The sequence below is a fragment of the Hydrogenimonas cancrithermarum genome, from assembly GCF_030296055.1.
GTDB classification, from domain to species: Bacteria; Campylobacterota; Campylobacteria; order Campylobacterales; family Hydrogenimonadaceae; genus Hydrogenimonas; species Hydrogenimonas cancrithermarum.
On sequence record NZ_AP027370.1, the window covers coordinates 2,175,001 to 2,232,671 of the forward strand.

47 protein-coding genes and 1 pseudogene (2 of these 48 only partly in view) are annotated in these 57,671 nt (G+C 48.1%); 40 read left to right on the forward strand and 8 right to left on the reverse strand.

All coding sequences use genetic code 11. From position 1 onward, the window contains the following. Together QUD54_RS11040 and argH are read left to right on the forward strand one after the other, a co-directional pair. Nucleotides 1-141, forward strand: partial view of a cytochrome C gene (locus QUD54_RS11040; RefSeq protein ID WP_286336783.1) — the 3' portion only. 183 nt of this gene lie to the left of the window's left edge; 141 of the gene's 324 nt are visible here — the last part of the coding sequence; the start codon falls outside the window, past its left edge; its stop codon occupies nt 139-141. Between the two features lie 121 nt (nt 142-262). Continuing rightward, entirely contained in the window at nt 263-1,666 is a 1,404-nt protein-coding gene (argH, locus tag QUD54_RS11045) for an argininosuccinate lyase (protein WP_286336784.1), read from the forward strand. Nucleotides 1,667-1,716: 50 nt separating this feature from the next. Here argH and QUD54_RS11050 read toward each other — a convergent pair whose 3' ends face one another. Then, entirely contained in the window at nt 1,717-2,073 is a 357-nt protein-coding gene (locus QUD54_RS11050; RefSeq protein WP_286336785.1) for a histidine triad nucleotide-binding protein, read from the reverse strand. A gap of 148 nt (nt 2,074-2,221) precedes the next feature. Here QUD54_RS11050 and pheS point away from each other — a divergent pair, with 148 nt between their 5' ends. From pheS to QUD54_RS11120, 14 genes are all read left to right on the forward strand, one after another. Continuing rightward, a complete protein-coding gene (gene pheS, locus QUD54_RS11055) occupies nt 2,222-3,214 on the forward strand; it encodes a phenylalanine--tRNA ligase subunit alpha (protein WP_286336786.1) in 993 nt (330 codons plus the stop codon). After that, the gene (gene pheT, locus QUD54_RS11060; RefSeq protein WP_286336787.1) at nt 3,211-5,544 is read left to right on the forward strand and encodes a phenylalanine--tRNA ligase subunit beta; all 2,334 of its coding nucleotides are present in this window, start codon (nt 3,211-3,213) and stop codon (nt 5,542-5,544) included. Before pheS ends, pheT begins: the two co-directional genes overlap by 4 nt. Next, nucleotides 5,541-6,827 (forward strand): 3-phosphoshikimate 1-carboxyvinyltransferase, encoded by a 1,287-nt coding sequence (gene aroA / locus QUD54_RS11065; RefSeq protein WP_286336788.1) that lies wholly within the window; start codon nt 5,541-5,543, stop codon nt 6,825-6,827. The genes pheT and aroA overlap by 4 nt, the downstream gene beginning before the upstream one ends. After that, nucleotides 6,818-7,648 (forward strand): 4-hydroxy-3-methylbut-2-enyl diphosphate reductase, encoded by an 831-nt coding sequence (locus QUD54_RS11070; RefSeq protein WP_286336789.1) that lies wholly within the window; start codon nt 6,818-6,820, stop codon nt 7,646-7,648. The genes aroA and QUD54_RS11070 overlap by 10 nt, the downstream gene beginning before the upstream one ends. Before the next feature lie 33 nt (nt 7,649-7,681). Beyond that, nucleotides 7,682-9,349, forward strand: coding sequence for a 30S ribosomal protein S1 (locus QUD54_RS11075; protein ID WP_286336790.1), 1,668 nt, complete (start codon nt 7,682-7,684; stop codon nt 9,347-9,349). An 8-nt stretch (nt 9,350-9,357) separates the two neighbouring features. Further along, on the forward strand, nt 9,358-9,849 hold the full coding sequence (locus tag QUD54_RS11080; RefSeq protein ID WP_286336791.1) for a hypothetical protein: 492 nt from the start codon (nt 9,358-9,360) through the stop codon (nt 9,847-9,849). 1 nt (nt 9,850) lies between these two features. Then, a complete protein-coding gene (gene serA, locus QUD54_RS11085; RefSeq protein ID WP_286336792.1) occupies nt 9,851-11,437 on the forward strand; it encodes a phosphoglycerate dehydrogenase in 1,587 nt (528 codons plus the stop codon). A 129-nt stretch (nt 11,438-11,566) separates the two neighbouring features. Next, nucleotides 11,567-12,916 carry a TolC family protein gene (locus QUD54_RS11090; protein WP_286336793.1) on the forward strand — a complete coding sequence of 450 codons (1,350 nt, stop codon included), beginning with the start codon at nt 11,567-11,569 and terminating at the stop codon, nt 12,914-12,916. Further along, complete coding sequence (locus QUD54_RS11095) at nt 12,913-13,704, forward strand: efflux RND transporter periplasmic adaptor subunit (protein ID WP_286336794.1); 792 nt, start codon at nt 12,913-12,915, stop codon at nt 13,702-13,704. Before QUD54_RS11090 ends, QUD54_RS11095 begins: the two co-directional genes overlap by 4 nt. A gap of 10 nt (nt 13,705-13,714) precedes the next feature. Further along, the gene (locus tag QUD54_RS11100; RefSeq protein WP_286336795.1) at nt 13,715-15,346 is read left to right on the forward strand and encodes an efflux RND transporter permease subunit; all 1,632 of its coding nucleotides are present in this window, start codon (nt 13,715-13,717) and stop codon (nt 15,344-15,346) included. Beyond that, complete coding sequence (locus QUD54_RS11105) at nt 15,343-17,016, forward strand: efflux RND transporter permease subunit (protein ID WP_286336796.1); 1,674 nt, start codon at nt 15,343-15,345, stop codon at nt 17,014-17,016. Before QUD54_RS11100 ends, QUD54_RS11105 begins: the two co-directional genes overlap by 4 nt. 14 nt (nt 17,017-17,030) lie before the next feature. Then, on the forward strand, nt 17,031-17,231 hold the full coding sequence (locus tag QUD54_RS11110; protein ID WP_286336797.1) for a DUF2905 domain-containing protein: 201 nt from the start codon (nt 17,031-17,033) through the stop codon (nt 17,229-17,231). Nucleotides 17,232-17,265: 34 nt separating this feature from the next. Then, nucleotides 17,266-17,835: an elongation factor P gene (efp, locus tag QUD54_RS11115; protein ID WP_286336798.1), complete on the forward strand. Its 570-nt coding sequence runs from the start codon at nt 17,266-17,268 to the stop codon at nt 17,833-17,835. A 60-nt stretch (nt 17,836-17,895) separates the two neighbouring features. Continuing rightward, nucleotides 17,896-18,447 (forward strand): DJ-1 family glyoxalase III, encoded by a 552-nt coding sequence (locus tag QUD54_RS11120; RefSeq protein WP_286336799.1) that lies wholly within the window; start codon nt 17,896-17,898, stop codon nt 18,445-18,447. A gap of 15 nt (nt 18,448-18,462) precedes the next feature. Here QUD54_RS11120 and QUD54_RS11125 read toward each other — a convergent pair whose 3' ends face one another. Beyond that, entirely contained in the window at nt 18,463-18,978 is a 516-nt protein-coding gene (locus QUD54_RS11125; protein WP_286336800.1) for a shikimate kinase, read from the reverse strand. An 11-nt stretch (nt 18,979-18,989) separates the two neighbouring features. Further along, nucleotides 18,990-19,757, reverse strand: coding sequence for an Hpt domain-containing protein (locus QUD54_RS11130; protein ID WP_286336801.1), 768 nt, complete (start codon nt 19,755-19,757; stop codon nt 18,990-18,992). A 148-nt stretch (nt 19,758-19,905) separates the two neighbouring features. Here QUD54_RS11130 and dnaE point away from each other — a divergent pair, with 148 nt between their 5' ends. Beyond that, complete coding sequence (gene dnaE / locus QUD54_RS11135; protein ID WP_286336802.1) at nt 19,906-23,475, forward strand: DNA polymerase III subunit alpha; 3,570 nt, start codon at nt 19,906-19,908, stop codon at nt 23,473-23,475. On the opposite strand, the gene QUD54_RS11140 is transcribed toward dnaE, so the two are convergent. Both QUD54_RS11140 and QUD54_RS11145 read right to left on the reverse strand, forming a co-directional pair. Further along, entirely contained in the window at nt 23,467-24,492 is a 1,026-nt protein-coding gene (locus tag QUD54_RS11140) for a sensor histidine kinase (protein ID WP_286336803.1), read from the reverse strand. The two genes, dnaE and QUD54_RS11140, sit on opposite strands and share 9 nt — an antisense overlap. Beyond that, nucleotides 24,489-25,325, reverse strand: a complete 837-nt coding sequence (locus tag QUD54_RS11145; RefSeq protein WP_286336804.1) for a DUF234 domain-containing protein — start codon at nt 25,323-25,325, stop codon at nt 24,489-24,491. The genes QUD54_RS11140 and QUD54_RS11145 overlap by 4 nt, the downstream gene beginning before the upstream one ends. A gap of 153 nt (nt 25,326-25,478) precedes the next feature. On the opposite strand from QUD54_RS11145, the gene QUD54_RS11150 reads away from it, so the two are divergent. The 7 genes and pseudogenes from QUD54_RS11150 to QUD54_RS11180 all read left to right on the forward strand — a co-directional run bounded on the left by QUD54_RS11150 (nt 25,479) and on the right by QUD54_RS11180 (nt 33,150). Next, nucleotides 25,479-26,963, forward strand: a complete 1,485-nt coding sequence (locus QUD54_RS11150) for a CYTH and CHAD domain-containing protein (RefSeq protein WP_286336805.1) — start codon at nt 25,479-25,481, stop codon at nt 26,961-26,963. A gap of 35 nt (nt 26,964-26,998) precedes the next feature. After that, a complete protein-coding gene (pta, locus tag QUD54_RS11155) occupies nt 26,999-29,080 on the forward strand; it encodes a phosphate acetyltransferase (protein WP_286336806.1) in 2,082 nt (693 codons plus the stop codon). Further along, nucleotides 29,077-30,198, forward strand: a complete 1,122-nt coding sequence (locus tag QUD54_RS11160) for an acetate/propionate family kinase (protein WP_286336807.1) — start codon at nt 29,077-29,079, stop codon at nt 30,196-30,198. The genes pta and QUD54_RS11160 overlap by 4 nt, the downstream gene beginning before the upstream one ends. A 34-nt stretch (nt 30,199-30,232) precedes the next feature. After that, on the forward strand, nt 30,233-31,228 hold the full coding sequence (gene gap, locus QUD54_RS11165) for a type I glyceraldehyde-3-phosphate dehydrogenase (protein ID WP_286336808.1): 996 nt from the start codon (nt 30,233-30,235) through the stop codon (nt 31,226-31,228). Nucleotides 31,229-31,343: 115 nt separating this feature from the next. Continuing rightward, entirely contained in the window at nt 31,344-31,865 is a 522-nt protein-coding gene (locus QUD54_RS11170; protein WP_286336809.1) for a PAS domain-containing protein, read from the forward strand. Nucleotides 31,866-32,061: 196 nt separating this feature from the next. Further along, nucleotides 32,062-32,384: pseudogene (locus QUD54_RS11175) on the forward strand (hypothetical protein). A 214-nt stretch (nt 32,385-32,598) separates the two neighbouring features. Then, nucleotides 32,599-33,150, forward strand: coding sequence for an HdeD family acid-resistance protein (locus QUD54_RS11180; protein ID WP_286336810.1), 552 nt, complete (start codon nt 32,599-32,601; stop codon nt 33,148-33,150). Between the two features lie 38 nt (nt 33,151-33,188). On the opposite strand, the gene QUD54_RS11185 is transcribed toward QUD54_RS11180, so the two are convergent. Beyond that, a complete protein-coding gene (locus QUD54_RS11185) occupies nt 33,189-33,338 on the reverse strand; it encodes a hypothetical protein (RefSeq protein WP_286336811.1) in 150 nt (49 codons plus the stop codon). A gap of 74 nt (nt 33,339-33,412) precedes the next feature. On the opposite strand from QUD54_RS11185, the gene glgP reads away from it, so the two are divergent. The 5 genes from glgP (at nt 33,413) to QUD54_RS11210 (ending at nt 37,351) form a co-directional block, all read left to right on the forward strand. After that, complete coding sequence (glgP, locus tag QUD54_RS11190; protein WP_286336812.1) at nt 33,413-35,548, forward strand: alpha-glucan family phosphorylase; 2,136 nt, start codon at nt 33,413-33,415, stop codon at nt 35,546-35,548. Beyond that, a complete protein-coding gene (locus QUD54_RS11195; RefSeq protein ID WP_286336813.1) occupies nt 35,536-36,240 on the forward strand; it encodes a 2,3-bisphosphoglycerate-dependent phosphoglycerate mutase in 705 nt (234 codons plus the stop codon). Before glgP ends, QUD54_RS11195 begins: the two co-directional genes overlap by 13 nt. A 124-nt stretch (nt 36,241-36,364) precedes the next feature. Further along, entirely contained in the window at nt 36,365-36,547 is a 183-nt protein-coding gene (locus QUD54_RS11200) for a hypothetical protein (protein ID WP_286336814.1), read from the forward strand. Between the two features lie 136 nt (nt 36,548-36,683). Then, nucleotides 36,684-36,938: a hypothetical protein gene (locus QUD54_RS11205; protein ID WP_286336815.1), complete on the forward strand. Its 255-nt coding sequence runs from the start codon at nt 36,684-36,686 to the stop codon at nt 36,936-36,938. A gap of 2 nt (nt 36,939-36,940) precedes the next feature. Beyond that, on the forward strand, nt 36,941-37,351 hold the full coding sequence (locus tag QUD54_RS11210) for a hypothetical protein (RefSeq protein WP_286336816.1): 411 nt from the start codon (nt 36,941-36,943) through the stop codon (nt 37,349-37,351). Between the two features lie 90 nt (nt 37,352-37,441). Here QUD54_RS11210 and QUD54_RS11215 read toward each other — a convergent pair whose 3' ends face one another. Both QUD54_RS11215 and QUD54_RS11220 read right to left on the reverse strand, forming a co-directional pair. Continuing rightward, nucleotides 37,442-37,927: a hypothetical protein gene (locus QUD54_RS11215; RefSeq protein ID WP_286336817.1), complete on the reverse strand. Its 486-nt coding sequence runs from the start codon at nt 37,925-37,927 to the stop codon at nt 37,442-37,444. Further along, nucleotides 37,920-38,693 (reverse strand): hypothetical protein, encoded by a 774-nt coding sequence (locus QUD54_RS11220; RefSeq protein ID WP_286336818.1) that lies wholly within the window; start codon nt 38,691-38,693, stop codon nt 37,920-37,922. Before QUD54_RS11220 ends, QUD54_RS11215 begins: the two co-directional genes overlap by 8 nt. Before the next feature lie 283 nt (nt 38,694-38,976). Here QUD54_RS11220 and QUD54_RS11225 point away from each other — a divergent pair, with 283 nt between their 5' ends. The 11 genes from QUD54_RS11225 to QUD54_RS11275 form a co-directional block, all read left to right on the forward strand. Beyond that, nucleotides 38,977-39,717 (forward strand): hypothetical protein, encoded by a 741-nt coding sequence (locus QUD54_RS11225; protein WP_286336819.1) that lies wholly within the window; start codon nt 38,977-38,979, stop codon nt 39,715-39,717. Nucleotides 39,718-39,726: 9 nt separating this feature from the next. Next, nucleotides 39,727-42,129 (forward strand): patatin-like phospholipase domain-containing protein, encoded by a 2,403-nt coding sequence (locus QUD54_RS11230; RefSeq protein ID WP_286336820.1) that lies wholly within the window; start codon nt 39,727-39,729, stop codon nt 42,127-42,129. 107 nt (nt 42,130-42,236) lie between these two features. Then, nucleotides 42,237-44,555 carry a PD-(D/E)XK nuclease family protein gene (locus tag QUD54_RS11235; RefSeq protein WP_286336821.1) on the forward strand — a complete coding sequence of 773 codons (2,319 nt, stop codon included), beginning with the start codon at nt 42,237-42,239 and terminating at the stop codon, nt 44,553-44,555. Beyond that, nucleotides 44,552-47,650 (forward strand): UvrD-helicase domain-containing protein, encoded by a 3,099-nt coding sequence (locus tag QUD54_RS11240; RefSeq protein WP_286336822.1) that lies wholly within the window; start codon nt 44,552-44,554, stop codon nt 47,648-47,650. The genes QUD54_RS11235 and QUD54_RS11240 overlap by 4 nt, the downstream gene beginning before the upstream one ends. Before the next feature lie 80 nt (nt 47,651-47,730). After that, nucleotides 47,731-49,833 (forward strand): AAA family ATPase, encoded by a 2,103-nt coding sequence (locus tag QUD54_RS11245; protein ID WP_286336823.1) that lies wholly within the window; start codon nt 47,731-47,733, stop codon nt 49,831-49,833. A 22-nt stretch (nt 49,834-49,855) separates the two neighbouring features. Continuing rightward, entirely contained in the window at nt 49,856-50,689 is an 834-nt protein-coding gene (locus tag QUD54_RS11250) for an SIR2 family NAD-dependent protein deacylase (protein WP_286336824.1), read from the forward strand. Beyond that, nucleotides 50,686-51,510: a hypothetical protein gene (locus QUD54_RS11255; protein ID WP_286336825.1), complete on the forward strand. Its 825-nt coding sequence runs from the start codon at nt 50,686-50,688 to the stop codon at nt 51,508-51,510. Before QUD54_RS11250 ends, QUD54_RS11255 begins: the two co-directional genes overlap by 4 nt. Nucleotides 51,511-51,513: 3 nt before the next feature. Further along, nucleotides 51,514-53,820 (forward strand): AAA family ATPase, encoded by a 2,307-nt coding sequence (locus QUD54_RS11260; RefSeq protein WP_286336826.1) that lies wholly within the window; start codon nt 51,514-51,516, stop codon nt 53,818-53,820. Continuing rightward, entirely contained in the window at nt 53,801-55,078 is a 1,278-nt protein-coding gene (locus QUD54_RS11265; protein ID WP_286336827.1) for an McrC family protein, read from the forward strand. The genes QUD54_RS11260 and QUD54_RS11265 overlap by 20 nt, the downstream gene beginning before the upstream one ends. A gap of 143 nt (nt 55,079-55,221) precedes the next feature. Beyond that, entirely contained in the window at nt 55,222-56,694 is a 1,473-nt protein-coding gene (locus QUD54_RS11270) for a DUF262 domain-containing protein (RefSeq protein WP_286336828.1), read from the forward strand. Between the two features lies 1 nt (nt 56,695). Beyond that, a protein-coding gene (locus QUD54_RS11275) for a DUF262 domain-containing protein (RefSeq protein WP_286336829.1) crosses the window boundary here: on the forward strand, nt 56,696-57,671 show its start. The gene runs 1,076 nt beyond the window's last position; only the first 976 of its 2,052 coding nucleotides appear in the window; its start codon is at nt 56,696-56,698; its stop codon lies beyond the right edge, outside the window.

Below are 57,671 nucleotides of genomic sequence, written 5' to 3' on the forward strand. Positions count from 1 at the left end.
AAACTGAAAAATATTCACAAAAATGACCAACTTGCAATGAAGAAATTAAACTCTTCCAAATTCAATAAAAATCTTAAACATTTGCGACAATTCTTCGAAAAATATGCCAGTGACAGTGGTAACGTCCCTGCGTGTAACTAAATTTTTCATACCAGCATCCTCCTCTATATCTACTTGAGATGGATCCTTTTTGGCCCCTAATATCTTTTGTAGAGTATAGACAAATTTGCTACAATAGCGAACTTATTTGAGGAGTGAAACTATGGGAAAATTATGGTCTGGACGTTTTAGCGAAAATTCTTCTAGTTTACTGGATGAGTTCAACGCTTCATTGAATTTCGATAAGAAACTTTATCGTTACGACATACTCGGGTCTTTGGCACATGCGAAAATGCTGTATCAGCAAGGAATTTTGAACGAGGAAGAGTACAGAAGCATCGTTGATGGTATGGATCAAGTTCTCGACGAGATCGAAAAAGGTGACTTCACTTTCAATATTTCGGACGAAGATATCCATATGGCGATTGAAAAACGTTTGACAGACATCATCGGTGATGCCGGGAAAAAACTTCATACCGCCCGCAGCAGAAACGATCAGGTTGCACTCGATTTCAGACTCTATGTCCAGGCCCACAACGAAATTATTCGTGAACTTGTTTTGAAACTCGTCAATGCATTTGTTTTCGTGGCAAGAGAGAATACTCAAACGATGCTGCCTGGCATGACCCACTTACAGCATGCACAGCCAATCAATTTCGGTTATCACATGATGGCATACGCTTCAATGTTGAAGCGGGATTATGAGCGATTCGAAAGCAGTTTCAAACGTAACAATCTTTCTCCTATCGGATGTGCTGCACTGGCGGGTACTCCCCATCCTATCGACCGTAATCTTACGGCGAAAGAACTCGGTTTCGATGCTCCGACGCTAAACTGTCTCGATACGGTCAGCGACCGCGATTTTGCGCTGGAGATGCTTTTCAATATCGCAACAATGATGATGCATATCTCCCGTCTTTCCGAAGAGTTGATTTTGTGGTCGAGTTCGGAATTTGGATTTGTAACACTGAGCGACGCATATTCCACCGGAAGTTCGATCATGCCTCAGAAAAAAAACCCCGATGTGCCGGAACTGCTTCGTGGCAAGACCGGACGTACTTACGGCAATCTCATATCACTTCTTACTGTCATGAAAGGTTTGCCGCTCGCCTATAACAAAGATATGCAGGAAGATAAAGAGGGGACATTTGACAGTGTCGAGACAGTGGAAATCTCACTGACGATTCTTACAGAAGTGATAAAAACAATGAAAGTCAACAAGGAGCGTATGGAAGAAGCGTGCAAAATTGGTCATCTGAGTGCAACCGATCTTGCCGATTATCTGGTTGAAAAGTGTGGAATTCCTTTTAGAGAAGCCCATTTCATCACGGGACGGGCCGTTGCACTTGCCGAGCAGAAGGGATGTGACCTCAGTGAACTAAGTGCGACCGATCTGAAATCGATCGACAATCGTATCAAAGATGACGTAACCGACTATCTTTCGATCCGCCACTCTATGAATGCAAGAAATTCCGAAGGCGGTACATCGACAAAGCGTACATTGGAGCAGATTGAGAAAATAGCGGAATGGATTACGGAAAAAGAAAAAGAGATAGCGAAACGGTAGTACCGAATATGCAGTAGCGAAAAGCTACTGCAAAGGTATCGTAACGTAGGTTATAGACTTTTATGTGTGTCGTCGTGTGTCAGATGGGTCCATTTCAGTTTGGCGCCGCCAAGCAGATGGAAATGTAGATGTGGTACTTCCTGACCGCCGTCTTTGCCATTGTTCGTCACGAGACGATATCCTGTCTTGTCAAGACACAACTCCGCTGCAACCTTTTGAATAAACGGTGTCATTTTTGCCATTAATTCAGGTGAAACTGACTGAAAATTTTCGACATGCTCTTTTGGAATAATCAGAATATGAACCGGGGCGATGGGATTGATATCGTGAAATGCGATAAACTCCTCATCCTCCAATACTTTGTTTGCAGGAATTTCACCTTTTACGATCTTGCAGAATATACACATTCTCGTTGACTCCTCTATTTTTTTCTCATTATACCAAAGTTGCCTTTTTACTGGGACTTAATGAACTTTGTTATACAATCGCCACAAATTACGATGAGACTCCTGGACAAAATTTGGGGATCTTTCAATACCTTTTCAAGGAAAAAATGTGGAGAATTGGATCGATAGAATCAAATCGGCCGAGACGCTTGATGAACTCGAGTCCCTGCGTATCGCCATTTTTGGTAAAAAAGGGGAGCTTGCCCAGGCATTTGCCAATATGAAAAATGTACCGCCTGAGGAGAAACCCAAAGTTGCCAAGGAACTCAATCTGCTCAAACAGGCGTTGACCAGAGCGTACAATGAAAAAAAAGCGGAACTTGATACGCTTGAACTTCAAAAACGCCTAAAGGCCGAGGAAATCGATGTATCGCTCTATTCGCCCAGGCCCCAAAGCGGTGCGCTTCATCCCGTAATGGATACGATGGATAAGATTATCGACTATTTCGTTTCGTTGAACTTTTCCGTTGAGACGGGCCCGCTCGTAGAAGATGAATTTCACAACTTCGAGGCGCTCAATCTGCCTGACTACCATCCTGCACGCGATATGCAGGATACCTTCTATTTCAAAGACGGCAAGCTGTTCAGGACGCATACATCGCCGGTTCAGATTCGCACGATGATGCAGCAAAAGCCGCCGATCAGGATGATCAGTCCGGGTGCAGTGTTCCGTCGCGATTTCGATCTGACCCATACGCCGCAGTTTCACCAGGTGGAAGGTTTGATGGTTGATGAAGAAGGCAAGGTGTCGTTCGCCAATCTAAAATGGATTTTGGAGGATTTTCTCCATACGATGTTCGGGGATGTCGATGTCCGGTTCAGGCCAAGTTTCTTTCCGTTCACGGAGCCTTCGGCGGAGGTTGATATCAGCTGTATCTTCTGCAAAGGAAATGGGTGCCGTGTCTGTTCTCATACAGGGTGGCTTGAAGTGCTGGGCTGCGGGATGGTCGACTCCAATGTCTTCAAGGCGGTAGGATACGAAAATGTAAGTGGTTATGCGTTTGGACTGGGTGTCGAGCGGTTTGCGATGCTGATGCACCAGATTCCTGATTTACGATCTTTGTTTGAAGGGGATCTTCGTTTGTTGGAGCAGTTTCAATGATAGTCACACGCAATTGGTTACAAGAATGGGTCGATCTGGATGGCATTACGACCGATGATATATGCAAAAAACTCAACAGTATCGGGCTGGAAGTCGATAGCTTGACGCGTTTTCGTGTACCGGAAAAGATTGTGGTCGGGTATGTCAAGTCGTGCGAAAAACATCCGGATGCGGATAAGTTGACTGTTTGTCAGATCGACCTTGGCACGGCAACCCGCCAGATTGTCTGCGGGGCGAAAAATATTCGCGAAGGATTGTATGTTCCTGTCGCTACGGTTGGGGCGGTGATGCCCAATGGTATGAAGATCAAGCACGCAAAACTCAGGGGTGTCGAAAGCGACGGAATGGTCTGTTCAAGTACGGAACTTGGTCTTCCAAAAATCGGAGAGGGTATCCTGGAACTTGATGAAAGCATAGGGAAACTTGAAATCGGAAAAGCGCTCTGTGAATATTCTTTACTGAACGATGATATGATCGAAATCGAGTTGACGGCAAACCGTGGGGACTGTTTGAGCATTCATGGTGTCGCACGTGAGCTTTCTGTGGGATTCGACCGCTCGATAATACCCTTCGAATTCAAACAGGATGAGAACAACCATCTTGGTATTGGCCGTATTCTGCAGTTTATGCACGAAGGTAATCCTCCCGTTTCATTGATTTACCGTGCTGCAAATCTTGCAAATCTTCGTATTCCACTTCTGGTCAGGCTGCGTCTGGCGATGATTGAGCAGGATGCTGCGAATGGATTGGAAGCGTTTTGCAACTATGCGATCCATACGACAGGTGTCGTCTTGCGCCATTATGATTTCTCCAAGCTTTCTTGCGCCAAAGAGAAGGTGAAACTGGTACTGAAAGAGCTGGATAACGGTCTGGGTGCAGTCGAATATGATGGAAAAATCGCCTCGATTGTCGGAATAAATCAGGATGAGACACTTAAAGCCGAGAGGGATGAAGGAGTTGTACTGCTTGAAGCGAGTTACATCGCACCGGACATTATTGCACCTGTCGTCAAAAAAGAGGGACTTGAAACCGATGCGCTTTATTATCGTACCTCACGCGGGAGCGAGCCCGATCTTGAGTTCGGTCTCAATTTTCTCCTGTCACTGCTCGGTCAGTGGAGCGATGCGGAAGTTTATGCCGGTTGCAGCGAGTTCATCACTCCCAAAGAGCTCCATACACTGAAAATTACGGTTGAGGAGATCGAACGGTTGATAGGACAGCAAATCGAGCTCTCTGTCATTGTCAATATCTTGAGTCGTCTTGGATTTGTCATTCATAAAACGGAGGATGGTCAGATCATTCTCGATACCCCAAGTTTCAGACACGATATCGAAAACCGACAGGATGTGATCGAAGAGATCGTTCGGATTGTCGGGATCGACAATATCGCTTCGAAACCTCTTCGTTTCCAGGAAGCCAATCGAAATTCACTTGCGTTACAGCGTTATAAATATCTGCGTGATCTTCGTCTCAAAGCGGTAGCAAACGGCTTTTTCGAAACAGTTCACTATGTTTTTTGCGACAACAAAAAGCTCCGGCAACTCGGTTTCGAACCGCTCAAAGAGGAGAAGGCGCTGCTGAACCCCATCACCAACGAGATGGATGGCCTGCGCCCCTCTTTGATGGTAACGATGCTCGATTCGCTGCAACGCAATGTCAGCATGTCGAAAAAGAGAATTCCTCTCTTCGAAATCGGAAAAGTGTTCGATACGGAACGAAACGAAGCGTTTCATTTTCTTCTTGCTTACGCCGGAGAGAAAGAGATGGAAGCTGTAACCAATGCCGGCAAGCCGGAACCGATCGACTTTGCGTCGTTCGTCGATAAAGTAGCGGCAGTCATCGGCCCGTTTGAGTTAAAAAAGGGGAGTGCCGAAAACGGACTGCTACACCCATATCAATCGGCTGAAATATGGATTGACGGAAAACGTGCGGGGGTGGTGAGCAAACTCCATCCGACGGTTGCGGACGCCTACGATCTACCCGATACATTTTTTGCAGAGCTTGATGTATCCAACCTCGAAGCGAAGCATATTCATGCAAAAGCGATCAGCGCCTATACACCGGTGCAGCGGGATATCAGCATCGTCGTTCCACAGACGATGCCGTATACGCAGATAAAAGAGGCGCTTGAAGGCAATCTGCCCGAGAGTGTCAAGCAGTTCTTTCCGATCGACAGATATGTGGATGAATCGTTGGGTGAGTGGATGAGTCTTACACTGAGATTTATGATATCGTCGATGGAAAAGACGCTGGAAGAGAGTGAAATCAATGCCATTATGGATGATGTTCTCAAAATTCTGGAGAAGAGATGTGAGGCGAAACTGCGATGAAATGGCTGAAGGTTAAAAAAACTGAAGCGTTCGATTTTGTCTGCGACAAGATCGCGAGTGACAAATCGATCTCCCACCGCTGTGCAATGTTTGCTCTTTTGAGTGACCGCCCAAGCCATGTAAGAAACTTTCTGCGGGCGGAAGATACGCTCAATACACTTGAAATTGTCAAAAAGCTCGGTGCAGAGGTTGAAGACGATGGTTTTGAACTTACCATTACCCCACCTGAAGAGATGCGTGAACCGGATGATGTACTCGATTGCGGAAACTCCGGAACGGCCATGCGCCTTTTCTGCGGTTTTTTGAGTGCCTTGCCCGGACACTATGTGTTGACGGGGGACAAATATCTCAGACGTCGGCCGATGAAGCGGGTGACGAAACCGTTGACACAGATCGGTGCGAAAATCGACGGCCGTGAAGCGGGAAATCTGGCGCCGCTTTGCATCAGAGGGCAGGAACTTCAATCTTTCCAGTATGAGAGCACGATCGCTTCGGCACAGGTCAAAAGTGCGATGATCCTGGCTGCGCTGCGAGCCGATGGACCATCCACGTACAGGGAGCCGGAGCTCAGCCGAGACCATACGGAGCGGATGCTTCGTGGTATGGGTGCCAATATCGAAAGCTGGGATACGATTACGATCGAGCCGATACGCAAACCGCTTGAACCGCTCGATATTATGGTGCCCGCGGATCCGTCAAGCGGCTTTTTTTTTGCAGTGGCAGCTGCAATCGTTCCCGGAAGCCATGTCGTAATCAGGAATGTGACACTCAACCCGACCCGTATCGAAGCCTATCAGGTATTGAAAAAAATGGGTGTCAAAGTCGTATTCGAAGAGAAAGAGAACCGCTATGAACCTATCGGTGATATAAGCGTCACCTACAACGGCCGCCCCAAAGGGGTAGAAGTGAATGAGCGTATTTCGTGGCTTATCGACGAATTGCCGGCGTTGTCGATTGCCATGGCAGTTGCAGAAGGTGAAAGTATCGTTCGGAATGCGGAAGAGCTGAGAGTCAAAGAGTCCGATCGGATCAGCTGTGTCATCGCCGGTCTTCAAGCGTGCGGGATAGCGTGTAGCGAAAGGGAGGATGGCTATACGATTCAAGGCGGCAAGATTCATTCTGCGCAGATCGACAGCTGTGGAGATCACAGGATTGCAATGAGTTTCGCCATTGCGGGGCTTTTGGCGGATATGACGATCAAAGATATCGACTGTATCGAAACGTCGTTCCCGAATTTTCTGGAACTGCTTGGTGCCATTACGGAGGTGGAAACATGGAAATAGCGCTTGCAAAAAATTACGGTTTCTGTTTTGGTGTCAAACGTGCCATCAAAATCGCGGAAGAGCATCCGGGAAGTTCCACGCTAGGGCCGCTGATTCACAACAACCTCGAAATAGAGAGGCTGAAAAAAGATTTCGGCGTTTCGCTGGCCAACTCTCTTGAGGAGGTAAAGGCGGGGCAGGCCACGGTTATTCGTACACATGGTATTCCCAAAAACGATTTGGAACGTTTGAAGGAAAAGGGCGGTGAAGTCATCGATGCCACATGTCCTTTTGTGACCAAGCCGCAGCAGATTGTTGAAGAGATGAGCAAAGAGGGGTATGACATCGTTATTTTCGGAGATGAGAACCACCCCGAAATCAAGGGGGTCATGAGTTATGCCGTCGGGCCGGTCTATGCCGTATTGAGTGTCGAACAACTCGAAAAGCTTCATTTGAAAGAGCGTGTAGCCGTTGTCGCACAGACGACACGCAAAATCGAAGAGTACAACAAGATCGTCAACTATCTGATCCCGCGTCACAAAGAGGTAAGAGTATTCAACACGATCTGCAATGCCACTTTTGAAAATCAGGATGCAGCCAAAGAGCTTGCACAAAAAGCGGATGTAATGATCGTTATCGGTGGAAAACAGTCTTCGAATACCAAGCAACTCTTCTCGATCTGCAAAAAGTTTTGCCACGATTCTTACCATATCGAATCGAAAGATGAATTGAAAAAATCCTGGTTTGAAAACAAAAAACTGTGCGGTATTACCGCAGGTGCATCGACGCCGGAGTGGATTATTGAAGAGATTATTGGAAAAATAAGAGAATTTAAAGTATAATACAGCACTTTAAAATCGGAAAAGGAATCAGGTATGGATAAGGCCTCAATGGAAGAGTTTGAGAACATGGAGGAAGACTTCGCGTCGATGCTGGACGCGTATGAGAAAAAGGAGCAGGGCGGAAGTATAACGGATGGTGTAATTGTAGAGATTCGTGAGAGTGACAACCAGGCATTGGTCGATGTTGGGCGAAAGCAGGAAGCTGCCGTAAACTTGGATGAATTGAAAGATGAAGAGGGTAACCTCAAGTTCAATGTTGGCGATACGATTCCGGTTGTCATTACAGGCTACCGCAACGAGCGACCGCAGGCGTCTTATCAGAAGGCGATTCGTAAAGCGAATGTTCGTAAATTTATCGAAGAGCATGAAAACGATGCAGAAAACATGGTCGTTGAAGGAAAAGTGGTTCGCAAAAATCGCGGTGGATATTTCGTGATAGGCGAGGACAATATCGAATTTTTCATGCCGATGAGCCAGGCGGCATTCGCAATGGGGAAAAATCCGATCGGCAAAGATATCAAAGCGATCATTCTCAAGCTCGATAAGGACCGGGATTCGATCGTCATTTCACGTAGGAAGTATCTCGACCAGCTTCGAAAAGAGCGTAAAGAGATCGTCGACAAACTGATGGAAGAAGAGAAAATTGTCGAGGGGACGATCAAAAAAATCACAAGCTACGGTATGTTTGTCGATGTCGGTGGAATCGAGGGACTCGTCCACTACAGTGAAATAAGCTACAAAGGGCCTGTTAATCCGGCAACACTTTATGAAGAGGGTGATGTCGTCGAAGTCAAAGCGATTGGTTACGATCCGAAGAAACGTCATCTTTCACTCTCCATCAAACAGACCATGCCTGATCCGTGGGAAGAGATTATCGATCAGCTGGAAGAGGGTGATGCGATCAAAGTCACCGTGAGCAATATCGAACCGTATGGCGCATTCGTCGATCTGGGCAATGATATCGAGGGATTCCTGCACGTTTCCGAAGTTTCATGGGACAAAGATATCAAAAATCCGAAAGACTATCTCAATGTCGGTGACGAAATTGATGTCGAAGTCATCGAGATCAATCCTGAAACCCGCCGTCTTCGTGTTTCGTACAAAAATCTACAGCCCAAACCGTTTGAAGAGTTTTTACAGCAGTACAAAGAGGGTGATGTCGTCAAGGGTACCGTTACGACACTGACCGATTTCGGTGCGTTCGTCCGTATTGGCAAGGTGGAAGGACTTCTGCACAATCAGGATGTCTCCTGGGAGAAAGGTGCCAAAGCGAAAGATCTTTTGAAGAAGGGCGATGAAGTCGAGGTGAAGATTACTAAAATCGATTCAGAGCAAGAGCGTATCAGTCTTAGCAAAAAAGCGCTTGAAGAGAGCCCGATCGACCGTTTTGCGAAAGAGCATAAAGTAGGAGATATCGTCAAAGGAAAAATCCGCGACGTAAAAGATTTTGGAGTTTTCGTAGAGCTGGAAGACGGCGTCGATGCTTTGATCCGGAAAGAAGATGTTTCTCCTTTGAATGTGGATGAGTTGAACAAAGGTGACGAGATAGAGGGTGTCATCGTCATGCTTGATCCGTCATCCAACAAAATCAGACTCTCCGTTAGAAGACTTGAGCGTCAGAAAGAGCGCGATGCTCTGAACGAATTCAACAGCAGTGAAGATCGTCTGACAATCGGGGACATCATTAAAGACCAACTGTAAGTTTTACGATGAACCGACTGTTGATCATCCTTTTTGGGATCGTTTCAACAGTTTCGGTTTCGATCTTGCTCATGCTTCTTTACAGATATGCCAGTCATGATGAAACGACCCCAAGGGTTTACAATGGCATATTGGAAGAGGCAGATACTCTTTTGGACAAGAGAGATAGCGGCGGAAATGGCTGGCTTGAAGGGCTTGCAGTTAAAAAACGTCCTTCACACAGTTATGCAGTCAGTGAAATGGAGATTGAGCTTCCGCTTAAGAAAAGTCCGAAGCCACGAAAGGTGTTCCGGCTTACCCTGGACAATCTTGACGACTACAAAATGTTCTGTATCAGACAACTTCTTACGCAAAATGGTATCAAATACGCTATCTTTCGGAAAGAGAAGAGCGGTGTATTAATGATACATGATCTCGATAAATCAAAACTGGAGCGTATTGTCGATATGGTACGCGAATACGAGATCAAAACAAAGATAGAAAACTATACAAAGGATTAGGATGCAAAAGCATACGATCATGGTTTGTGACCATATTCATGAAAGTGGACTGAAGATGCTTGAATCGCAACCGGATATCAACTATATCAATGCGGCTGATCTGCCGAAAGATGAACTTCTCAAAGTGGTTGGCCAGGCAGATGTCGTCATCACGCGAAGTTCGACGGAAATCAATGAAGCGTTTCTCAATGCGGCGACAAATCTGAAGGCACTTGTCCGTGCCGGTGTTGGTGTGGACAATGTGGATATCGATGGATGTAGCAAGCGCGGTATCATCGTCATGAACGTTCCGACAGCCAATACAATCGCAGCGGTCGAACTCACCATGGCGCATATGCTTGGATGTATGCGATCGTTTCCCTATGCACACAACCATCTGAAGCTGGAAAGAGTATGGAAACGTGAAAAGTGGTACGGGTACGAACTCAAGGATAAAAAACTTGGCATAATCGGTTTTGGTAACATCGGAAGCCGTGTAGGGAAACGTGCCAAAGCATTCGAAATGGACGTGATAACCTATGACCCGTACATCAACCCCAGCAAGGCAACCGATCTGGGTATCGAATATACGACGAACTTTGACGATATTCTCGCTTGCGATATCATCACGATTCATACGCCGAAAACCCAAGAGACGATAGGGATTATCGGTAAGAAAGAGATCGATAAGATGAAAGAAGGCGTTGTGCTTATCAACTGCGCACGTGGAGGGCTGTATGATGAAGAGGCACTTTATGAAGGCCTTAAAAACGGTAAAATCCGTTTCGCCGGGATCGATGTCTTTGTCAAAGAGCCTGCAACCGACAATCCTCTTCTTGACCTTGACAATATCACCGTGACACCTCACCTGGGTGCCAATACACATGAATCTCAGTACAAAATCGCGACACAGGCTGCACAGCAGGCGTTGGATGCAGCCCGTGGGATAAGTTATCCGAACGCACTCAACCTTCCAATTCGTGAGAACGAGATTCCCGATTTCGTCAAACCCTATCTGGACTTGATGCAAAAAATCGGATTTCTCGCTGCTCAGGCGAACAGAGGAGCTATCAAATCTCTTAAAATCGTTGGAGAAGGAGAGATCGGGGAGTTTGTCGAATCGTTGGCGACATTCGCGACCGTCGGTGCACTGAAAGAGTCATTGGGGGAAACTATCAACTACGTGAATGCCGATTTTGTTGCAAAAGAGCGCGGGATCGATGTTGTCAAAGTATCTTCTCCGACAGCTGGTGCGTATAAGAGTATCATACGCCTGCGATTGACGACAGACAAAGAGGTGATCGAAATTTCAGGCACAATTTTCAATGACGATGTTCAACGGATTGTGGAGATCAACGGTTTCACTCTCGATGTTGAACCGAAAGGACGAATGATCTTGTTCAAAAATACAGACGTTCCTGGTGTCATTGGGGATGTCGGGCAGATCTTGGCAAAATATAATGTTAATATCGCCGACTTCAGGCTTGGCCGCGACAAATCCGGACTGGCACTTGCCGTGATACTTGTTGACAACGATGTCAGCGAAGAGGTTCTCAAAGAACTCGATGCTCTCAAGGCGTCAATCTACGTAAAATACGTCATTCTATAATCTTTCTTCTATCGAGGCCTTGTGCCTTGATAATTTAAACTTATAAATAATATAACTTTAAATTTATTCAAGTATAATTTCCCTACTTTATAGTAAAATTAATGACTTTTTTCGTCAAAAGGAGCGGGCATGAAAAAAACGCTGCTGGCAATGGTTCTCACTTTGCCTCTTTTCGCCGTCCAGGAGCATCTGACACTCGATCGGGCATTGATGCTGGTCAAGCAGAACAACCTGGAAATCAAGGTGGCACAGGATGAGATCCGTATGAAAGAGCTCGACGTCGATGTTGCCAAAGGATACAACTATGGTAGCGTTGATCTAATCATGAATGCTTTGCGTTCTAACGATGCATTAAATGTTTTCGGTTTTAAATTGACAAGCCGAGAAGCAACATTCGGAGCCTTTGGTGCAGGTGAATTCAATCCTGCCGATCCGAATGTATTGAATATTGCTCCTAAAGACTTGAACTATCCAGGTTCGAGAAACCATTTTCAGGAAAAGATCCAATACCAGGTTCCTCTCTATGTCGGAGGAAAACTCAACAAGTATGGACAGATTGCCCAGAAAATGGCCAACATGAGTCGGCTCGATAAGCAGAAAGTGGTTAACGAAAAGGTTTTTCAGACACGAAAGACCTTTTACGACATTGCGCTTGTCAACAGCTATATCAAGAATCTCAAAATCATTCTGAACAATGTCGAAGAACTTGAAGATACGGTATCGAACATGGTAAAAGAGGGCTATGCGCTGGATATCGACCTTCTCCAGGTACAGTCGAAAAAAGCGGATGTTCTGAGAATGCTCAATCAGGCGAAACTGAATCGGGATCTCGCCTATCAGTTTCTCTCTTTTCTCGTCGATGATGAAGTGCGGTCCGTATCCGTTGTCGACAAAGATGTTCCTATGCCGAAAATGAGCAAAGAAGAGATGATCAACAGAAATATCGATATTCAGAAAGCGCATATGGGGCTGGAAGTGACCGATCTGGCGATCGGTGTCGAGAAAGCCAGTTATTATCCGCAGGTTGGAGCATTTGCCGAGTATGGAAGTGCAGACAACTCTTTTATGAACGACTTTACCGATAAGGATGCCTATACCGTAGGGGTTCAGCTGAAGTGGAACGTCTTCAATGGACTTATCGATAAATCGAAATATGAGAAAGCGCGTGTACAGAATCTCAAAGCACACCATCAGGTTGAGCTTGCAAAAAAAGGAATTGCCCTTCAGATCGATAAAATTATCACCGAGATCAAAAGCCGTGAATACGATATCAAATCGTTGCAGGAGAAAGTCAAGTTTACACGTCGTGTCTATGAAAACTACTACAACCGCTATAAAGAGGGATTGATCTCCATCAACGACGTATTGATCAAGAACAGTGAAGAGATTCAGGCGGTTTTGAAACTGGCTGAAACCCGCAACAAAAGAAACAACAAAGTCTTCGAGCTTGAAAATATTATCAACAAAGGAATGCTATGAAAAAGATCGCTCTTTTAATTGCACTGTTTGCTGCGGCATTGAGTGGTGCCGAACTGACGTTGACCGGAAGTGTGGTTTCCGACAATCAGAAGATGATGACAAGCCGCTATATGGGGTTTGTAAAAAAAGTTTACGTTGTCGAGGGGCAGCGTGTCAAAAAGGGACAGCTCCTCTATACGATCGATTCCAAGGAGATCGACAGTGCGAAATCGCAGGTTGAACTCGCTATTTCGCAGGCGGAACTGGCCCTGCAGATGAACCGCAACCAGTACAACAACATTCTGACCAACCTGGCACGACATGAACGCCTTTTCAAAAAGGGGATGGTTTCGAAATATGAGTTGGAAAATCTGCAGCTTGCCGCCGAAAATACGAAGGCGATGATAGAAATTGCCGAAAAACAGGTTGAGCAGGCGAGAGCGAAGCTCAAAGAGGTTCTAAGCCAATATAAATATCTCGAAGTCCGAGCACCCAACAACGGCGTTGTCGTTGAAAAGAGAATCAATGCCGGAGAGATGGCGATGCCGGGAATGCCAGCCATTGTCCTGACCGATCTTAGCCGACTTAAAATCATGACGGAGATCTCCGAGAGCAACCTTAAAGACGTAAAAGTAGGAGAGAAAGTACTGGTGGAAATTCCCTCTATCGGATATGAAAAAGAGGGCAGAGTCTATGCGATCATTCCCAGCTCCAACCCGATGACACACCAGTTCAGAATGAAAGTATCGTTTGATTACAAAGGATATCAGGTCTATCCGGGGATGTATGCCCAGGTTACGGTCAAGTAAAGGGTTGCAGATGCAAGAGAGTAAAAGCTATCAGCCGCAGGATGTTGCAGGAAAGCTCGCACGCGGTTTTCTGCACAATCCGCTTACACCGATTCTCGGTATATTTTTGTTGTTGATCGGATATATTTCGCTCGAAATTATGCCACGGGAAGAGGATCCGCAAATCTCCGTTGCCGGCGGCACGATCATCGTTCCTATGCCGGGCGCGACACCTCGGGAAATTGAAAATATTATCGTCAATCCGCTCGAAAGAAAGATTCGTGAGATCAAAGGGGTCGAACACATCTATGGAATTGCCATGGACAATGTTGGTGTCGTGAATGTTATGTACTACATCGGTGAAGATAGAGAGAAAGCGAATCTGAATCTCTACGATAAAGTGATGCAAAACATGAATCTGCTTCCCAAAGGGGCAATGCAGCCACTTGTCAAGCCATTCGATGTCGATATCGATATTCCGATTATGGCGATCACCTTTTATAAAAAAGAGAATGCCCCCATCAGCGATACCGAACTCTTCAAGATCGTAAGAGAGATACAGCAGGATCTCAATCGAATCGACAGCGTCTCGAAGACAGAAATCAAGGGCGGATGCAAAGAGCAGTACAATATCGAAGTCGATCTTGGAAAACTTTCTGGATACCATCTCTCTTTGGGCCAGATCGTTCAGGCGATCAAAGCGTTGGCCGTGGACGTTCCCGATGTCAAAGGGCGCACGCAAGAGGGCAAACTTGTCATTTTCGGCATCAAAAATGCCATCGAGAGTGTACGTGATGTTGAAAATCTCATCGTAGCACAATATATGGGTTCACCGATCTATCTGAAAAACGTCGCGAAAATCAGTGCAGGTAACGATATACAGAACTTTCAAAGTGTCGAGATTACAGAACGAAAGGGCAATGCTTTTACCCCTCTCAATCGTGCGGTCACATTGACACTCGGCAAGTTGGCCGGTGCCAATGCTGTCGTGATCGCTGATGAGGTAAAAGCGCGTATGCAGGAGTACAAACCACGCCTTGAAAAGGAGGGTGTTGGTTTTACGATAACACGCGACTACGGAAAGCGCGCCAACGATGCGGTCAACGAACTGGTGGACCACATTCTCATCACGATCGTCATTATCTCGGTCATGCTCGTCTTTTTCCTCGGATGGAAAGAGTCGCTCATCGTTACGTTCACCGTTCCGGCGATTCTCGCGATTACACTTTTTATTGCCTATCTGACGGGGCAGACGATCAACCGTATCACACTCTTTGCCTTTCTGCTCTCGCTGGGGCTTTTGGTTGATGCGGCGATTATCGTGATCGAAAACATCCACCGTCATCTGCATTCCCATGACGCCGTTGACAAAGATATGGATGAGATCATGGTCGAGGCGACCGACGAGATCGGTGCGCCAACCAATATCGCGACACTCGCGATCATACTGACGATGGTTCCGATGGCGTTTGTCGGAGGGATGATGGGACAGTTTATGAAACCGATTCCCGCCAACGTTCCGGTTGCGTTGGTGGCTTCACTGATCGTCGCCTATATCTTTACACCGTATCTTGGGCGCAGGTTGCTCAAAAAACCGCATTTGCACCACCATCACCACCATTGGCAAAAAGATGAAAAACGGGTAGAAGGAGGTGCCGAATGAAACGGTTCGAACAGTTCGTTTTTAATATTTTGGGATCGAAAAAGAAGCAGTGGACCGTCATTCTTTTGACACTTGTCGCACTTGCCGGATCGATTATGATGCTGCCTACGAAAGTAGTGTTGGCCAAGATGCTGCCGGGCAAGAGTGCCAACACATTCTCTATCTATGTCAATGCTCCGACCGACAGTTCGATCGAGGAGACACGGAGAATCAGCGAGTGTGTGGTTTCGTTTTTGCAAAAAGAGAGTGAAGTGACCGATACGGAGGTTTATCTTGGGCAGGGAGCCCCTCTCGACTATGCGGGCCTGGTAAAAGGCTCGGCATTCAAAAATAGCGAAAATGTCGCGGAAATTGTCGTGAATCTGACGGACAAACACGAACGGGAAGAGCCCTCATTTATGATGGTACACCGTTTGCGTCCCATCATCAAGAGCAATTGCGAAGCGATCAAAAAAGATACCGTCATCCAGATGATCGAACAACCGGCCGGACCGCCAACTCTGGCTGCCGTTGTTGCCGAAATCTACGGAAGGAACCATGAGAGTACCTATGCCTTGAGTAAAAAGATCGCAAAGATATTCAAATCGACGGATGGACTGGTGGATATCGATATCATGGCTGACGATCCTTACAAAAAGTTCGAACTGATTCCCAATGCCGACAAGATCGCCCGATCCGGCCTGAGTGTCGAACAGGTCAACAAGATACTCTATCTCGCTTTCGAGGGGATGGTTATCGCACATAAAAACAGTCGCAACTATCCCGATCAGATTGGGCTTTTTGTACGCCTCAGCGACAAGACACGACGTCTTCGCGACCACAGCAAAGCGGCGCTTCAGAGCAAACTCGCATCACTGAAACTTATGAATCAGAAAGGGTTGCTGGTTCCAATGAGCGAAGTCGTCACGATCAAGGAGGTGGACGCCTCTCCGACAATCATGCAGAAGAATCTGCGTCGTATGATCAATGTCACGGCGGAGACCGATCTTGTCTCACAGGTCTATCCACTGCTCGATGCACGAAGCAGGATCATGGAAGAGCTTTCAAGTCAGTATGAGATCACGACGACCGATTACCTTTTCAATCTTCGTCTGAAGGACAAAAAAACAGGTGAGATCTTCGATCTGAAATGGGATGGCGAGATGAAAGTGACACTCGATACATTCCGAGACCTTGGCGCGGCTTTCATCGCGGCGCTTATTCTGATCTTCCTGTTGCTTGTCGTTTATTACAAAAATTTCACCATCAGCGGTATCGTGCTAGCAGGTAGCTTCCTCTCCATTATCGGGGTTATCATTGGTCACTGGGTTGCCGACCTCGTGACGGAACATACATTTTTCCTGACGGCCACATCGTTGATAGGCTTTATCGCCCTGATGGGTATCAGTTCGCGAAACTCCCTTCTGCTCATCGATTTCGCCAAGGCATTGATGGCTGAGAAGGGATTCGACAAGCAGCATGCCATTGCCGTTGCGAGTGCGACACGGGCCAAACCGATCATGTTGACCGCCATCGCGATTATTCTCGGTTCGGCACTGCTTGCGAGCGATCCAATCTTCGGCGGCCTCGGTGTTGCACTCATTTCAGGTACCGTGGCCGCTGTCATTGTATCGCTGATCTTTATTCCTGTTCTTATGTACCGAGCCAAAGCGATGGATTTTGACAAATAAAAAGAGGATCGCCTGTGCATGATGCAGGACGTTATATCATAGGATTGGGTATCGTCCTGATCCTTTTTGGACTTTTTGTCACAGTCGTCGGTAAGTTGCCCGGCGATATCGTGGTACGGAGAGAGAACTTCACGTTCTACTTTCCGATCACCACTTCCATTCTCTTCTCTATCCTTCTTTCCCTGATGTTTTACCTTTTCTCCAAGTTTTTTTAGATAAAATAATTGTAAATTTTTCTTAGGAGTTACAATGGCAACAATCGGCATGAGCGACCTGAAAAAAGGGATTCGACTCGAGATTGACGGACAACCTTACCGCGTTACGGAGTATCAGCATGTCAAACCGGGGAAAGGTGCAGCTTTCGTACGTATCAAGATCAAATCGCTCTCGACTGGACGTGTGATTGAAAAGACTGTCCATGCCGGCGATAAGTTCGAGACGCCGAACCTCGAGCAGAAGACGATGCAGTATCTTTATGACGATGGAGAGATGTTGCAGTTTATGGATACAACCACCTATGAGCAGATTGGCTTGACGCATGAACAAGTCGGTGAAGATGTCATCAAATTCATGGATGAAGGATTCACTGTCGATATCCTTTTCCATAACGGAAAACCGATCACAGTCGAGCTTCCACAGGTCGTGGAGCTTGAAGTGGTCGAAACACCACCGAACTTCAAAGGCGATACATCGAGCGGAAGCCGAAAGCCTGCTACACTCAAAACGGGTGCGGTCGTTCAGGTCCCCTATCATATTCTCGAAGGTGACAAGATTCGTGTCGATACAACCGAAGGCAAGTATCTCGATAAAGTGAAGTAGTTGATAGTACGGACGCTATGCGTCCTACAGTCGTTCGAAAAATGATGCAGGAGGTCAATCATGGCAAAAGTTTGTGTTCCATTGGCAGCGGGTTTCGAAGAGATCGAAGCTGTCAGTCTTATCGACGTCATGCGGCGTGGTGGCATCGAAGTGGTCGTTGCAGGTGTCAATGAAGATCTCGTGACCGGCGCCAACGGAATTACCGTCAAAGCCGATACCGACATCAAAAACGTGATAGCGGACGAACTCGATATGATCGTTCTTCCCGGCGGATGGGGCGGAACGCACGTCCTTGCCGAAAATGAAACGGTTCAACAGCTTCTTCGCGATATGCAGGCGAAAGAGAAGATCGTCGGTGCGATCTGCGCGGCACCGTTCGCCCTGAAACAAGCAGGCGTGTTGAGCGAACACTATACCTGTTACCCGAGTGTCGAAGAGCAGATCGGGAAAGAGGGATATACCGATAGCGAGAAGGTCGTTATCGACGGTAACGTCATGACGTCACGCGGACCGGGCACGGCCATCTGTTTCGGCCTGGCCATCGTACGAAAACTGGTGGGCGAAGAGACCTACCAACAGCTCAAAGAGGGCTTGCTGGCAGACTACTGTTGAAAAAGAGAGGTGCGGTTATCGCACCTCTTTCAGGAGCTCTTCGGCAATCGTTTCAAGATCGCCTTTGCTTACGTCGACGACGATATCCGCGACCTTTTCGTACGCTTCATACCTCTCGTCGAAGAGTTTTTTCGCTTTTTCGAGATCCTGAAAAAGCGGGCGTTTTTTCAATTTTTTCTTTGCATTGTGTGCGCCCAGAATGCGCTCGACGATCCAGTTGAAATCCGCTTGGAGATAGACGACGGTTCCGATGGCTTTGAGATTGTCGACTTTGTAGAAGCCTCCGCCAGTGGAGATGACGGCGTTTGTGACGTTTTCGGCGAGCCAGTCGGCGGTTTTCTGTTCGAGTGCCCTGAATGCCGCTTCTCCGGCTGTCGCGAAAATCTTCTTTATCTTGGTGTTGGTGAGGCTTTCGATCATGTCATCGGTATCGAGAGCGTACAAAGCGGGTTCATGCCTGACGATCTCCCTCGCCAGTGCACCTTTTCCGACACCCATGAATCCGATCAGAACAATGTTTCGTTTCCCCATCTATCAAACCTTTAAGCGACTTGTGAATATTCTACCTTCAAATCGCTTATGGCTTGTTTGAGACGGTTTAGATACGCTCTGACGATCTGTGGATCTCGACCACTTTTCATATAGGTATTGAAGTCCACGAGAAGCTCGGCGACACCGCCGTTCCCGATATTCAGTGCGGCACCTTTCACCCCATGGGTGATATGTTCGATCTCTTCGAAGGCGTTCTCCTTCATCGACTCCTCGATCTGGTTGACGGCATCTTCGAGCTGATGGATCAGTTCTATGACGAACTCGTCCGCTTCTTCGGGACTCAAACCCATTCCTTCGACAAGACGGGCATGGCTGAAACTTCCATAGCCTCTCTTTTCTATCTCCTCGATCAGCTTACGCTCCATTTCGGATGAAACGTTTTCCTCTATTTCGCAGGGTTCAGCGAGTTTTATGACAGGTGACGTCGTGGCGGAGGAAACATCTCTGTTCCCGCTTGGAGTCTCTTCTGACTTATCAGTCTGTACAAGTGGTTCGATTCTTCGGGGACCTCGTCGCTCCCTACTCTCTTGTCTCGCTGTTTCGGATCGCTCGATCTCCTGTGGCATCTTTTCTGTCGGAAAATTTTTCGGTTCCGCGACCCTCTTTTCTTCATCTTCCCGAAGCTCCCGTTGTGACTGTTTCAGATAGAGATCGAATGATTTGTCACCATGGCGGTGCTCTTTGAGAATGACGACAAGTAGGCCGATCACGATCATCAGCATGAGCGCAATGGCACCGAACATAATGATATCCAGCATCTTTTATCCTTTTGGAATGGACTCTTTAAACCAGATCGGTCAATTTTGGAAAAAACTTAAATATTTATAGCGCTTGGATTTTCACGGCACCCTTTTTAGCCCGTTCTAAATGGTAATAGGATAAACTCTATCAATCTAAGGAGAGTGTATGAAACCGCGATTTACCCATCTGCATCTGCATACCGAATATTCGCTGCTCGACGGCGCGAACAAGATTTCGAAACTTGCCGGCCGCCTCAAAGAGCTTGGCATGGATTCGGTCGCCATCACCGATCACGGCAACATGTTCGGCGCGATCGATTTTTACCAGCAGATGAAACGTGAGGGCATCAAGCCGATCATCGGAATGGAAGCGTATCTTCACAACCAAGAAGATCTCGGTGACAAAAGTACCCGTCAGCGCTTCCACCTTTGCCTCTACGCCAAAAACGAAATCGGTTACAAAAATCTGATGTACCTCAGTTCACAGGCTTACATCAACGGTTTCTACTACTATCCGCGTATCAACAAAAAACTGTTGCGTGAACACAGCGAGGGGTTGATTTGCTCTTCGGCCTGCCTGCAGGGTGAAGTGAACTGGCACATGAACCTGAGCGAGCGAAACGTCAAATTCGGCGCGCAGGGGTACGAGCGGGCCAAAGAGGTCGCGCTGGAGTATAAAGAGATTTTCGGCGATGACTTCTACCTCGAGCTGATGCGCCACGGCATCGGTGACCAGCATGCGATCGACGAACAGGTCCTCAAGCTGAGTCTCGAGACCGGCATCAAGATCGTCGCGACCAACGACACCCACTATCTCTATCCGGATGATGCCGAAGCACACGAAGCCTTTATGTGTATCGCGATGAACAAACTCTACGACGATCCAAACCGCCTGCGCCATTCGGTACACGAGTTCTACCTCAAATCGCCCGAAGAGATGGCCGCGCTCTATGCCGATATCCCCGAAGCGCTTGAGCATACGCAGGAGATCGCCGACAAGTGTGATCTGGAGCTCGACCTTGGCAACCCGACACCGCCGAACTTCAAATTCGCCCGAGAATACGCCGCCAAAGTCGGTTTCGAAGTGCCTGAACCCGATGTGGAAAACAGTTTCGCCAATGACGAGGCGCTCTTCGTTCTCGAGTGCAGAAAAGGGCTCGAGGAGCGTTTGAAGTTTGTCGATCCCTCGAAACACGAGGCGTATAGGGAACGTCTCGAGACCGAGATGAAGATTATCAACCAGATGAAATTTCCCGGTTACATGCTAATCGTCTGGGACTTCGTCCGGGAAGCCAAAGAACGCGGAATTCCGGTGGGACCGGGGCGGGGGTCGGCTGCGGGCAGCCTCGTCGCCTACTCGCTGGGGATTACCAATATCGATCCGATGAAGTATGACCTGCTCTTCGAACGATTCCTCAACCCCGAGCGCGTCAGCATGCCCGATATCGATATGGACTTCTGTCAGGCAAGACGCGGGGAGATCATCGATTACGTTGTCGAGAAGTACGGCCGCTACAACGTGGCCCAGGTCATCACTTTCGGTTCGCTGCTGGCCAAGGGTGTCATCCGCGACGTTGCGCGCGTGCTCGGCGTCAGCTATGCCGAGGCGGACAAGATGGCGAAACTGATTCCCGACGAACTCGGGATCACGCTTAACGGAAAGGGGAAAGAGGGGACGGAAGGGTTCAAGCCGGGTGCCTATCAAAAAGAGCCCAAACTGCGCGAGTTGATCGAAAGCAACCCGACCGCCGCACGCGTCTGGAAATTTGCGCTCTCCCTCGAAGGGCTCAAGAGAAATGCCGGCATGCACGCCGCGGGCGTCGTTATCTCCAACGAAGAGTTGTGGCACAAGACGCCGCTCTACAAACCTTCGGGCGAAGAGACGCTGGTTACGCAATACTCGCTCAACTTTCTCGAAGATGTCGACCTGATCAAGTTCGACTTCCTCGGCCTCAAGACATTGACCGTCATCGACAATGCCGTCAAACTGGTAAAAAAACGTCATAACGTCGATGTCGACCTCGACAACATGCCGATGGACGACCCGAAAGTGTTCGAGACGATTCAAAGCGGCGAAACGGTCGGAATGTTCCAGATCGAATCGGGCGGGATGCAGCAGCTCAACTCCAAGCTAAAACCGGGCAACTTCGAAGACCTCGTCGCGGTACTGGCCCTCTATCGTCCGGGTCCGATGGAGTCGGGTATGCTGGACGATTTTATCGAACGTAAGCACGGGCGGCAGGAGATCACCTACATGTTCCCGCAGCTCGAGGAGATTCTCAAACCCACCTACGGCGTCATCGTCTACCAGGAACAGGTCATGCAGATCGTCCAGACGATCGGTGGCTTCAGCCTCGGCAAAGCGGATATCGTCCGCCGTGCGATGGGTAAGAAGAAATTCGACCTGATGCAAAAATATAAAGAGGAGTTTGCGCAGGGTGCGAAAGCGCAGGGGCTCGACTACGACAAGGCAGCGGAACTTTTCGACCTGATCGAAAAGTTCGCCGGCTACGGTTTCAACAAGTCCCACTCGGCCGCCTATGCGATGGTCACCTACCAGACGGCGTGGCTCAAAACGCACTACCCGGCCGAATTTATGGCTGCACTGCTGACGAGCGAAAAGGACAACACCGACAAGGTCGTCAAATACATCGATGAGGTGAAACGGCTGGGAATCAAGCTTCTGGCTCCCGACATCAACCGTTCGGCACTCGAGTTCACGCCGGACAGCGACGATGCGGAGGGGAATGAAGTGATTCTCTTCGGGCTCGGTGCCATCAAGGGGGTCGGAGATGCGGCGGTCCATGCCATTCTTACCGCCAGGGAGGAGGGGCCTTTCACGTCGCTCGACGACTTCGTCTCGCGCATCGATACGCAGAAGGTCAACAAGAAGGTGATCGAATCGATGATCAAGGCGGGAGCGCTCGACGGGTTCGGTTACAGCCGCCGTGCGTTGTTGGAGTCGATCGATGCGATTATCGAAGCGATGCACGAGTCGGCGAGGGCGCAGCAGATGGCGGTCGGTTCGCTCTTCGGCGACGACGAGGAGATGGTCAATATCAAGGTCGATATCGTCCCAATGGAGGAGTATGACCAAAAAGCGATACTCGAGCTCGAAAAAGAGTCGCTGGGATTCTACGTTTCAGGCCATCCGCTTGACCGGTTCCGCGAAGAGTTGGCCAAGATCGACTACACGCTCTCCTCCGACATGGACCAGATCGCCGACGGATCGAGTGCGCTTCTGATCGGAAAAGTCGAGGAGGTGACGACGAAGATCAGCAAGAAGGGGAACAAATTCGGTATCGCCAATGTGATGGATTTTCACGGCAACATCGAAATCACCCTCTTCGAGCGGCAGCTGGAGCAGCTGGAAAAAATGGATCTGGACGAGCCGATCGGCTTCAAAGTTTCCATTACACGTGATGGCGATTTTACCAGGATGCGTGTTCACAAGATCATGGAGCTTAAAGCGTGCAAGAGGGAGAAAGTCGAGACCCGAATGCTCGAAAAACCGGAGGAGCCGATGGTCATCCGTCTCAACCTCGACCATGAGAAGATGCGAATCCTCGAAGAGATTTACCGGTTGGCACAGAGCCATCCCGGGCGCAAACCGCTGCGCCTTCTGCTCTGCTCGAAACTTCAGGAAGTCGAGATCGAGTCTTCTATCTATGTCAATGAACAGATGGAAGCGCAGTTGCGGCAGATGGGAGAGGTCGAGATACTCGCTTCAGCCTGAAGCCGGAAGAAACAGCCTGAACTGTTTCGGTGCGCTCTGCACTTCGACTCTCCCGCCGTGCGCTTCGACAATCTGTCTCGCGAGAACGAGCCCAAGGCCGTTCCCTTTCGTTTTTGTGGTCTGGAACGCTTCAAAGAGGTTTTCCGGATTCTCGAGCGGTATACCGCTGTCTTCGATCGTGAATACCATGTGCGCTTCGTCTTCCTCCGTTTTGATCCACACACTCCCTTCATCTTCATCGCTCTCCTCGATCGCATCGATGGCATTGAAAAGAAGGTTTTGCAGTGCCAGTGACAAAAGGCCAAGATCGCCCTCGATCGTATGGTCGGAGAGGTCGAAATGGAAATGTATCTCTTTGGTGTAACTGTAGGATGCGATTGCGGCACGGCACTCCTGTTCGAGTCGATCGAGTGTAATTCTGCTCAGATTCGGCTGGACCCCTTTCGAATACATCAGTGTCGTCTTGATGATCCGCTCGACACGAAAGAGCGAACGTCGAATCTCGTCGACAATCGGCTGGTTTTTGGGAACGACCCGTTTTGCCAGTGACGAAACGAGCAGGGCGATGGAACCGATGGGATTTCGGATCTCATGGGCCAGGTGTGCTGCCATTTGCCCCATCGAAGCAAGCCGCTCTTTTCGTTTCTGCTCGGTGATATCGGTAGCGCTGATAATCGTTTTCGCTTCGTTGTGAGTCGATTTGACCAGGAAGTGGCGTCCGTCGAATGCGACTTCCGTCTCTTTGATCTGTGGCGGGAGCATTTGAAGCAGCCCCTCCAGCGATTCCGCTTCACTGTTCTGCAAAAAGACGGAACCATCTTCGTTTATGACCCACAAAGCGTTCGGCAGCGCCTCGATGATCTGTTTGATGAGGCTTTGCAGCTGATTGTAGGAGCTGGTGAGCGTGATATACTCTTTTTCGACACTGTAGGTCTGCTCGATCAGGTTTTCGAGTTGTGACAAAAGTGTCTGTTTCTCATCCTCTTTCATGGAAGCGGGGAGTTTGAACTCGTTCATGCCAGGAGTCTTTCGAAATCACTGAGATCGAAACACAAAAGCGAGGGATCGTTGGAGCTTTTGAGCTCCTTGCTGAAACCGCTTTTGGAAAAGAGTGCGAAGTAGTCGGGTGCCAGGCCCGATTTTTCACATTTTGATTTGAGTTTGCTGACGAGGCTTTTGCATATTTTGTGCCCTTTCCATTTGCACTCACCGATAATCATGCGGTTGGCTTCGGTTTTCGCAAGCAGGTCGAACTCGTTGTGTCGGTCCCAATAAGTCCCCTTTTCGGACACAGGATCCATCTTCTCGAAGGTTTGTTTAATGAGTGCATTGGAAAGTTCTTCGAAGGTAAAACTGACATAACGGTCGAAAGATATTTCGAGTGACTCGAAAAAGAGGTCGAATTCACCCTGTTCGATCTCCGCTGCATGAGGCTCGACGAACGTGTACCAGAAGCGGTAGAATGGATGGGTGAACTTGATCTTCGCCTGAACGACGTAGCGGCGCTCCTCTTTTCTCTTTTTCCGGCCCGGCGTTACGGTGGAAGGTTTTTCTCTCGAGAGCTCTTTGTGAAGCATTCCGATCTGTCGAAGCGATTGATAGGTCGCCATCCCCTCCGCTCTCGCCAAGCGGGCACGTCTGAAAACATTGATCGTTTTACCGTCCGAGACGGCAACGGCACGAAGCATCCTGCGGCTTTCGTTTTCATGGCTCGCCGGGGGAAGGATTTTTCTCTTCAAAAAGTGGTAGCGATCGAGGATGTTGGATCGGATCGATTGGTGCAGTGTATCGCTGAAATTGAGCGATACATGTTTTTCAAGGCCGCCGAAAACGGCATAATATTCGATCAATTGTTCAATTTCAAGGTGGGGAAAGTGTTGATGGAAATAGCGGAACTTTTCTATTTTTTCTCTTCCTTCTCGTGAACTTTCGAATAACCGAAAAAGGTTCAGTGAAATAATTATAACGTAAATTTGTAACCTTTCCGTGGTAAAATGAACGACATGAAACATTATGAGATCGAACGAAGATTTTTGCTTTACCCCTGCTCCATGAAAAGATTTCTCAAGAAAGAGGGATTTCACTGGAAGTCGATCAGGATCAGACAGTTTTATCTTGTGTCCGATGGGAACGAAATGGTGCGCTACCGTCAATATGGAGAGCGTTATATCAAAACTGTCAAACACGGATCCGGGATGGTCAGGAAAGAGTTCGAAACAGAGATTTCCAAAGATGAATTTGAAAAAGCGGAGCGTCAGAACCGTTGCGGCGTCATCGAAAAGACCCGGCGGATTGTCGAGTTCGAAGGAAGAGTTTTCGAGGTCGACAGTTTCAAAAAGAGATTGAAGGGGTTGAACCTGCTTGAAGTGGAATTCGAAGATGAATCGGAAGCGAACGCATTCCGACTGCCCGACCCTTTTGGAAAAATCGTGGTCGATGAAGTGACTGAAAAGAGAGCCTTTTCCAATGGGGCGCTGTCGCGTTCGATGCAAATTCCTTCCATCGAGACCCCTTTGCCTTCGCTGTTGGCACAGATCGAGCGTAGGGAAGATTTCCTGAAAGCTTCCACCACCATATCGTTCGGGCCCTACGAGAGCGGTGCCCATGCCGTAAAAACGGTGTTTTATACACTTTTAAAAACGGTGGAAGCCAACCGGGATGCCATTCTCGCGGGAGATAGTGATCCCGAGAGGCTGCATCAGCTGCGTGTCGCGATGCGCAAACTCAGAGCCCTTTTGTCGCAGATGAAACCGCTTTTCAATCCGATATGGTGCGACGAGCGGAGGCAGAAACTCGCTACGCTTATGCGTAAAACTTCCATGCGGCGTGACATCGATGTCTATCTCGAAGCGATCCCCAATTACAAAGCGATGCTCCCAAAACATCTGCGTAAAGGTCTGGATGCATTGGAACGCTATCTTGTCGAGAGTGCGGAAGAGAGCGGACGTGAACTTGTCGATTTTTTGCAGAGCCCCGATTTCAACGGGGAGATCGATACGCTTTTCGATTTTTGCCGTCATGATGATGATGGAGCGCTTACCGTCCGCAGCAGAGGTCCCGTTATCATCGAACTCAAACGGGTATTGTTCAAACGCTATAGACGTATTTTGAAAAAAGGGCATGCCCTTGACGATTCATCGCCTGCACAGGCCTACCATCTTCTGCGTATCGACGTGAAGAAACTTCGCTATATGATGGAGTTCTTCGCGTCGGTTTTCGACCATGATGCCTATGTGACGATGCTCAAACGTCTCAAGAGCATCCAGTCCGTTTTGGGAGAGCACCAGGATCTGGAAGTGCAGCGCCAGCATCTCAAAGCATTGGGCAGGCTGCCGCAGCTGCATAACGACAAAACGATTGCCGCTCTCGAAGCGTTGCGCAAAGAGATGGCACGGCTCGAAGAACGAAAACGCCATGAGTTCAGAGAAGTGTTCAAGGCGTTCGCCCACACTGAAGAGCTTTTTCAGAGAATGATTTGCAAATTTTAAACTGTGCAATACCAGTTATATTATAAAGGAGAACGATGCATACCCGTTCACTCTATGTTATTTCCAAAGAGCCGCATGCCGGAAGTCTTTTTGTTTCGATGGGGCTGATGGAGATTCTAAAGCGCCAGTTCAAGCGGGTCGCCTTTTTCAAGCCGATCGTTGCAGCGGAAGAAAAAGAGGAAGATATCGAAACGGTTCTCACGCTTTTCGGTATGGACCAACGCTCCGAAGAAGCCCAGGGCATAAGTACGAGCGAGGCCGAAGTTTTTTTGGCGAGGGGTGAAGAGGCAAAGCTTTATGAAACCCTCATTTCCCGTTTCGAGTCCCTCCATGATCGTTACGACTTCGTTCTGTGTCTTGGATTTTTCGATCCGCATCTCATCGAGGTGGTGGATTTCGATCTGAATCTTCGCATTGCCAAAAACTTCTCCTCTCCTGTCGCCGGCGTCGTGAGTGCCCGGGGCAAATCGCTGGAGGCGGCGCAGGAGGATATCCTGCTGTGGGAGCGGGTTTTGAAAGAGGAGGGGCTCAAACCTTTCGCCTTTTTTATCAACCATGTCCAACAGACACTGGCATGTGATATGGATATCGTGAAGCCTTTCAAAGGGGTTCCATGTTTTCCGATTCCCTATGAAGAGGAGATCGACAAACCGACGGTTCTGGACCTGCTGGAGGTGACGGGTGGCGAGATCTTGGATATGAAAGATGAGCGGCGATTGGAACAGACGATCAACAAATCGCTGATCGCGGCGATGCGCCCGGAACATTTTCTTCGCTATTTCGAAGAGGGCGACCTGGTGATCGTACCCTCGGACCGTTCGGACATCCTTCTCGCGGTTCTCGCGGCCAATCAGGCCAAGGGATTTCCGAGTGCTTCGGCTGTCGTCATAGGCGGAGAGATGGATCCGGCAGAGAACATTTTGCAGCTGCTGGCATCGGATGAGATGTTTCGCATCGTGCTTATAAAGGTACCGCTCGATACGATGCAGATAGCGATGCAGGCACAAAAGATGGTGGCGCGTATCACGCCGAAACATCGCAGGAAAACCGCTCTCGCGCTAGGCCATTTCGCCAAATATGTCGATACGGAGCTGATCGAGAAATCACTTGCTAAGAGCGAACTCGATATTGTGACGCCTGCGATGTTCTTGCATCGTATCTTTGCACGGGCTGCACGTAAAAAGGAGCGAATCGTTCTGCCCGAGAGTATGGATGACAGGGTTCTCAGGGCCGCGGAAATTATTTTTCGCCGCAATCTCGCCGAAATTGTCATACTGGGTGAGAAAGCTTCGATTCTCGATCGCGCGGGGATTCTGGGAATCGACCTGGAAGGAATCGAGTTTGTCGATCCGCTCGAGAGCGGCTACCTCGAGAGATTCGCACAGAAGTTTTATGAACTGCGCGAAGCCAAAGGGATCACGCTGGACGAAGCGAAGGATACGATGAAGAACTGGACCTATTTCGCGACGATGATGGTCTATGAGGGGATGGTTGACGCAATGGTCTCGGGTGCGACGCACACGACGCGCGAAACGGTGCTGCCTGCGCTTCAGATTATCAAGACAAAACCCGGTATCGATATTGTTTCGAGCATCTTTTTCATGTGCCTGGATACACGGGTGTTGGTCTATGGTGACTGTGCTATCGTCCCGGACCCCACTCCCTCGGAACTCGCCCAGATCGCGATCGAGTCGGCTGAAACGGCCAAAGCGTTCGGAATCGAGCCGATTGTGGCGATGCTCTCCTACTCCACCGGCGAAAGCGGTGTTGGCGAAGATGTCGAAAAGGTGCGCGAAGCGACAAAGATCGCCCAGTCGTTGCGTCCGGATCTTTTGATCGAAGGACCGATGCAGTACGATGCGGCGATCGATCCGGAGGTCGGTCGGCGCAAGATGCCGGGCAGCAGAGTGGCAGGCCGTGCCACTGTCTTCATTTTTCCCGATCTCAATACGGGCAACAACACCTACAAAGCGGTACAGCGTGCGACAGGAGCCATCGCGATCGGGCCTGTTTTGCAGGGGCTGCGGAAACCGGTCAACGACCTGAGCCGCGGCTGCAGCGTCGAAGATATCGTAAGCACCGTCGCCATTACAGCGATCCAGGCACAAAAATCATGAAGATTCTGGTTCTAAACGCCGGCAGTTCTTCACTCAAATATGCCCTCTATGAGAACCTGGGAAAGAGGGTCGAAGGGAATATCGAGCATATCGGTGAACCAAACGGCCCCAAAGACCATCGTACCGCACTCTTTGAAATTGAAAGAGAACTGGCGGGGCATGGTGAAATCCGTGCGTTCGATGAGCTCGATGCTGTCGGCCATCGTGTGGTCCACGGCGGTGAAAAGTTTGTCGAACCCGTACAGATAGACGAGCGCGTCGTCGAAGCGATCCGGGCACTGATTCCGCTGGCACCGCTTCATAATCCGGCCAATCTTCAGGGTATAGAACTGATGCGAAAGCTGATACCCGACATCCCGCAGGTAGCGGTGTTCGATACGGCGTTTCATCAAAGTATGGAAGAGGAAGCCTATCTTTACGCCATTCCTTTGGCACTCTATGAAAAATATGGAATACGGCGCTACGGATTTCACGGTACCTCTCATGCGTATGTGGCGAAAGAGGCGGCGAAGTATTTGAAAAGAGCGCCTGAAACTCTCAATCTTATCACGCTTCATCTGGGCAACGGTGCGAGTGCCTGCGCTGTCCAACGGGGGCGTAGTGTCGATACCTCGATGGGGTTTACCCCGCTGGAAGGGCTTGTGATGGGAACGCGCAGTGGCGATATCGACCCGGAAATTCCGATTTTCATGCAAAAAGAGGGGATGGATGCGGACAGGCTGCTCAACAAGGAGAGCGGTCTGAAAGGCTTATGCGGACACAATGATGTACGCACCATAGAGAAGATGGCGAAAGCAGGCGACAAAACGTCCCGGACGGCATTGAAAATTTTTTCCCGAAGGATAAAAAAATATATCGGGGCCTATACCGCTTTGCTCGGGAATGTCGATGCGGTTGTTTTTACGGGAGGGATAGGCGAACACAGTGCCATGGTCCGCCGAATGGTTTGCGAAGGATTGGAGCCTCTGGGAATTTGTCTCGACGATACAAAAAACCGAAAAAATGTGAATATCGTCTCGACGGAGGGAAGCGGTGTGAAGATACTCGTCATTCCAACGGACGAAGCGCTCGAAATCGCCCGTCAAACCGAAACAGTTTTAAGCGTTCATAAGTTATAATCTTTATAAACATATTTATCTCAAAGGAGAATCAATGGCAGTCAAAGTAGCGGTAAACGGAACGGGACGAATCGGCCTCTGCGTCATCAAGATAGTGATGGAGCGTGACGATATGGAGCTGGTCGCTCTCAATACGACGGCAAAACCGGAGATGCTGGAGTATCTTCTGAAATACGACACCGTACACAAAGGGATCGACGCGAAAGTGATCGATGACGAGACGATCGAGATTGCGGGCAAGCCGGTAAAAATGTTCAGCGAACGGGACATCACCAAACTCGATTTCGGTTCGGTCGGGGCCGATGTGGTCGCCGAGTGTACCGGAGTGTTCCTGACAACGGAAACGGCGCAGAACCATCTGAAAGGGAGTGTCAAAAAGGTTGTTCTCAGTGCACCGGCCAAAGACGATACACCCACTTTTGTCATGAACATCAACACCGATACCTACGCCGGTCAGTCTATCGTCTCCAATGCCAGCTGCACGACCAATGCACTCGCCCCCGTCTGCAAGGTGCTAGACGATGCATTCGGTATCGAAAACGGCTTGATGACGACGGTCCACTCCTATACGAACGACCAGAACCTTCTGGATGTGAAACATAAAAAAGATTTCCGCCGTGCCCGTGCCGCGGCGATGAATATGATTCCGACATCCACCGGCGCCGCCAAAGCGATCGGTCTTGTCATGCCACACCTCAAAGGCAACCTGAACGGCTTCGCGATGCGTGTACCCACTGCGGATGTCTCTGTCGTCGACTTGACCGTGAACCTGAAAAAAGGGGTGAGTGTCGAGAGTGTCAATGAAGCGTTTGCAGAGGCGGCGGAGAAGAGCTTCAAGGGGCTCATCGAGATCGACAACGACAAGCGCGTTTCGAGTGACTTTATCGGTTCGTCCTACAGCTGTACATACGTTCCGGACCTGACCCGTGTCGTCGGTGAAAACACCGTCAAAGTGATCGCCTGGTACGACAACGAATGGGGCTACAGCTGCCGCCTCGTCGATATGATGCATTTCGTCTCGACACACTGATCTCTCCACTATCTATAACGGGTGGCTCTCCTGCCGCCTGAACCTTTGACCTGCATCAAATCTCCTTTAACATAAAAAAGTTATAATGCATGAACACTACTTTTTAGGAGTAAGTATGGATATCACATTCGATATGTTCATCGAGACGGAAGTTCCTGAAGATGAGGTCATCATTTCCCGAACCGATCTGCAAGGTGTTATCACCTACGTTAATGAAACTTTCGCAAAAATCTCCGGTTACAGTGCCGAGGAGCTGATTGGAAAGCCGCATAATATTCTTCGCCATCCCGATATGCCCAGATCGGTCTTCAAAGATCTGTGGGAGACGATTCGAAAAGGTGAAAACTGGAGCGGATATGTCAAAAATATGCGCAAAGACCGTGGGTACTACTGGGTCTTCGCCGAGATTTCCGGCGTGTATAAAAACGGAGAACTGGTCGAATACAAGTCGATCCGCTCCCCTGTTCCCAAAGAGAAACGCATCGAAATGCAGGATATTTACGACGATATGCGCTGGGCGGATGGCGAGAATGTACGGATGGTGACCTATCTGCCGTTTGAGACCTTCGAAAAGCTCGAGCGCGCCGCCGATGAGAAGAAGATGAGTGTCGAAGCGTACATCGATTCACTTCTTTGAATATTTTTTCTGCAGAAAGAGAGCGGGAAACGTCCACTTTCGTAATTTAGAAAATGTCGACTTCATTATTACTCCCGAAACCCTTTAAATGAGTGGATTTAAGTGAATGAACAAAAAAGAGATCAAAGTCTGTCTTATTTTCTAAAGGCGCGACGCTGCCGGCAAAGATGGCACGATCAAGCGGTTTATAGAGTATTTGAGCCCGCGAGAGGCGCGTGCCGTAACACTTGGAAAACCGAGTGACAGGGACAAAAAGTCGTGGTGTTTCCAGCGCTGTATTCCGCACCTTCCCAATGGTTGCGAAATCGTTTTTTCAATGGCAGCTGGTACAACCGGCCAGGTATCGAAAGAGTGATGGGGTTTTGCACTCCAAAAGAGTACAAACTCTTTATGAAGGAGGTTGGAAGTTTCGAGCAGATGCTGAGGTATTCGAAGATGATTTTTTTCAAATATTATCTGGATATCAGCAAGAAAGAGCAGGAAAGGCGGCTCGAAGCACGGAAAAAAAGATCCGCTTAAACAATGGAAACTGAGCCCGATCGATCAGCAGGCGCAGATAATGTCGAAGCGATGGCCTGGTATGGCCTTGAACGGTGGGAAGTGTCCCGGAACTTGAAAAGAGGCTTGGAAAGATCGAATAGAGGGTCTATTGTGAAGATTGGGATATAATTGTATCAAACGTGACAGGTGGCAGAAACGATGTTGGCAAAAATTAATGCCGAAAGGATTGTAGATGTGGAAAATATGGCTTGAGATGGATGAGGAGACACGACAGAAGGTCGCCAAAAATGCGAAGGTTGCGGGCATTGTCATGATGCTTTTGGGCCTGATAGGGATTCTTTTTCCCGGGTTGATGTCACTCGCGACGATCTTTTTTGTCGGTTGGTTGCTGCTTCTTGGCGGTATGATGTCCGGCTATTTTACCTGGATGACCGACAAGAACGACTGGCTTGGATGGCTCAAAGCGTTCATTCTCGTTGCGACCGCACTTTTTATCATCGTCAAACCATTGCCGGGCATTGCTGCTGTCGGCCTTCTGCTCGCGATCTATTTTCTCTTCGATGCGTTTGGGAACACGGCACTCGCATTTACGATGAAACCGGCGAAAGGATGGTGGCTTTGGCTGGTCAATGGCGTTTTCTCGTTGATCCTCTCTTTCATCTTTCTTGTCGGCTGGCCGTTCAGCTCTCTCTATCTGGTGGGACTGTTTGTCGGAATCAGCCTTTTTATCGATGGTATCGTCCTTATGACGCTCGGTAATTATCTCAAATCCGGTAAAGAGTGACGTCGGGGCATCGCTAGACAGTTGTTGGAATAGTGTGGTCAACGATCGTCGGAAATCGGTTTTGTGTACTGCATGGTGTCATACGGTTGAATATCCCGGATGTAGTTGCAGCTCCGTTCGGCGTCTTTCCAGTCGCACGATGCCGTGTTGCAGACGATGTTTCTGGCGATACATGATATCGGTTGCAATCAAGGAGGTTTGGTATGTTTGAAAATACGATTCGATCGGGTCATCTCTCTTTTTCGTTTTTTCGGAGAACTCGATGATGCAAAACGATCCATCGGCAAATATCGTCATTCCGGAGCTTCCAGATGAAGTGAAAGGGATCGGTGAGATCGCTTTGAATCTATGGTGGACGTGGAATCCGAGAGGAAAGAATCTTTTCAAACTCTTGAATCGTTATTTATGGAAAGAGAGCGAGCAGAATCCGATCAAACTGCTCAGATCCCTTTCCGAGTCACAGATACGCGCGCTCTCCTCGAACGAAAGCTTCATGCGCGAATACCGTTATGTCTACGCGCTTTTCAATCAGTATATGCAGGACAAGACACTCTATTCGATAGAGGAGCCGTTACCCGTCGTCTACTTCTGCGCCGAATACGGCCTGCACCATTCGGTTCCCATCTATTCCGGAGGTCTCGGGTTTCTTGCCGGTGACATTCTGAAAGAGTCGAGTGACATGGGACTGCCGATGGTTGGCATCGGGTTCATGTATCCCCAGGGTTACGTGCGGCAGGTCATCGGTAGTGATGGATGGCAGAACGGTGCCAACGAATCGATCGACAAAGATACCGCGCCGATCGAGCGGGTACTCGACGAGAACGGGGAGCATTTGACGATCCAGGTCCCCTTCATCGATCCGCCCGTCTATACGGCGGTGTGGAAGATCAATGTGGGGCGTGTCACACTCTATCTGCTCGATACCGATATCGAACAGAATGACCCATGGGATCGGCAGATCTCTTCGCATCTCTACGCTCCCGATATCAATCAGCGCCTGAGACATCAGATTGTGCTTGGAATCGGCGGTTACAGAGTGCTCGAGGAGCTCGGTATCGAATACTCCATTTTGCATCTGAACGAAGGTCATCCGGCTTTCGCTCTTTTCGAACGGGTTCGGGCGTTTATCGAGAATGAAGGGATGACACTGGACGATGCGATCGAACGGGTAAAGAAAAGTTCTGTTTTTACGACCCATACACCGCTTCAGGCTGCCACCGATGTATACAGTTTCGATCTTATGAGCCACTATTTCAGCGGTTACTGGAAACGCCTGGGAATGGAAAAGGAGGAGTTCATGCGTTTTGGGATGAATCCGGACAAGCCACAGGCGGGATTCAATATGACGGTTTTCGGACTCAATATGTGCGAATATCGCAATGCCGTCAGCAAGAAACACTGCGATGTCACCCGCAAGATTTGGCGGAACCTTTTCGAGAGTGAAGAGCGTGCGGCCGAGGCGATCGACTATGTGACCAATGGTGTCCATTTATCTACCTGGCTGGGAGATGAGCTGACCGACGAACTGGATAAAACACTCGGCGAGAACTGGCTCAACATGCAGGATGTTTCCGATATCTGGCTTCGAATCGACGAGTTGGATGAGAGGAAAATCTGGGACCTTCACTATACGTACAAGGTACGAATGGTCAACTTCATTCGTGAGCGGGTGCGCAGGAAGTGGTCGGACGAGGGAATCGATCCCCTCGTCGCGATGGCGGAAGGGGTGATGCTCGATCCCGATGTGTTGACGATAGGCTTCGCGAGGCGGATGACGGCGTATAAACGGCCAGACCTGATACTTCATGACCTCGATCGGCTCGAGAAGATTATCAACAACTTTTCACGTCCCGTGCAGATTGTCTTTGCCGGTAAAGCGCATCCGGCCGACAACCCCGGGAAGAAGATTTTGCAGCGTATCTTCAAAACGGCACAGGATCCGCGTTTTCGGGGGCGCATCGCCTTCGTGGAGGATTATGGGGAGAATGTGGCGAAATATTTGGTACGCGGATGCGATGTCTGGCTCAACAATCCGCTCATCCCGATGGAGGCGTGCGGTACGAGCGGAATGAAAGCGAGTATCAACGGCACATTGCACTGCTCGACACTCGACGGATGGTGGCCCGAAGGATTTAGCGGCCAAAACGGTTGGGCCTTCGGCGGCGACGTTTCGAGCGACGATTCGGATGCCGCGGCGCTTTACGATACGATAGAAGAGAAGATCGTTCCGCTTTTTTACATACTCGACGAGAATAATCTTCCCATTGGATGGATTAGGATGATGAAAGAGGCGATGAAGAGTGTCGCGCCGAATTTCAGCGCAAGGCGTATGATGAAGGATTATCTGTCGAAGTTTTACCTGCCGATTTCAAAAAGGTGTCTATCATGGGACGACTGATTCTTCTGCGTCACGGCCAGAGCCTCTACAACAAAGAGAATCTCTTTACCGGCTGGACCGACGTCGATTTGAGCGAAGAGGGGATCGAAGAGGCGAAACGTGCAGGAGAGATCTTGCTGAAACACGATCTGCTCCCCGACATCTGCTTCACATCATGGCTCAAACGTGCGATTCACACGGCACAGTTGGCACTGAAAGAGATGGAGTGGGAGCAGATCGACTGCATCAAGAGTTGGAAGCTCAACGAACGTCACTACGGTGCATGGCAGTGCCACAACAAAGATGCGATAAGAAAAGAGGTGGGAGATGAGATGTTCATGGCGGTTCGAAGAGGTTACGACACCTCTCCGCCTCCGCTGCAAGACGGCGATCCGCGTCTCGCTGAAAACGATCCGAAGTACCGAAAACTCGATCCTTCGTCACTACCACGCGGCGAATCGCTCAAAGCGACGCGTAAAAGAGTGCTAAACTACTTCGCAGAAGCGATTGCGCCGGAGCTTGCACGCGGGAAGGATCTCCTCGTCAGTGCACACGGAAACTCGTTGCGTGCATTGGTGATGGCGATCGAGCATCTGACACCGGCGGAGATCGTCGAAGTGGAGATACCGACCGGCGAACCGATCGTCTATGTTTTCGACGAGACACTCCACCTTTTAAGGAAAGAGCGGCCGGCCAGATTTTCAAAGGATTAGCGGGTTGACAAAAAATTCCAAATCATATTGTATAATAAAGGTGGTATACCTTTGTGTTATTTTTTCATACATGTATACCTCAATGGCGCTACCCGCATTCAATGGTCTCTAAAAGGAGGAGGCAATGGAGTTGAACGGCTACGAGTGCTATGCAAACGGCACGGTAAAACCAAAAAAGATGTTTGTGAAAAGGCGTCTAAAAGGGAAAAACGGCGATCAGTTTTATGGTAGCGATATCGTAAAACCGGAATCTTTGGAAAAGATGAGAGAAAAAAAACGGCGAGTTATGTATATAGGCTCTCGCTAAAGCGTAAGGGAGTGCGGGTAACGCTTTTAAGATGCCGGAGCGAATCGGAAAATAACACGTTTTTCATATTTCATTTCACTTGGAGTCTTTAAAGAGCGCTCATGCGATGCTATGATTGCTATGATAAAATAGAGATATGAAAGATAATATTATTCTAGAAAAGATCAAACGTCTTCCGCAAAAGAGTCGGGAGAAATTCTATCTGCGCCTTAGAGAAAAAGCTCTCCTTCGGACGCGTGCCAGACTGGTGGAAAGCAGGGTGGATATCGAGACGTTGAGTGACGAGGAGATCGAGATCATCATCGCCGACGAAGAGGATAAGCTGATCGGTGAGTACAAAAGCAAAGGGCTCATCGCGTTGTTGGCGCTCCTTGGGATCTCCTGGATATAACGATGTACCACTATTTGAAATGGGCCGCATTGAGCCTCTTTTTCAAACGGAATATCCGATATCTCATATTTCTTCTCATCGGGTTGATCGGTATCTATGTCGCCGATGCGGTGTACCAGGACATGGTGGAATTTTCGGTCGTATCCAAAGAGACCGGAAATATCGGCAAATACCTTCTGATGAAATGGATCGCCGTACTCTTTTTCAGCGGTATGGTCGTTTGGTCGATCTTCAAATTTGGATTTGGCAGAAAGAGCGCTTCGAAAGAGAAGAGATCGAACGAGGCGGTGTTGGAAAACGACCCCTACATGAAGCGTCTCAAAAAGTTCAAAACCCCAAAAAAACTCCGTTCAAAATCGGATCTTTTGATAGAGAAGAAGAGAAAAAATAGAGATTGGCATTTTAGAGCTTAGATCCTTCGTTATGGAAACGAGTCGGCCATAAACCCCCATTCTGTGTATTGAAGACGGTAGTGTCTGCATTTTGGGCCTAAACATCGATTTTCAAAATGGTTGTAGCGAGTATGTAACGTTGAGATCGATGTTCCCACGGTCGGATTCGCCCATGATTTCCACTTCGAGTTTGTTTGTGGAGATCCATTTCAGAAACTTCATACGGGGATGTTCGATATCTTCGATCGAATATCCCGTTGTTTCGCGTACCCGATTCCAAAGTTGGACGGCAAATGGAGGGGAGATTCGCCGAAAGCATCCCTTGGGCGTTTTCCGGTAGAGCCTGACGATTTGCAGGTTGGACATCATCAGCGTTTCGACGGCGAGCGCATCGCCGTTGGGAGAGGGGTAGACTTCGTAATCGATGGCGTCGTCCGCAAGCATACAGCTTTTTTCTCCCGTTTTCACCATCAGCAGGCCGTTGCCTTTGACAATCGCAAAAGAGGAGGGAGCCTCATGGGTTTCCGCTTTCAACGATGGTTGTTGACACCCGGCCAATACTATCAGCGGGAGTATGAAGAAGAGATATCTAATCATCTCTTCTCGGATCGTTTTTCAAATAGAAACCGAAAAGTCTCTTGACTGCATCCGAAGTTCTTTTCCCCGGCCATCCATCCACTCTTAGGGCGATACCCGGGAATTTGTTGAGAAAGCGTTGGAGCTTTTCCGCTTCCGGGATGGGGTGATCGCTATAGATAAAGAGCGGTTCGGTTATTTCGGCCAGTTCTATCTCTCCGCGTTCTTCCATCCGGTGAAGCAGTACGGCGGAGCCGCACTGTCTCGATTTGGCGGTGTCGGACCATCGGCCGTCGGCGATATATTTTCCGCTGGTATAGTGGTTCGACCACGACCAGAGATAGGGTGAGAGGACATGGGGGTGATAGAGGCGGTAGCCCCAACCGTTGTAGCCTTCGAGTTCGTAGAGGAGTCGAGGAAGCGGCCATTGTGGAACTTTGTCGACTCCCCGCATTTTCATCGCATCGACGGCACTCTCTTCCCAAGTAAATGGCGGCGTACCCTGTTTCGGCCTTCCGGCGGGTACGTGTTTGGTTCTATCGGTGAGAGGGTCACCGTTGTGCAGATGTTTCGTGAAATCCTGGCTGCTCTCCATGGTGTGAATCGCCGCTATGAAATACCATGGCGCTCCTACTTCCGTCGCTACATTTACATAACGGTTTTTGTGATTCAAAATATTGTCGACGAGCCGATCGATTTCGTCGAAACGGGATCTTGTCGCGACACACTCCCTGTATAGGTTTTCATACTCTTCCGCCAGACCGGCACTATATTTCACTTTTGCCATAAGAGACTCCTGAACAGATTTCAATAACCAATTATAGTGAAAGAAAGTTGCATCGGGATTTCATTTTTTAAAAAGGGCAGTGCGATAAAAATGTTTCGAGTCCGACTTCATAAAATGATGCGATGCAACAGAAATGAAATTTTTTGTCTGTAGACTTGTAGATGTGAAACGAAATGGATAGGAAACCCGATCTGTTTTTATCTAATATTTTATCTGAATTGTAAAAAATAAAAGCAAGATTTGATTAAAATATGTTGTTGTACGAAAATCAAAAGGAGTCAAGATGCTTGAGCTGCTTAAAAACAATTATGAAATCATTATCATGCTGGTCGGTATATTGTTGATCGTGATGGGCTTGATTCTTTTTATAACCGGAAGATATTCCAACAACGAGAACCATGTCGAGGGGTTCGGTATCAAGATGGATGTGAAAAATCCATCGCTCATACTCATAGTTTTTGGAGTCTTTCTGCTGGTCGCACCTATGACATTGAACAAAAAAGAGCCTTCGGTGGAATCCAGACCCGGCAACCTAACGCAGAAAGTCGAGGAAACACCCTCTCCATTGAAGAAAACCGAGGTAGATGAAACACCGAAAAGTCGGGCACAGCCAAAGAGTGTCGCCCCGAAACCTGAAATAAAAGAGCATGGTGAAAGAAGAAGCACACCTGTTAAAGCCCCTTTCCTGGGTACGTATCAACTCGTTTCGTATATCGAAAACGGCATGACGATACCCGTCAACGGCCAATTGGCCATAGGGAATTTACAGAACGGTTCATATCCTTTCAGTGCAAAATATCAGGTGGTAGATGAGTGGGGTAACGTGCTGATTTTCATGTACGAGGGATATTTTGTCAAAAGGCAAGGGCAGTGGTTCTTGAAAGTCAACAGGTCGAACGATCCCGATTGGGTGGATCTTGGAGAGGTCGCTACGCGGTTTATATTCGATAGAAGTTCGAATTCGTTGGGGCTGCGCTATTTCTACGATGCCGATGTTGCATCCGTATGGCAGAAAATTCGTTAAAGGATCGAGATGAGAGATGAAACCAGATTTATGAAAGAAGATATAAGCAATGGGCTGTTCGTCATTTTCGAGTCATATAGCGAAACCGCGAAAATGGATGGTTTACATGAAATATGTACCGGTTTTTTGGATGATTTTCACTGGAACGATCCCGAAGCGTTCAGGAGCGGCGCGTTCCGCATACTCGATGAAACGAGACGAAAGCTGAAAAGCGAAACCTCGATGAAACCCGAAACGATGGACGATGTATTGGAAGAGATTCACGATCTTCTTTTCAAGAAGGTCTATTACCGATTCATTCTCGATCGGGAATCGGAGTGGATCGAAAAGAGACGGGAACTCGCAGACGACCATGAGCGCGACGACCCTTCCCATGACGCTTTCGGACTTGCGCTATCCGGCGGAGGGATTCGTTCAGCGACGTTCAACCTTGGGCTGCTGCAAACACTCCAGCGATACGATATATTCAAAAGCGTCGACTATCTCTCGACCGTTTCGGGGGGTGGGTATATCGGTTCATCCCAAACCTGGCTGAAATATGTGAAGCCGGAGCTGGAATACCCGTTCGGGGCGAAACGAAAAGACCACGATGGAATGGGCGGTAAAATTCTTTCATGGCTGCGGGATCACGGCAATTATCTCAATCCGGGGCATGGCCTGAATCTATGGAGTCTTATAGGCGCTTTTATGGGATCGGTGCTGATCAACGTGCTCATTCTCGTTCCGATTTTTCTTCTGGCCGTTTATCTCTTGTATATCACTTCGCCATATCATGTTTTTGCATATGTAGGCGCACTCCTGCTTCTTGTTTACGTTGCCAAAATCGCATTGTACGCTCTGGATACTGTAAGGGACGAAAGGCCAAATTTTTACCAACAGAGGCTACAGCGAAAAAGAGCGGGAAATTTTTTGATGTCCGCCGTTTTGATGCTTGCGGTAGGTTCGATTCCATGGCTGCACGATTTCTTGAACATGCATCTGAAAGATTGGATCGACACCGTTTCTCTCTCCACGCTCGGCGCAGGGCTCGCTTCTTTTATAACGGCTTACAGCAAGAGTAAAACCGAAGAGAGCCAACCGAAGGGCGCGATGTCGTTTTTGTTGTCCGCAGGGGTTGGACTCATGCTTTACGGCGCTCTCATATGGGCCTATCATCTTTTCTGGCTCAGTTCGGTGGGTACGGGATTGTTGCTTCCCTTGTCTGTGTCGCTCTCTTTTTCCGGTCTTATTTTCATCATGCCGAAAATATTCAAAAATTCGATCAAAACGGCCTGTGCCGCTTCAGTGATTTTGCTGGCCGTTTCCATTGGAGTGAGTACCGGATTTCTGCTGGATGGGACGGTGGCGAGTTTCGGAATCGGAATGCTCTTGCTTCTTTTGTTGCCCATTTCCGCACTGTTCGCCGCTTATACGAAAATCAATTATGTCAGTATGCATCGTTTTTACAGAAACCGGTTGATGGAAGCCTACTTTCCGTGGAATGTGGTCGATGTCGAGGTCGAAAAAGCCGATAAATTCTATTTGAAAGATATGAAACCCGCAAAGACTCCCTATCACATCATCAACACCAACGTCAATATGGTCGGCTCCAAAAGAACCAGACAGCGTGAACGCGGCGGGGATAATTTTATTTTGTCCCCACTCTTTTGCGGTTCCGACGTGACGGGTTACAGGCCGACCGACCGATACGCCAGTGGTGGGATGAATCTTGCAACGGCGTTCGCCATCTCGGGTGCCGCCGTCGACCCAAACACCTACGCTACACGCTCCAAGCCTATTTCGTTTGTCATGTCTCTTCTCAACGCCAGACTGGGCTATTGGATAGAGAACCCCAGAAAAATAGACGGTGTGGAACGGATCGGTTGGAGTTACTATATCTCCATTTTCAAAGAGCTGTTCGGCAGTGGGTTGAACGAAAACGAAACCTATATCCACCTTGCGGATGGGGGCCATTTCGAAAACCTGGGCGTTTATGAGTTGATTCGGAGAAAATGCCGCTATATCATTGTTTCAGATGCAGGTAAAGACCCGGATTTCACGTTTGGGGATCTCGCGAAGGCGATAGAGCTCGCCAGAGTCGATTTCGGGGCGCAAATCACTATCGACACCGAGCCTTTGAGGCCCTTAGGCGAGGAGAAGATATCCGATACGGCTTTTGTCTACGGCACCATCACATACAATGACGGAAAAGTCGGAGATCTGATCTATGTGAAAACGACCATCGTCGAGGGGTTGCCGGAAGATATCTACAGTTACCGCAGAACCAACCCGAATTTTCCGGACCAGACAACCACCGATCAGTTTTTCGATGAAATGCAGTTCGAAGCGTATAGAGAGCTGGGGTACCAGATAGGGAAACGACTGTGCAAAGGGAGGGAGCAGGAAGATTTCACTTCGATCTTCAGGCATTGATGGATTCTGTCGTTTCCGCTCAAAGAGGCATCGGGTGTCGTTTGTGCTTGATACCACCTCTCCTTTTAATAAAAATAGAATATACTATTTAAAAATAAAGTATAGCGATGACGATACCCACCTTCATCACATTCTCCCGCCATCGTGCGAAAGCCGCCGAAAAGAGCGGCCCACTTCTTAGTGTTACACTTGGACGTTTCATTCGTGATTTTTTCGAAAAGAGAAGCCTTCAGCGTGCCATCGTGCCCGAAGAGGCGGCCTATATTCTCTTTCACTTGCTGAGACAAAACGGTTCGAAACATTTTGCCTACATACAAAACCCCGACAGCGACACCCTTCGGCAGATGGCCGCCTTTTTCATTCGCTGTAAACGAAACGATGCCGGAGTCGGTGCTTTCTTTTATACCGAAGAGAAGAAAAAAGAGCTGGAGAGGCTTTTTGAAAGCTACAATCGTTTCCTCGACGAACATGGTCTGGCGGATATGGGGGATATCGAAGGATTTTTTCTCGAACATATCGAAGAGGTCGACACCGCCCGCCTGATGCTGGACGACTTCACTCTCCATGGCATCCGGCTTTTCGAGTCCAGGCGGCAGGAGATGGCCTATGAACAGCTTGCGAAATCGTCGCAGACTTTTAGCTCGCCACCGACACTCAAAAACGCCCGACTTTATGGCATCGAGGCATTCGACCGTTTCGACGAAATGCGTATGGCACTGAAAACTGCCAGGGAGCTGATCGAACGAAATGGAGTGGCGCCGGAGGATATCAAGATCGTTGCAAGTTCCGTCGAGACGTACTTTCCCCTCTTTGAAACGCTCCTGCCGGAACTTGGGCTAGTGGGATACAGCCGGCGTGGAACGCCTCTTAAAGCACTGCTGCCGATAGCTGGAAAAGGGGAACATCCGCTGCTTCGTCAGGCGAAAAGAACGCAAAAACAGCTGATGGAGCAGGCCCGAATCATTGCGAAACGGCTTGAAAAAACAGGTATAGCGACAGAGAAAAAAGCGATATTCGAAAAGCTTGCCGCAGCGGCCTATGTCAAAGATGCGGGACGAAACGGTATCGAGCTGCTGGAGACCAACCAGATTTTCGATCTGCACGATCTTGGCCATCTTATCTTCGTAGGGGCCGACATGGAGCAGTTTCCGCCCAAGAAAGAGGAGGGTGTTTTTTACACGAATGAAGAGGAGCGGAGATATCTCTTCACCAACTCCCTCTATGCCACGAGCCGCGCGCACTATGCGCTGATGAAAGAGATCGCCGAAAACCTCTATGTCGTCCATGCAGGCCGTCGGGGAAAGATGAAACTTTCCCGTTCGATGATCGTCGATGATCTTTTGGAACCGTTCGATCCCAAGGTTCTGAGCGATATCGAACAGATAGGATACGGCCGCCGTATCTGCCTACCGGAAGCGGAAGCGTTTTTGTCCGACGTTCAAAACGATACACCGACCCGCTACGACGGAGCGGGTGTGGGAAGTTTCGAAGCGGAGCATCTGAGTGCCAGCCGCATCAACCGCTACCTTGGCTGTCCCCGCCGCTATTTTTACAGTTACATACTGCAGCTTCAACCGCCGATGAAAGAAGAGGAGGCGATGGAAGCGACGACACAGGGACGCATTATGCATCTTTGTTTCGAGCTCTACGCCAAAGCGGTAAAACGAGGAGAGATCGATCCGGACGATAATGGTGCCGCGGAAGAGGCGATGAAGGAATTTGCCAAACAGGCTTACGAAAGTATACTCGAAGAAGAGCAGATCGAGCCCAATATCTATTACGACATTTTCTTTGACGGCCTTGTTCGAGGCCTTGGAGAATCGGTGGATAATCCCGGAGTGTTGAAAAACTTTCTCATCTATACCAGGAAAATGCGCAAGGAGCTGGCAGAGTTCCGCTATTCGGAGATGGAAAAACGGTTCCTTCTCGATAAAAATCTGGATATAACCGATAGCGAAGAGGCTGCCTTCATCAAAGGCATCATCGACCGCATCGATGTCAACGACGAAGTGTTGATCCACGACTACAAGAGCAAGCGGGTGAAGGGTATCGACACGAAAAAGATCGAGCAGATCGAGGGTTTGAAGGATCTACAGCTAGGGCTCTATCTCTACTACGCCAAACGGCTTTATCCCGAGAAAAAGATCAAAGCCTCGCTCATAAGTTTCAAAACCGACAACGGCCAGCCATGGGTCGAGTTTGCGACCCTGGCCAACTATGACATACCCAAACCGCCGCGGATGCGCAACCAGCATTTCGTGTTGTATGACGACACGTACGAAGCTGCACTCAAGGCCCGTATCGAAGAGGTCAAAGAGGGGATTGCAGCCGGGGCTTTCGTCTGGGATGACAGCAATGAGGAGCAGTGCGGCTGGTGCGAGTTCGGAAAGATCTGCAAACGAAGAGCGAGGGTTGTGGAAAAATGATAGAAAACAGATTTACCATCATGCATACTTTCGCCATCAGTGCCGGTGCCGGAAGCGGCAAGACCTACACCCTTTCGCGCCGGTATATCAATGCCGTGCTGGGGTTCGACTTTTTCACCGAATCCGACGGGCAGCAGCAATATGTCGAAGGGCATGAAAAGAGAGCGGCCGATCTTCACGAGATCGTAACCATCACCTACACCGAAGCGGCGGCACTGGAGATGAAAGAGCGCATATTCGCGCTGATGGCGAAGGTGCTCCATTTCGATTCTCTGGATCGAAAAGACGGCGACTACGACTCCGTTTCCCGAGCCTTCGAAAGCCTGAATGGACCGCTAAGAGAGTATGTACGGAGTCGTCTCCAACAGGCGCTCGAACGCATGGACGAGGCCATCGTGACTACGTTTCATGGATTTTGTCTTCGTGTACTGAAACGCTACGGCGATTATGTCGGAATCGACGGGACGCTGACCGTCGTGCCCGAAGATGAGCGTGAAGCGAAATTCGAAGAGGCCTTTTATGAGACGATCAACGATGACGCCCATAAAAAATCGGTACTCGAGATCAGCCGTCACGTCTCTTTGTTCAAATCCCGGGAGATTATCCGGCGCTATGTTTTCGATCAGCGGTTTCGAAAGAATATGCGGCATTTCAGAATCGATTCGAATGGCATCGCTTCACTGCTTAAAGACTTCAATCTGCCCGAAGAGGATGGGACGCTGGCGGCGGCGATGGAGGAATTTTCCGAAAACGGCCTGGATGCTGCATCGCTTGGAAAGTGGGTGGAGAGTTTCGCACGGTTTGAAGCGTTCCCCTTTTTGGACATAGAGGAACGGGTTGGTGTAAAGTTCGACTATCGAAAAAAGGAGATCAAAGAGAAATATCCAAATCTCCGCACGCTTCGTGATCGTTACAGTGGATTGGTGGACCTCTTTCGCATCGATTGGGAGAAAGAGAAGCGGTTCGCCGGTCTGATCGAAACGTTCAAAACGCTTCTTGACGCCATAAAAAACGGGTATGACGAAAAACTTGCCGCAGACGGGCAGGTTGACTTCGATCTTATCATCGAAAAAGCTGACGAAGTACTTCGGAAGGTCGATCCAGGCTTTCGTTACGTGATGGTGGATGAGTTTCAGGATACCAATGCTCTGCAGTGGTCCATCGTGCGACGCATCGCCCAAAAGAGCAATCTCTTTGTCGTCGGGGACGAAAAGCAGTCGATCTACTCTTTCCAGGGTGGTGAGATCGAGGTTTTCAAGAATGCACTGGAGGAACGCTTCAAAGGCAGGGTTGTGCCGATGAACGTCAATTATCGCAGCGACAAAGCGGTGCTCTCCTTTATCAACGAGCTCTTCTTCCATATCTTCTCTCCTCCAAAAAATATGCCTGTCCGCACCGACTTCTATGCTGAACATCAGGTGCTTGACGCTCATAGTGAAGAGCAGGGGAGTGTCACCTTGCTTTTGACGAAGAAGCCAGAGAAAGAGGATGAGACAAGTGCGGCTGAAAAAGAGGCCGAAACCATCGCCCGTTTCATTGTGGAAATTCGGGATGGAAAGCATCATCGGCACATTAAAAAGCTGATGGATGTGCGAAAACCCGCGATCGCCGTTCTCTACGACGCCAGGGGGAAGATGCCCGAGCTCAAAAAAGCGCTGGATCGCTACGGCGTTGCATGCAAGGTCAGCGCCGGCGAGAACTTTTGGCAGAAACCGGAGATTCGCGATATCTACTTCGTCCTGCATGCGCTGCAGATCCTTTCGCAAAAGAGCGATTTTGACGATTTCGACCGCTATGTCTTCGCTGGGGCGCTGAAAAGCGACATTGTCCATCAAGACGATGCCAAACTATACGAGGCGATTGAAAAGGAGGATTACGAGGCGATTGGACGATGGAACGAAACGATGCCGCTCTCCCTTCATGAACGCATCCGCCGTCTTTTCATCGACAGCGGTGCTTACCTGGCTTACGCGGTTCGAGGTGAAGGGTTCGAGCAGGCGGTGGCCAACATCGAGAGCCTGATCCACGAGGCGGTTCTTTTCGAATCGGAGTACGGGTACGATCTGCGCCGCTTTGTGGAGATGATGCGCGAAAACATCTTTTTCAGCGATGTGGAAAAAGAGGAGGCATTCTTTCGTGCGGAGGGTTTGGAGAGTGTCGAGCTTTGCTCCATTCACTCCACCAAAGGGCTGGCCTATCCGATGGTGATACTGGCCGACACCGCCAAGCGCCTGACGCGACAGACCGATACGGAAGGGATCAAACAGAACCGTTTCAAGGATGCGGAAGGCAGGGAGCATACATTGATGGGTTTCAAACTCGGCGATTATTCGCCGCTTTCGTATCGATTGCTTTCGCATATCGATCGGCTCAAACATATGGAAGAGAAAAAGCGACTTTTGTATGTCGCTTTGACCCGTGCCGAACACGATCTGGTTATTTCGGGCATCGAACCTTTTGAAAAGAGTTCATATGCCGAGATGCTCGCGCAGGCTCTGAGGGTGGAGAGCTTTGCCGATATGCCCGAAACACTGGAATTGCCGGAGTGCCGGGTCAAGGTATGGTGGGACGATACATCCGAAAAGCCGAAAGAGAAGCCGATAACGAGAACGTTCGAGTGTGCCCGGCCTTTGAAGGCGTTGCCGTTTGAGGAAAAAGAGTATACGACACCCTCTAAAAGCGATGAAACCTACGATAGCGAACAGGCGCTCATCGGAACCATCGTTCACCGTATCATCGAGCTCTATCACGAAACGCTTCATGAAACACAGATCGGGAAAGTGCTGGATGAATACGCCATCGACGATCCCGGAACGATCGAAAAGATCGAAACGCATATCGAGGCGTTCAAGCACAGCCCGATCTACACGACGATATGCGGGGCCAAAGAGAAGTATTTCGAGTTCCCGATCGAAACCGAAACCGTACGTGGCAGCATCGATCTCCTTTATTACGACGAAAAGGGACAAGAGTGGGTCGTCGTCGATTTCAAAACCGGACATGTCCGGGACCATTCGGCGCAGCTTGAAAAGTATGTGCAGGTATTGAAAGAGAAGGGTTTCCAGTCAGTCAGGTCGGAAATAGTCTATATTTGAAAGGTTGAATGATGGACACATGACACACTGTTGTCATGACTATGGGGCATAATCTCCTTATCCCGAAAAAGGAGAAGCCCGTGAGAAGACGCCGACGCAAAAGTGCCCATGCTTTCCCTCTCGAGCACGACAGTGAAGAACTCACCCGTGTCCGGCTTATCGTATGCCATATCATCAAAAGCTTCAATCTGGCATCCAGACTGGTCTACAACAACGGTTTCGCGAAAGATTCCGTTGCGCAACTTCTTGGCCTGAGCCACCTCGAAGATCGATGCTACGACGACAGGGATGGCGTCATCGTCGCTGTGAAACAGCGCTGCGACGAGATCGTGAAAAAGGGTCCGCATATCTTTTATCCAAAGATTCTCGAACGTAATGTCGAAAAGATCAGGGAGATCATCGAACTGAACGATATCGAAGCGGATATTCTCAAATTTTCCGTCTTGCTGCACGATTCCCAGGATCTCGAAGATCTCGAGGACCTGCTCGATACGATGAACAGCTCCCGCCTCGTGAGGGTACTGGCCACGATTCTCGGCCATCCTTTGGGCCGGATCAGGGAGGCTTTTTCCCCAAAAGCCATCTTGCACCGTTCGGGACTCGTGACGATCGATCGTAACGGGGCCAGAAATTTAAAAGGCAAGCTCGACCTGCTTTCCACAAGTTTCGCCGACATGATGATGAACTACGAAGGCGGCGACATTTACGAACTTTTCAAAGAGGCGGTGCGTCTTTGCGAGCCCGGCACGTTGCATCTGAGCGATTACAGCTACATGCAAAAAGAGATCGATACCATTCTGCCCTACCTCCGCCATGCCGTTCGCAACCGGTTGCGGGGTACCAATATTCTTCTCTACGGCCCTCCGGGTACCGGAAAGACGGAACTCGCCAAAGCGATCGCCCATGAACTGTCGCTGCAGCTGTTCGAAGTGAGTTACGCCGACGACGATGACGAGCCGATCAGCGGACGGCAGCGCATCAACGCCTTTAAAAGTGCGCAGTATCTCTTCGGCAAAAAGCCGGTGCTGCTCATGTTCGACGAGATGGAGGATATATCCGAAGAGGAGCTCCCTTTTTTTCTGTTCGGCAAAAAACCGAGACAGGAAAACAAAGGGTGGATGAACCGGATGCTGGAGAGATCCATGGTGCCCACCCTCTGGATCACGAACAGTGTCGGTTCCATCGACAATGCCACGATTCGCCGTTTCGATATGATTGTCGAAATGCCCATTCCTCCGAAATCGAAACGTGCGGAGATTGTTCGGGCCAATTTTGGCGACAGACTCGAACCGGGTGTCGTCGAAACCATCGCCGAACACCCTCACGTCGCCCCAGCCATCCTCACACGTGCCGCCAAAGTGGTCGAACGTGTCGGTTTCGACCGTGAAACGGCGCAAAAGAGTGCGACGATGCTCATCTCCGCCACGCTCAAAGCGCAAGGTTTCAACGCGCTTGGCAAACCCGGAAGTTTCAATGAAAACGACTATGACCCCACGCTCGTCAATACGAAAGAGGAGCTGAGCGCCATCGCGGAAGGCATACTCCGGCACCAAAACGCCAGACTATGCCTCTACGGCCCTCCCGGTACGGGAAAGAGCGCATTCGGCAGGTGGATCGCCAAACGGCTCGACGCACCGCTTCTGGTCAAAAAAGGGAGCGATCTGCTCAGCATGTTTGTCGGTGGCACCGAGAAAAACATTGCCGCCGCGTTCGAAGAGGCCGAACGCGAAAATGCCGTGCTGCTCTTCGACGAGGTCGACGGCTTTTTGCAGGACAGAAGAGAGGCGCAGCGAAGCTGGGAAATCACACAGGTCAACGAACTGTTGACACAGATGGAAAGTTTCGAGGGGGTTTTCATCGCCACCACCAACCTGATGGGAAATCTCGACCAGGCATCGCTCAGACGCTTCGATCTGAAGCTGCGTTTCGGCTACCTGCGCCCTACCCAGGCAGCGGCGATGTTCCAGCGTACCTGTTTACAGATTGGCCTGAAAGCCGATACGAACGAAAGCATCGTTTCGGTCAAAAGCCTGAAGAACCTCACGCCCGGCGATTTCGCCGCCGTCATGCGGCAGCACCGGTTCCGCCCCATCGAAACGGCTTGGGATTTTGTCGAACGGTTGGCGGAGGAGTGCGCGGTGAAAGAAGAAGCACAAAGCGGCACGATGGGGTTTTTGGTATGAAAAAAGAAAACAGGAGTATGATATGTACGATGATATAGCAAGAGCCAGAGAGATCGTAAAGGAGGCCGATGCCGTACTGATAACGGCCGGTGCGGGCATGGGCGTAGACAGCGGATTGCCGGACTTCAGGGGCAAAGAGGGGTTCTGGAAAGCGTATCCGCCTGTCAGAAAACTGGGATTGAGTTTTTCCGAAATGGCATCTCCCCACTGGTTCGAGACCGACTCGCAGTTTGCATGGGCGTTCTACGGCCATCGTCTGCATCTTTACAGAGATACGACGCCCCACGAGGGGTTTGAAATACTGCTCGACCTGGTCAACCGGAAAGAGGGTGATTATTTCATCTATACCTCCAATGTCGATGGGCAGTTCCAAAAAGCCGGGTTCGACGAAAAGAAGATTGTGGAGATTCATGGTTCGATCCACCATCTGCAGTGTGCCCGAAACTGCCGGGGGCGTATCTGGCCGGCCGAGGGTATTGACGTAGAGGTCGACATGACACGGTTCGAAGCGCTGAATATCCCCCTTTGCCCCGACTGCGGTGGCGTGGCCCGGCCGAATATCCTGATGTTCGGCGACTGGTACTGGAAAAGCAGGCGTACCAATAGGCAGGAGATGCGTTACAATGTATGGTTTAAAAATGTTTTGAAAAATTCGAAAAAACTGGTCATCATCGAGATCGGAGCGGGAACGAAAATCGCGACGATTAGAAGTTTCGGCAATGCCTTGGCCAAAAACTACATGAAAGCGACGCTGATCCGTATCAATCCTGTAGAAAATGAAGTGGATGACGAGAACGGTGTCGGGCTTCGGATGGGCGGGTTGGAAGGACTGATGAGATTGAAAGGCAATAAATGAGACAGGAAGAGCGGGATAGAAGAGTTTATGAACTGGCATACAGGTTTCTATTGGAATTTGATCAAGTCAATGAAGAGAGATTGGAGAAGTATTTAAATTCTTCCGATGTTGAAGTCAAGAATATCAATGATGTTTTTCACAGGCTACTCGATTCCTTGCAAAATGCGAATATGAAAGCGAATGTTATTGGAAAATCAATAGACCGCTCTGATGGTATAGAGAAACTTAAGCAGTTTTTGCCTTCACTCCATTCACTTGATCAGTATAAAAACAGCGATGAATTGCTTGATGCTATTTTTATGAACTTAAATCCCAAATCAAAAATGAATGTGGAAGAACATAAAAGGAATTCCAAATCTCTCTGGAATAGATATGCAAGATCTCTTTTTTCCGCTAAAGATTTTCTTTTGCAATTTAAAGATTTGGATGATTTCAAAAAATGGGTGGATTTTTTTGATAGTGACGAAAGATCGAGAGCTGCTTTGCCGCTTATTTTGTCAAAAGAAATATACGGTCTTGGCTTTGCATTGGCATGTGATTTTTTGAAAGAGATTGGATATTTGGACTTCGGAAAACCGGATATCCATATTAAAAAGATTTTTGTTGAAACAGGCTTATCGACTACACAAGATGATTATAAAGTTTTGAAAGATATTGCTCGAGTGGCAAAGCATGTCGACAAAACTGCTTACCATGTAGATAAAGTGTTTTGGTTGATTGGAAGTGGCAATTTTTATGAAGATGAAATTAGCATCGGCAGACAAAGAGAAAAATTTATTGAATATGTGCATGAGAATTTAAGCAAATTAAATGAAGGATGAAATTTGAACACAAGAGAAAAAGAATTGGATTTTGATGGCTTTGATCGGTATTGTAAAAATGTAGCTATTCCCACAACATCAATATCACACTATAAGTCTTATCTTCGGGATGGTTTGAATGTTCTATTGCAAACTGAACGATACAGCAATCGAAATGTGGAAGAAGTTCTTGATGATTTTCTTAAACATAAACAGAATGATGCCAATTTTTTAAAAGAGGAATTTGAAAAGATTAGAAATCAAAACGATAAGTATAAAAATAAAACAGATCTTTATTCTGGCTTCACAGCTGCACTGAAAAAATATCGGGATTTTTTGGAAAAAAAATATCCAATGTCGAAAGAGGAACTTGAAAAAAAATATGACACAATAATTCAAAGTCTAATCTCTGGTCCTATAATTTTAAAGACAGTAACAGGGGCAAAATTTAAACTCAAAGCAAATTCAAACAAATCTTTTTATGTGTCTGCATTGAACGGCGAAACCGATATGTCTGTTTCCAAAGAAAAATTAATGAGAGTTTTATATGAGAATGAAGCTTACACTTATACATCATATGAACCTGTCATCATTCAATATTTATTTGGATTGATTGAACCTGAAAAAGAAGGAATAAAAAACATGATCGAAGAGCCTTCCAATAAGTCTTATCCATTAAAAAATATAATTTTCTATGGACCTCCAGGCACTGGTAAAACGTATCATACGATTAATAAAGCTTTAGAGATTATTTACAATTGTGATTGTGATAAAGAAGGATTGGATAAGTACATAGACGAAGATCAAAATATAGATAGTGAAATTAAACGTCTTAAAAATAAAAGAGAAAAATATAAAAAAGTTTTTGAATACTATAAAGCACAAGGTCAAATAAAGTTTGTAACGTTCCATCAAAGTTATGGATATGAAGAATTCATAGAAGGATTAAAAGCTAAAACTGTGAATAAACAGATTGAATATAAAGTTGAAGATGGAATTTTTAAGAAACTTTGCAAAAAAGCATCTTTGAAAGCTGAAATAGAACAGAATATTGAACTTGATGATCCTAACCAAACTGTTTGGAAAATGTCATTAGGTGAAGCTGGAACGGAAAAAGCAAAACAGATTAGAGAATACTGTTTTGAAAATAACATAATAGCTTTGGGTTTTTGTGTTTCAAATATCAAGTTTGAAGGTAAAAATAGTTCTGAAATTTTAGAAGAAATGAAAAAAATTAATAAAAATTGTAAAGAAGAAGATGCAAATAAAACTTCAAGATTTATCAATGAACTGAAAGAGAACGATATTGTGCTGATTGCCGGTGATGATTTAAAAACAATCACTGGAATTGCAAAAGTTAAACATACATATAATGTGTTATCCAATAATTGTCCAGATTTTATGAAAGGTTATGAACAATTCAGAGAAGTTGAATGGTTGGCAAAAAATATCGATTTAAAAGTTGATGATTTGCTATACGAAGGTAAGCAACGGTTAGGCAGAGGGACTTTAATTAAAAATAACACTATTGACATTAAAAAGTTATTTAATGCTGAAAAAAACTATGTCCTCATCATCGACGAAATCAACCGCGGTAACATATCCAAAATCTTCGGTGAACTTATTACACTGATTGAAGAGGACAAACGGCTCGGCGCCGACGAAGCGATGAAGGTAGCCTTGCCGTACAGCGGTGATCACAGTGAACCGTTCGGGGTGCCTTCGAACCTTTACATCATCGGGACGATGAACACGGCGGACAGAAGCATTGCATTGATGGATACGGCGCTGCGGCGCCGGTTCGTTTTTGAGGAGATGATGCCCTATCCAGAACTTCTCGGCAAGATAGAAGTTGCAAAAGATAAAGATAGAGAAATGATCGATCTGAAAGAGATGTTGAAAACGATCAACGACCGGATCGAATACCTGTACGACCGGGACCATACCATCGGCCATGCCTATTTCATGGGATTGGAAAAAGTACGGGATGAAAAACGGTTCGATGAACTCGGGCAAGTTTTCAAAAACCGAATTATCCCGCTGTTGCAGGAGTATTTCTACGACGACTGGGAGAAGATAAGGCTGATGCTGGGCGATAATCAGAAAGATGAGGATTTTCGGTTCATTCAGGTTTCAAAAGAGAAAAATGCGAAGGATCTGTTTGGCAACATCGAGAGCGAGGGTTTTGATGGGATGATTAACGAAGAGAAGAAGATCTATACGCTCAATGAGAAGGCTTTCAAGAAATCGGAAAGTTATATCGGCATCTACGATCCCGAAAGAGCCAGAAAAACCGGTCAAACATCAGACAATGAAACCAAGCAACCTTAATCTCGTCGAGTACAAGGCGATCTACAGAAGTGACGTAAAAGAGCCAAAAAAAGAGGAGAACGGCAACATCGCCCTGCCGCCCAAACTTTTTGAAGCCCTCGAAAATTTCTATTTCGCCAACGCAGACGCCCAGCACTTTTTCCAGCCCGCTAAAGTCCATGGCAAAAAGGCGCTGCGGGCGAAAAACTATGTGGGGCTGGTCCAGTTTCACGACGGCACGACGATCGAGATTCTCCCCAAGATCGCCGATCTGGAAAACGATATCGAGGGAGCCAGGGAGATCCTTTTGCGCATGCTGCGCACGCTGAAAAAATCGCCGTTCCGGCATCTGGACAAAGCCCGGCTCAAAGCGACGCGCCTGCCGCTTTTTGAGATCTTTGTCTCGATGTTTCTCGAAGCGGTGGCCGATCTGGTGCGCCGGGGCATCAAAAGCGACTACATCAGCCGCGAAGAGAATCTCAAATACCTCAAAGGCAAACTCAAAATCGGCGAACACCTCAAACGCAACTTTATCCACAAAGAGCGCTTTTATGTCGCGTACGATGAGTTTTTGAGCGACAGGGTCGAAAACCGGCTCATCAAAACGACCCTGCAAACACTCTACAAACGCTCCCGATCGAGCGTCAATCAGCAGAGGATTCGGGAGTTTCTTTTCGTTTTCGACGATATTGGCACGAGCCACGACCACCGCAGCGATTTTAAAAAGGTGAAACTCGACCGGCAGATGGCCCACTACGAGCAAGTGCTGGCGTGGTGCCGCATCTTTCTGCTCGGGCAGAGTTTCGGCCCCTATCGCGGAAGGGATGTCGCCTTTGCGCTGCTTTTCGATATGAACAGGCTCTTTGAGAGTTATGTGGGAGCGTGGTTTAAAGTGGCGAAAGAATATACAGACAGGAAGATAGTCTTGCAGCACGGTATCCACCACCTGGTCTATCTGGAGAAGAAGGGAAGAGAAAAAGATGGAAAATTTCGTCTGAAACCCGATATCGTTATCGATGGGGGCGACATTGTCGCCGATACCAAATGGAAACTGCTCGATGAAGAGAACAAAAATCAGGGGGTATCGCAGGGCGATATGTACCAGCTTTTTGCCTACGGAAAAAAATATGAGGGGTGCAAAGAACTCCTTTTAATCTACCCCAAAAGCCACACAAAAGTAGAGGAGATGAGATATTTTTTTCAAGACGATTTGCCGTTGTCGGTCCGTTTTTTCGACGTAAAAGAAAACAGACTTTGCGATGGCGATGAAATACTTTGACAATGTTCTTAATGATAAGGGGATGGAGTTTGGATTTCAATTTCTCCAAGTGAATTGGAATCGAAAAGTTTGATTTATGACTTTTCAATCCGTTAAGCAGCTTCAGAATGGATTTGAACAACAAATTGAGGAAAGGTGAAGTGATGACCTATTGTCTTGAAGATAGAATAAAGAATACAGAGGTGTCTAACATTGAATTGCTTTTAAATAAGAACTTGACCATACCATCCTACCAGCGGCCTTATAGCTGGGAGGATGAACAGGTAACGCAACTTGTGGAAGACCTGATCGAGGCGTGGAAAGAAGAGAAAAAAATCTACCTTGTCGGTAACCTGATATTGCAAAAAAGCGAAAAAGAAAGCCCGAAGGAGGAGTCTTTGGAGATTGTGGATGGTCAGCAGCGTATCACGACATTTGCTCTGATAGAGTACGCCTTGACTGGAGAATTCAAAGCAAAATTCTTGACCCAAAGCCATTTTACGCCTCTCTCCACGGAAAAGATCAGACGCAACCACCATCTAATAAAAAACCGTTTGGAGAAATCGGATGTCAGCAAAAAAAAGTTCCAGGAGTTTTTTAAAAATAGAGTCTGTGTGACATGCACCTATGCCGATACTTTGGATGAAGCGTTTTTCTATTTCGATTCCCAAAATACACGAGGAAAACCTCTGGCGCGCAAGGATCTTCTGAAAGTGCATCATCTAAGAACCATGATGGATGAAAACGAAGAAGAAACGATAAAGGGCATTGTGAAAAATTGGGAACACGATGAGAAGGTAGAAGATCCAAAAGAGGTCAAGTATCTTGGCGATGATTTTTTGGAGTTTTTGTTCGAACAGTTGCTGGCTTTGGCGAGAAGATCGGTTCGTGGAGAGCTTGTAGAGGAGGATCTTACGTGGATGGATGTCTATCGAGAGTTTCGTTCAGAAGGGGGAGGTGACTTGCTCAATAATTACAACCAACCTCCACTGTTCGAACGCTATGAATACGATGTGCAAAGGGATGTCGTGAGCTACATGCCAAAAATCGCGCCCTTTGCAGGGCCGTACATGCTCAATGAGGGAAGAAAGTATCTTCCTTTCGAGGTCACACAGTCTATTCGTGGAGGGTTGTATTTTTTCCTGTATGCGTTCAAGTACTCCAAACAGTTGAAAAAACTAAGGGATGATCCTTGGTTTCGCTTGCTTGATGACGTGCCGGGAGCGGGAAATCATTACTTGCGAAAGGTTTACCGTGCTTCTTTGCTCTATTTTTACGATAAGTTCGGAAAAAGAGATTTTCAGGAATTTGCTGCTTTGTTCTTTTTGACATTGTCCTATTATCGTTTCAACAAAGGGAAACTTTACAAGCAAGGGGTGGTCAAATTCGAGTGGAACGATATGGATGGAGGAGAGGAGACAAAGCAGTGGGACCCTTTTAAAGTCATTTCGTTGAAATATGCGTCTGAACATGTCGTAGGCGATTTGAGAAACTATCTTATTTTTTATTGCGACCCGAAAAAATGGAAAAAAGATTCGGACTCCAAAACAAAGAACGACTTTTACGATGCATCGTCGAGGGAATCGATTGATGGGGCATTTTTGAAACAGATGGAACGCGAGATTTGGGGGGTATGACGTGACTGAGCAAAGTAAGAAGTTTCAAATTAACATCGAAACAATATGTTGGAAGGAAATAGAAAAGCTAAAAGGTGAGAAAAATCGGGAAGTTGTTTTTACAATTCCCGTATATCAACGGCGGTATGCATGGAAAAGTGAAGAGGTAATTCAGCTACTCAGCGACTTGGTATCATGGGAAAGTGACAATCCGTATTTCATTGGAAATATTGTGGTGGAAAAGAGGGATGATGGCGTATATGACATTATCGACGGTCAGCAGCGTTTGACGACACTCTACCTTGTCGCAGTCATGGCAAATAAGAAGACCTTTGAATTGAGTTACGAAGTAAGAGAGGGAGATAACGCTTTCTTGCAGGAGATTGGAAGAAGGTTTGATGCACGACATGTTGAGGAACTTACCCAAAAAAGCAAGGCGGATGGTGTTTTTAAAGCTAACATAGAAGCGATCGAGAGTTATATCTCGGAAAACAGGGTTGAGCTTGGAACTTTGCTTGAGAAGGTGAAGTTCGCCTTAACTATTCTCGATCGCGAAGAGGTCGACATCGCCAAATATTTCGAAGTGATGAACAGCCGGGGGAAGCAGCTGGAAAAACATCAGATCATCAAAGCCAATATACTGGATGGGCTTGAGGAAAAAGAGAGGGGTATTTATGCCAGAATATGGGACTATTGCTCTCGTATGGATAGCTATGTGGAAGAGTTTATCTACCGTTATATTAAAAGGGCATATGACAAAACTTCTGGGAATATGAAGCAGACGGAGAGCATGGAGAAAATCAGGAAGGGTCTGATTGACCTTGCGTTTGAACCAACTTATGAAAGAGCAGAAAAGTTGTTTCAAAAAGAAAATGGCGGAGATAATACAAATACAGCCAAGCTTTCCATTGAGAATATTTTATCAAAGAAAGACGTTTTGAGCTCTTCGGAAGAATCGTACGAGGGGGTTGAAAGGTACAGATCTTTTCTGAAGTTTG

Bases quoted from the DNA above. Each gene is read 5' to 3' on its own strand.
- argH (WP_286336784.1), top strand. From the start codon at position 263: ATGGGAAAATTATGGTCTGGACGTTTTAGCGAAAATTCTTCTAGTTTA.
- QUD54_RS11050 (WP_286336785.1), bottom strand. From the start codon at position 2,073: ATGTGTATATTCTGCAAGATCGTAAAAGGTGAAATTCCTGCAAACAAA.
- pheT (WP_286336787.1), top strand. From the start codon at position 3,211: ATGATAGTCACACGCAATTGGTTACAAGAATGGGTCGATCTGGATGGC.
- aroA (WP_286336788.1), top strand. From the start codon at position 5,541: ATGAAATGGCTGAAGGTTAAAAAAACTGAAGCGTTCGATTTTGTCTGC.
- QUD54_RS11070 (WP_286336789.1), top strand. From the start codon at position 6,818: ATGGAAATAGCGCTTGCAAAAAATTACGGTTTCTGTTTTGGTGTCAAA.
- QUD54_RS11075 (WP_286336790.1), top strand. From the start codon at position 7,682: ATGGATAAGGCCTCAATGGAAGAGTTTGAGAACATGGAGGAAGACTTC.
- QUD54_RS11080 (WP_286336791.1), top strand. From the start codon at position 9,358: ATGAACCGACTGTTGATCATCCTTTTTGGGATCGTTTCAACAGTTTCG.
- serA (WP_286336792.1), top strand. From the start codon at position 9,851: ATGCAAAAGCATACGATCATGGTTTGTGACCATATTCATGAAAGTGGA.
- QUD54_RS11090 (WP_286336793.1), top strand. From the start codon at position 11,567: ATGAAAAAAACGCTGCTGGCAATGGTTCTCACTTTGCCTCTTTTCGCC.
- QUD54_RS11095 (WP_286336794.1), top strand. From the start codon at position 12,913: ATGAAAAAGATCGCTCTTTTAATTGCACTGTTTGCTGCGGCATTGAGT.
- QUD54_RS11100 (WP_286336795.1), top strand. From the start codon at position 13,715: ATGCAAGAGAGTAAAAGCTATCAGCCGCAGGATGTTGCAGGAAAGCTC.
- QUD54_RS11105 (WP_286336796.1), top strand. From the start codon at position 15,343: ATGAAACGGTTCGAACAGTTCGTTTTTAATATTTTGGGATCGAAAAAG.
- efp (WP_286336798.1), top strand. From the start codon at position 17,266: ATGGCAACAATCGGCATGAGCGACCTGAAAAAAGGGATTCGACTCGAG.
- QUD54_RS11120 (WP_286336799.1), top strand. From the start codon at position 17,896: ATGGCAAAAGTTTGTGTTCCATTGGCAGCGGGTTTCGAAGAGATCGAA.
- QUD54_RS11125 (WP_286336800.1), bottom strand. From the start codon at position 18,978: ATGGGGAAACGAAACATTGTTCTGATCGGATTCATGGGTGTCGGAAAA.
- QUD54_RS11130 (WP_286336801.1), bottom strand. From the start codon at position 19,757: ATGCTGGATATCATTATGTTCGGTGCCATTGCGCTCATGCTGATGATC.
- dnaE (WP_286336802.1), top strand. From the start codon at position 19,906: ATGAAACCGCGATTTACCCATCTGCATCTGCATACCGAATATTCGCTG.
- QUD54_RS11140 (WP_286336803.1), bottom strand. From the start codon at position 24,492: ATGAACGAGTTCAAACTCCCCGCTTCCATGAAAGAGGATGAGAAACAG.
- QUD54_RS11150 (WP_286336805.1), top strand. From the start codon at position 25,479: ATGAAACATTATGAGATCGAACGAAGATTTTTGCTTTACCCCTGCTCC.
- pta (WP_286336806.1), top strand. From the start codon at position 26,999: ATGCATACCCGTTCACTCTATGTTATTTCCAAAGAGCCGCATGCCGGA.
- QUD54_RS11160 (WP_286336807.1), top strand. From the start codon at position 29,077: ATGAAGATTCTGGTTCTAAACGCCGGCAGTTCTTCACTCAAATATGCC.
- gap (WP_286336808.1), top strand. From the start codon at position 30,233: ATGGCAGTCAAAGTAGCGGTAAACGGAACGGGACGAATCGGCCTCTGC.
- QUD54_RS11170 (WP_286336809.1), top strand. From the start codon at position 31,344: ATGGATATCACATTCGATATGTTCATCGAGACGGAAGTTCCTGAAGAT.
- QUD54_RS11180 (WP_286336810.1), top strand. From the start codon at position 32,599: ATGTGGAAAATATGGCTTGAGATGGATGAGGAGACACGACAGAAGGTC.
- glgP (WP_286336812.1), top strand. From the start codon at position 33,413: ATGATGCAAAACGATCCATCGGCAAATATCGTCATTCCGGAGCTTCCA.
- QUD54_RS11195 (WP_286336813.1), top strand. From the start codon at position 35,536: ATGGGACGACTGATTCTTCTGCGTCACGGCCAGAGCCTCTACAACAAA.
- QUD54_RS11200 (WP_286336814.1), top strand. From the start codon at position 36,365: ATGGAGTTGAACGGCTACGAGTGCTATGCAAACGGCACGGTAAAACCA.
- QUD54_RS11205 (WP_286336815.1), top strand. From the start codon at position 36,684: ATGAAAGATAATATTATTCTAGAAAAGATCAAACGTCTTCCGCAAAAG.
- QUD54_RS11210 (WP_286336816.1), top strand. From the start codon at position 36,941: ATGTACCACTATTTGAAATGGGCCGCATTGAGCCTCTTTTTCAAACGG.
- QUD54_RS11215 (WP_286336817.1), bottom strand. From the start codon at position 37,927: ATGATTAGATATCTCTTCTTCATACTCCCGCTGATAGTATTGGCCGGG.
- QUD54_RS11220 (WP_286336818.1), bottom strand. From the start codon at position 38,693: ATGGCAAAAGTGAAATATAGTGCCGGTCTGGCGGAAGAGTATGAAAAC.
- QUD54_RS11225 (WP_286336819.1), top strand. From the start codon at position 38,977: ATGCTTGAGCTGCTTAAAAACAATTATGAAATCATTATCATGCTGGTC.
- QUD54_RS11230 (WP_286336820.1), top strand. From the start codon at position 39,727: ATGAGAGATGAAACCAGATTTATGAAAGAAGATATAAGCAATGGGCTG.
- QUD54_RS11235 (WP_286336821.1), top strand. From the start codon at position 42,237: ATGACGATACCCACCTTCATCACATTCTCCCGCCATCGTGCGAAAGCC.
- QUD54_RS11240 (WP_286336822.1), top strand. From the start codon at position 44,552: ATGATAGAAAACAGATTTACCATCATGCATACTTTCGCCATCAGTGCC.
- QUD54_RS11250 (WP_286336824.1), top strand. From the start codon at position 49,856: ATGTACGATGATATAGCAAGAGCCAGAGAGATCGTAAAGGAGGCCGAT.
- QUD54_RS11255 (WP_286336825.1), top strand. From the start codon at position 50,686: ATGAGACAGGAAGAGCGGGATAGAAGAGTTTATGAACTGGCATACAGG.
- QUD54_RS11265 (WP_286336827.1), top strand. From the start codon at position 53,801: ATGAAACCAAGCAACCTTAATCTCGTCGAGTACAAGGCGATCTACAGA.
- QUD54_RS11270 (WP_286336828.1), top strand. From the start codon at position 55,222: ATGACCTATTGTCTTGAAGATAGAATAAAGAATACAGAGGTGTCTAAC.